We start from the raw sequence: 56,839 nt of genomic DNA on the forward strand, positions 1-56,839 counted from the left end.
TGGGATTTTTTTATTTTCCAAAAATGTTTCTAAGAATTCCATTTTAACTTTACTGAGATTTTCCGAAAATTTATAATTAAAGTCTTACTCTCACACCTACTTAGTAATTTTTCCATTTATCATAATTTACAATCTCCTTAACCATGCATTAACGCTATTTAGGAGGAGGAAGCTTTAACTTCATGCTTTAATTTCAAATAGAAAATTAATGAGAAAGCTCTTTTTATTGATTGCGATCATATGCACACCTTCTTTTTGTGCACAAGAAAAAGAAGGCGTAATTTCAGAAGAAAAAGTAGGGCATATATATAAACCTGAAGAGACAGAAGCTACAGAATCTAAAGTCAATTCTCTCTCCAAACCCGAAGGTTTTAAAGTAACGAAATTTGCAGAAAGTTTAGGTGAGCCCAGAATGATGGCGGTTAGTGAAGCTGGCAATGTCTACGTTACGCGAAGGGAAGGTGATGTGGTAATGCTTAAGGACAATAATAAAGATGGTAAAGCAGATGCCCGGGAAATAGTAGTGACTAAAGAAGGGGCGCATGGAATTGCAATAAAGGATAATATGTTTTACCTCATTACTGTAAATGATATTTTTAAAGCTGAAATAAATAATGATGGTTCTATTGGAGAACTCAAGAAGTTTGTGGAAAACCTGCCTGATGGCGGGCAGCACCCTAACCGTACAATCCGCTTTAAACCAAATGAAGATTTATTTGTTTCTGTTGGAAGTACCTGCAATGCCTGCCCGGAGACCCGGGAAGAAAACGCCACAATGCTGCGTGTAGATTCTGAAACCGGTGAAAGGGTGATTTTTGCAAAAGGACTTCGGAATACTATAGGCTTCGACTGGCATCCTGAAAGTGGTGAGCTTTACGGAATGGATCATGGGATAGACTGGCTGGGCGATGATGATCAGAAAGAAGAATTAAATAAAATTGAAGAGGGTGGGAATTATGGTTGGCCATATGTTTATGCTGATGGTGAAGCCAATAAGGCAGATGAGCCACCAAACAATATGTCATGGGAAGAATATGCCGAAAAAACAAAATTTCCACAAATGCTGTTTACGGCACACAGCGCACCAATGGATTTGATTTTCTACAGAGGAGAAATGTTTCCTTCAGAATTCAGGAACAAAGCTCTGGTAACTTTTCACGGCTCATGGAACCGTAAACCGGCTTCGGGATATAAATTAATGACCGTTGATTTTGAAAATGGAGAGCCGTCACAGTCTGAAGACTTTATTACCGGCTTCTTAAGCGAAGATGGTACTTCCAGGTTTGGCCGTCCTGTTGGGCTGGTGGAGCTGCACGATGGTTCGGTTTTATTTTCTGATGACCAAAATGGGATTATCTATAGGATCTCTTATTAACATTAAGATTTTTTGCAGGCAGCTATATAAAATTGAGCCAAAGGAGTTTGTTTATAAGTTGCTTTTGCTCAATTTTGTTTCTATTTAAAATTTTAGGTGCTCACTTATTTATGGAAATTTTTTTACAGCCTGATACCTGGATTGCGTTGGTAACACTTACATTCCTGGAAATTGTTCTTGGGATAGATAATATAATTTTTATTTCGCTGGTGGCAGGAAGATTGCCCGAAGACCAGCAGAAAAAGGCCAGGCTGGGAGGTTTATCCCTCGCACTTATCACACGTATTCTTCTCTTGTTAAGCATTACCTGGATTATTGGATTAACAGAGCCTGTACTGAGTATGGGAGGCTTTGACCTCAGCTGGAGGGATATCATTCTCATTGCCGGAGGGATCTTCCTGTTGGTGAAAAGTACACTGGAGATTCATCATAAAGTAGAAGGTCAGGAGGAAGGAGAGCATACGGTTAAAAAAGTGTCTTCCTTTTCTTCAGCAATCGTACAAATTGTACTTCTGGATCTGGTATTTTCTTTTGATTCCATTCTTACCGCAGTAGGTCTTACCGAGGAAATTATTCTGATGGTAATTGCCGTGGTAATTGCCATAATTGTTATGATGATATTTGCCAAACCTGTGGGTGAATTTGTGAATAATCATCCTACAATCCAGATACTCGCATTATCGTTCTTAATCCTGATTGGCGTAATGCTTATCGTGGAAGGAGCGCATTATCACGTGCCTAAAGGATATATCTACTTTGCAGTTTTCTTCTCACTCACGATAGAAATGTTAAACATGAGATACAGAAAGAAGAATACTGCAGACGAAAAAGCCGCGAAATCAAGGAAAAGTTAAGAGCTGCAAATTTTCCAAGCAGCATTCTAAGGAGGACATTGAAAATTGACAATTATTGGCTTTTACACTAAAAACTAATCGGTCACCTCGTAATGTATAGGTTTAAAGCTTCCGTTATTGCTGTCTTCTGCAGAACAGGCAGTAAGAGCTACAATAAGATCCATTTGCGCTTCAAATAATACAAAATCCCCTGCTTTGCTCAAGGGAGGATCTACACTAAGTTTACCTTTTTCATCAAATTGCACGTTCATGAAAATATTAAAAGCAGTAGGGATATCATCTGGCGCTATATCAAATTTCTTGAGGTTGGTGTAGAGGTTTTCGAAGCAGCTGGGATGATATTCTGGATTGTTATACATGATTTTAAAAGTTTCAGGGCTGCAGGGAGCCAGTAAAAAGTCATTTCTGCCGTTGGTATCTTCCAGGATCTCCATCATTTTGCGGCTGCGGTTACTCCAAAGAAAATTTCCGCGGGAAATGAGGATACTTTCTTCAAAATCTAGGGTTTTTCCGCTGGAAATCTTTTCACGCTTATCTTCGGCATTAAATAATACCATATCGCTCACCTGCTGGCCCTCGGGATCTGTAACTTTTAGTCGCTGTCCTTTTTTTATACGGAAAGCTGCGCCGGTTTGCTTCTCAATTATATTAGTCATTGGTTTTTTTATTTTTTTCTTTCAGCATGATGCTGAAGGTTTCTTTTGCTGATTTAAGTGTAGTTGCTTTTTTGGCAATTTTCGACCATGGGTCTTCTTTCCTGGCCAGTCTTTTAAAGATATTCTTTAAATTATATTTTTGAGCAGAATCCAAAGAATTAAGTTCGTCCCAGTCTATGGGAGTCGCAATGGGAGCGCCTTGTAATGGCCGCACCGCATAGGGAGCAACTGTGGTTTGCCCAATGCCATTTCGTGCCACATCCAGGAACAACTTGTCATCACGTTTGTTCTTTCTTGTTGCAGTAGTATAATCTTCAGGAAATTCATTTTCCAGGTACTCCGCAATTTCCTGGGCAAAGTTTCTTACATCCTCAAAATTTTCTTCAGACTTCAGCGGAACAACAAGATGCAATCCGCGGGAGCCGGTGGTCATCAAGAAGACAGGTAAGTCTAATTGCTCCTGGAGAAATTTCCTGATCTGTTTTGCTGCGGATTTTACTTCTGAAAAGTCGTTCCGGGAGGGATCAAGATCAAAGATCATCCTGTCGGGATAATCGGGTTTAGCTTTTTTGCTCAGCCAGATGTGCGGAGTAATGCAAGCCTGGTTTGCCAGATAAACCAAGGTTGCGGTGTTGTTACAGATCACGTAATTGGTAGTGTCGCCTTCCTGCTTTTCAATTTCTATAGTTTCTATCCAATCCGGAAAATAATCTGGTGCATCTTTTTGAAAAAACTTTTTATCTTCTATGCCATTGGGGAACCTTAACATCGTGACTGGACGATCCTCCAGATGAGGTAATATTACTTCAGAAATTTTCTCATAATAATTTATAAGTTCACCTTTAGTATATCCGGCTTCAGGGAAATATATTTTGTCCCGGCTGCTAATACTAAACTCGTGCTCCCCTTTGTACGTTTCTTCAGCCATTTTTTTCAGAATCTGTCCTGATGTCGTCCATGCTTCTCCCGGTTAGAACCGAATTGTTCTCTGTGCTGGTAGAATTCCTACGGGCATCGGCTTGATCGTCATCAACTTTCTTCAGTAACCAGTTTTCATTTTTACCTTTTTTGATGCGGATAAGGGAATAAGCTCCTCTAAGTTTCTTCCCTTCAAGTATAAATGTAGAGCGGCCTTTCTTCAGCTGCTCTTCCATGGAAATGGAGTTCCCTTCTTTATCTTTTTTCTCATTTTTGTAGGTTCCGGCGTCCCAGACCATTACGGTGCCACCGCCGTATTGATTTTCAGGAATAACACCTTCAAAATCGGCATATTCTAAAGGATGGTCTTCAGTTCTTATGGCAAGGCGTTTATCATCAGGATTGGTGGACGGACCTTTAGGTACAGCCCAGCTTTTCAGAACTCCGCTCACGAGCAACCGGAAATCATAGTGCAAATTTGTAGCATCATGCTTCTGAATGACGAAAATTGGCTTTTTTTCGCCTTCTTCAGAACTTTCACTTCCGAAGGGTTCCGAAGAAATATCAAAATCCCGCTTTTCATGATATTTTTCTAAAAGTCCTTTTTCCGCCATGGTCTCTGTTCTTATGGATTGCTCCTGTTTTCTTTCTCAATATCCTCTTTTAGCTGATTGCTCAAAGGGTTATTTTTTTCCTGCAGGTGGCGGCAAACTGATTTCAAGTCGTCCTGTTCAAAACCCTGGTGTAGTTTTGCAATAGCTTCAATTTTTACAGGCTCGCACCAAAATCCCGTGATTAGCGGTAAATGATCCTGGAGCATCTCTTTCGGAAGATCTTTGTAATAAATGGGATCTTTCTGGTCCTGTTCAAAATGTGCTACCAATTCTTCAAGAGATTGTTCCAGTTCTTCCCGCGTCTGAAGTTTTAGTTTTACATTAACGTGTACGGCAGAATAGTCCCAGGTGCTTATATCTTTTTCTTTATACCAGGAAGAAGAAACATAATCGTGCGCTCCCTGAAATATTAATAGAGCTTCTATTCCGTCCTTTAGATATTTGTACTGCTCATTATTATAAGCGATATGTGCAAAAAGCGTAAGATTTTCTTCATCCCCTTTCATAAGCACGGGGATATGGGTAGCGAGTATCCGCTCTCCATTTAAAACAAAAGTTGCAAAAGGGTGGCTCTTTATAAAGTCATAAATATATTTCTTACTATGTTTCTTGTATTTATCCCGTTGGTACATATTGCTTTTTGCTGTTAAGAAAAGGACATTTCCACTCTTCTCCAACCTTTCTCCCACTATATTGTCTTGCTTCGCTCCTTTCCCCAAAATCCCGAAGCATTGGATTAATACTTCCCTGTAACTCGGTATCTCGTTCCCTGATCTTGTTTCGCACAGTGTGGTACGTTCCCATCTCGCGGAGTTTCTCAAATTGCCAGTGTAGATTAAAAGCTATTGCGGGATATGGACTTTGCCTTGCTTTCCTGGAACTGTTAGGATGCAGCCCAACGATATAAAATGCTCTTCCGCCAATACTAAAACTGAAATTACTGTTTTGAGGATCATCGCTTACATTTTTATCCCATTCCACATCATCGAGTTCATGAAGAGAATCGAGTTGTTTCCAGAGAAGATCTTCAAACTCTTCTTCAGTAAAGGACCTGTTGTCTTCAAAAGCCGCAATAAAAGTAAAAAAGTCATTGGATTCAAAATCGTAATTGGCGATATAGTCCTTCAAATCATTTAGAATTTCCCAGGCTGCTGTTTTTGAACCAAAATGTTTATAGGAATGGAAATCTACATGATCCATACTAAAAACTGTTTGTGCCATCACACAGGGATGATCTTCTGTAACTATAAAATTCTGAAAATCCTTTTCTAATTTTTTTTCGGATTCATTAGAAAAAGACGTTATTTTTTCGGTTTTCTTTTCTTTAGTCAACATTTTATTTATGCTTTTTGCTAAATTTAAATGTTAGGCAGAAGATCGGGAAATTCTTTAAGATTTTCTTAATGCTTATTTATGGAAGATTAACTCGTGCAAAGCTTTGGCGTTAAGATTTTGATGATTACCGTTACTTGGCGGCGAGTGGAAGCTGTGGTTTCGCATCTCTATTCAAGTGCATAACAGCTTTAATTTTGATAATGCGGATGATCTATACCTTTTATGAATCTGAAGTAATGCTCAACTCTACAGAAACACATAACTGTGATGAATAAAACATTTTCAACACTTCTGATAATTTTTTTTCCATTGTTATTATTATCTCAGGAAAAAGACACCGTTTTTATGGAAAAAATCAGAATTTACAGCAGGAGTTCAGGCTGGTGCACCTCATGAAAACTTGAAAAAGTCCATAACATATCTGATAAGGCAGATGGAAAAAGATACTTACGGTGGCACTAAATTTAAATTTACTCATTTCAATCAAAGTAACAAAGCCTATAAAAAATTTGGAGGTGAACCACCTATAATTTTGAGAAATGACAGTGCTTATCTAAATGATAAAAAAGTACTGGATGTCAATTTTTTTAGTAATACGCCCTACATTAAAGTAGCAAAGGCTTTTAAGGATGAGGATAGTAGGGAAGAAGATGTTATGATTTTTGTTGTTGATGTGGATGAGATCGAGAATGACAGTATCGTAATACGCCAGGTATATTTTACAAGGCCGGTAAAGGAATGAAGTTAAAGATATCCGTTTTAAAAATTTTCATGTTTCCTGTCTCTTGCTTCTTGTCTCAGTTCAAATCTATTTCTTTTTCCTGTACCGAATCATCAGGTAGAGCATAAAAGAATTCAAAGCAAGCGAGGCGCCGTTAGTTACAATTATCGGCAAATCATTTTGAGTGATTCCGTAAATTACCCATAGACCAACGCCAAGCATTAACGTGGCGAACATTCCAGGAGAAACATCTTCAACTTCTTTCGTCTTCCAGGCCTTGCGAATCTGCGGAACCACAGAAGCCGTGGTGCAAATCCCTGCTACTATTCCCAAAACATCTGTCCACTCCAAATTATTTTCGCTTTACGTCCTTAATAAGCCAATCTTCAAAAACTTCATTTTCGTCTTCGCTGTGCAATACCGAAATGTCTCCGGTAGTTTCGAAAATTACTGCCCGCACCTGTGATAAATTCAGCACATTTGCTTCTCTCAGTTTTGATCGTAAATCCCCTTCGGTAACACGGGCTTTTTTCAAATTTCCCTGAAGAATTTTCTGTCCATCCATTAATAGCAACGGCGAATTATCCACATGGTCGCTTACAATTTTAAACCTCCGTAGATAGGCAACGCTAATCTGTAAAGCGTAAATAGCAGCCATACCTACGATGCCCTCTATTAAGGTAACCGAGGGGCTTAAAAGCGTCGAAGCTATAATGGAACCCACGGCTACAGTCATTGCAAAATCGAAACTGGACATTTTTGAAAAGCTTCGTTTTCCGACTATGCGAGTAAATAAAATTACAGCCACATAAATGCCAATCCCCGTTAAACAAATTGCTACCAGTGCTTCCCAGGAGCTGCCAAACCATTTTTCCATCCGTTTAAATTTCTATCAAGGTACAACAAAGAAAAATTATCCTCCAATTTGCTCACCTCCATTAATGTGAATCACCTGTCCCGTCATATAGCTGCTGTCTTCTGAAGCCAAAAACACATAAGCCGGCGCAACTTCTGAAGGTTGACCGGCCCTGCCCATCGGCACCTTTTTTCCGAAGTCTTTCACATCATCGAAGGTTGACGGAATTAGCGGAGTCCAGATTGGTCCCGGCGCAACAGCATTCACCCGTATTTTTTTATCCACAAGCATTTTTGAAAGCGATCTGGTAAAAGTAGTAATTGCTCCCTTGGTACTGGAATAATCCAGCAGGTGTTTGCTGCCGCGGTAAGAAGTCACAGAGGTGGTATTTATAACACAGCTGTTCTCTTTAAGATGTTTAACCGCTTCTTTTGCAATAAAAAAGTAGGGGTAAATATTGGTTTCAAAAGTTTCCTTCATCTGTGCTGTAGAAACATCTTCTATGTTGCTCTTCGGGAATTGCACTGCGGCATTGTTTACCAGTATATCCAATTTTTTAAATTCTGAAATGCACTTTTGCAGTGCTTTTTTACAGAAGGCTTCATCTTTTAGATCACCTTCAATGATTAAACATTTTTGTCCCTCGTCTTCCACCATTTTTTTGGTTTTTTGTGCGTCCTCATCTTCTGCGAGGTAAACAATTGCAACATCGGCACCTTCCCGGGCAAAATGGACCGCAACACTACGCCCAATTCCGCTGTCACCACCGGTAATAAAAGCAATTTTTCCTTTCAGTTTTTCACTTCCTTTATAATTATCCCTTATTATTTTAGGTTCAGGATGCATTTTGTGTTCTTCGCCCGGCTGGGATTGATCCTGTTCGGGGAAATTTTTTGATTGTGTCATATCTTTATTTTTTATTTCTCTAAATAAGTTTTTGTCTCCCTGAGCTTGTCGAAGGGGCAGACAAAAATATTTCGACTGTGTTTGATACAACCGTTTTTTATGTTGTGTTTTCTTAATAGTTCACCTCCTTCAGGTGCATCCTGATATTTGCCAATTTTCGACCTCCCCTTAAACTCTTACCAAGACCGGATTCTAAAATTAAGAAGTGTTGCACCAAAAAAAATGTTAAGCGGTACTAAGTCTTTTTTAAAACCCTTGTTCAGGATTCAGGAGCTTCAGTTTACACGATTTAGAAGCTAATTGAATACCTTTGCGGTATGGAGTCAACGTTAAAAATCGGGCATCGCGGTGCAAAAGGCCATTTAGCCGAAAATACTTTGGAAAGTATCCGGGTAGCGCTGGATTTTGGAGTGGATATGATTGAAATTGATGTGCATAAATGCGCTTCTGGAGAAATTCTGGTAATTCACGATTTCACGCTGGACCGCACTACCAACGGCAGTGGAGAAATTGCCAGTAAAGACTGGGAAATGCTGAAAGAGTTGAAAGTTGGTGGAGCTTACAAAATCCCGTTGCTTACTGAAGTGCTGGATCTAATTGAAGGTAAATGTGCGATAAATATTGAATTGAAAGGTTCAAACACGGCCAAAGCTACCTGTAAGGTTGTTCAGGATTATGTTGAAAACCGGAACTGGAAGTATTCGGACTTTATAGTATCCAGTTTCCAGGTAAATGAGCTTTTTAAAGCCAGGAAATTCAGCAAAAAAATTCCGATTGGGGTTTTAAGTAAAGCGAGTGTTTCTGAAGCTATAAAAAGGGGAAAAGACCTGGAGGCAGTCGCAATACATCCTTCTATAGGAATTGTGACGAAAGATAATGTGCAGCAAACCAAAGAGGCGGGTTTTAAAGTGATTGTCTGGACGGTAAACGAACCCGATGCTATTGCGAGAATGAAGGAATTTGGCGTAAGCGGAATTATTTCTGATTATCCTGATAGGCTTTAGTTTGAAGTGGAGAGTGGAGAGTGGAGAGTGGAGAGTGAATAGTTTGAAAATGAAAGAGAAAAGAGGAAAGATTTCGGGAGAATGTGGACAACTTTTTTGATTATGATTTGTGAACCTATCGCGAGCACCCGAAATTCTGATAACTGATAACTGATAACTGATAACTGATAACTGATAACTGATAACTGATAACTGATAACTGATAACTGATAACTGATAACTGATAACTGATAACTGATAATGCAGTATGATATTTTAATAATTGGAGGAGGGGCCGCGGGTTTTTTTGCGGCTATAAATGCTGCAGAGATGGATCCCGGGGCGAAAATTGCCATTTTGGAACGTGGGAAAGAAGTACTTTCTAAAGTACGGATTTCCGGCGGTGGCCGTTGCAATGTTACCCACGCCGAATTTCTTCCGAAGGAGCTGGTAAAAAATTATCCGCGGGGAGAAAAGGAACTGCGGGGTCCTTTTCATCAGTTTATGACCGGGGATACCATCGCCTGGTTCGAAGAACGAAATATTGAGCTTAAAATAGAGGAAGACGGGAGGATGTTTCCGGTTTCAGATACTTCAGAAACGATTATCAACTGTTTTTTATCAGAAGCGGAGGGGCTCAAGATTCAGGTTCGTAAAAGTGAAGCTGTAAAAACGCTGCACTGGAAAGATTCGCACTGGGAGGTCGGCACCCAAAAAAGCACATTATCGGCCTCTAAAATTTTAATTGCCACAGGGAGTAATCCTAAAATCTGGAAACTTCTGGAAAAACTTGGCCATAGTATTTCCGCGGCGGTTCCGTCGCTTTTCACCTTCAATATAAAAGACAATCGAATTGCGGATCTTCCTGGCATCTCCACTCATGCCGAAGTTAAAGTGCAGGGAGAAAAACTTCAGGATGAAGGCCCGGTTTTGATTACCCACTGGGGATTAAGCGGACCCGCAATTTTACGATTATCGGCCTGGGGTGCACGCGAGCTTCATGACCTGGATTACAATTTTAATGTTGAGGTAAACTGGTTACCGGGATTTTCTTCCGAAGAAATTCTGGAGCAATTGAAGGTCCTTAAATTCGAATTGGCTAAGCAACAGGTGTTCAAAAAGGCACAATTTGAACTTCCAAAGCGATTGTGGCAAAATCTGGTAACTGCATCTAAAATTGAAGGTAATATCACGTGGGCAGATCTTAATAAAGATGAGCTCCTTCGACTTGCGCAGCAGCTCACCGCAGCTGTTTTTCAGGTAAATGGCAAAAGTACTTTTAAAGAGGAATTTGTAACTGCCGGCGGGATCGACCTTAAAGAAGTAAATTTTAAAACTTTTGAGAGCAGGATTCAAAATAACCTGTTTTTTGCAGGCGAAGTTTTAAATATTGATGCGGTTACAGGAGGGTTTAATTTTCAGAACGCGTGGACGGGCGGTTATCTTGCTGCCAAAGCGATGACTTCTTAAAGATAATTAAGACGCCAGATTTCAAAATTTATTATTGCTGTAAATAAGACCCATACCGCGTATGGAACCAGTAGGTAGGCTGCGCGATCGCTTATAATTTTAAACCACTTTATGGTGATAATTAAAAGGATAAAAAGTGCAATAATGTCCAGCAAAGCCCAGAAAGGCCTGTGCAGCCCGAAGAATAAAATCGACCAGAAGGCATTCAGCAATAATTGAAATCCAAAATGATAAAGTGCAACTTTTACCCATTTATGGTAGAAGCCTTTATGCCATACAATCCCTGCAGCAATGCCCATAATGGGGTACATAAGTAACCAGACAGGGCCAAAAATCCATTCCGGCAAATTAAAAAGTGGCTTGTCCAGCTGCGGGTACCAATCTGTATAACCGGTTTGCATCGCCAGCGAAGCTATAAACCCGAAAAGCAGGCAAATACCTACGGATATAGAACTTCGTATAATTAAATTGCGGCTCATTTGGATTGGTTTGCCTACTAAAATAGAAATTTATTTGATTTTCTTCTTCATCCCTGGCTAACATAAAACATTATATTTGTTAAAATTTTCAAGATGACGGAAAAGGATTTTATTCCGAAAAGATATTCAGAAAGCATGGAGCATGGAAGCGTTTCGTGGGAAGCTCCAAGTAACATTGCATTGGTGAAGTACTGGGGTAAAAAGGAGCATCAAATTCCCGCAAATCCATCGGTAAGTTTTACGCTGAAGAATTGCAGGACAATTACCAGGCTTGATTTTTCTAAAAAAGAAAATCAGTCCGACTTTGATTTTGAGATTTATTTTGAAGGAAATAAAAAGGAAGATTTTAAACCGAAAATAAAGACTTTCTTTGAAAGGATAGTGCAATACGTTCCTTTTTTGAAAGAGTACAAATTCGAAATTCATTCAGAAAATACCTTTCCTCACAGTAGTGGCATCGCTTCTTCGGCCAGCGGAATGAGCGCGCTGGCGCTTTGCGTTATGAGCCTCGAGAAAAAACTCAATCCGGAAATGAGAGAAGGCTTTTTCAGAAAAAAGGCTTCATTTTTGGCAAGGTTGGGATCGGGGAGTGCCTGCAGGAGTATTGAGGGCGATTTGGTGGTTTGGGGTAAGCATCAGGAAACCCGGGGGAGCAGTGATTTGTTCGGAATAAAATATCCTGATGAGGTTCACGAAAACTTTAAAAATTATCAGGACACCATTCTGTTGGTTGATAAGGGTACAAAGGAAGTGAGTAGTAGTGTAGGGCATAATCTAATGCACAATCATCCTTTTGCTGAAGCCAGATTTGCGCAGGCTCATGAGAACCTTGCCAAACTGAAGCCGGTTTTTGCTGAAGGTGATCTTGAAAAGTTTATTGAAATTGTGGAAAACGAAGCACTTACGTTACATTCTATGATGATGAGTAGCCGCCCTTATTTTATCCTTATGAAACCAAATACGCTGGAGATTATCAACAAGATTTGGAGCTTCAGAAAAAGGACAGAATTGCCCGTTTGTTTTACGCTGGATGCCGGTGCAAACGTACATGTGCTCTATCCTGAAAAAGATAAAGTAAAAGTTTTAGAATTCATTAAGAATGAGTTGGTTGCGTATTGTGAAAATGGGCACTATATTTGCGATTCGGTAGGGGACGGAGCTTTGAAGCTGAAGTGATGCCTACAGTTCTAAGACAAAACGGATTCAGGTTTTTCTTTTACTCTAATGAGCATTTGCCAAAACATGTGCATGTTGAAGGTAAAGGAGGAGAGGTGAAAATTGAATTAGAATCATTAACTTTAATTAATGCTTTTAATCTGAAAAAGAAGGACGTAAGAATTATATTGCAGATTGTAAATGAACAAAGGTTTTTCTTTTTAAAGAAATGGGATGAATTTTATGAGCAATGAATAAAGTTTTAGATTCAAATATAAAAATCAATAAAGTTTTCTTTAGGGAAGAAAAAGTTTTCTTTGTTTTGGAAGACGGTAGAGAAATTGGCACTCCGCTTAGCTGGTATCCCAAACTTGATAATGCTACGGAGGCCGAACGATTAGATTTCTCGATATCCCCCGCAGGTTACGGGGTACATTGGGAGGCTCTTGATGAAGACCTTTCGGCTTATGGAATGCTTTATTACGGGGAAGAATCAAATACACAACTTAAATGAAAGGACCTTTATTTTATTCGAAAATTTTACTCTTTGGGGAGTACGGGATCATCAAAGATTCCAAGGGTTTGTCTATTCCCTATAATTTTTATAATGGGGCCTTAAAAGTTTCTGAAGATCCTTCTGAAGCAGCTAAGAAATCTAACAACAATTTAAAGAATTTTGCCGGCTATTTAAAAACGCTGGAGGAGAAGCTTCCTGAACTTGTTCATTTTGATCTAGATAGTCTAAATGCAGATATAGAAAAAGGAATGTACTTTGATTCCAGTATTCCGCAGGGTTACGGAGTTGGTAGTAGCGGCGCCCTTGTTGCCGCGATCTATGATAAGTATGCGACAGATAAAATTACCGTTCTTGAAAATTTAACCCGCGATAAGCTTTTAAAACTAAAGAAGATTTTTGGCGAAATGGAATCCTTTTTTCACGGAAAATCTTCAGGACTGGATCCTTTAAATTCTTACTTGAGTATTCCTATTCTAATTAATTCAAAGGATAACATCGAGCCGGCAGGAATTCCTTCTCAAACCGAAAAAGGAACAGGTGCCGTTTTCTTATTGGATAGTGGTATTACAGGTGAGACCGGACCTATGGTGAGTATTTTTATGGAAAACATGAAGCAGGAGCCTTTCAGGAAAATGCTAAAAAATCAGTTTGTAAAGCATACAGATGCTTGTGTAGAAGATTTCTTAAAGGGCGATGTGAAATCACTTTTCACGAATGTTAAAAGTCTTTCTAACGTTGTTCTGGATAACTTCAAGCCAATGATTCCGGCTAAGTTTCACAAAATCTGGAAACGCGGAATTGATACTAACGATTATTATCTCAAACTTTGTGGTTCTGGGGGCGGCGGTTATATTCTCGGTTTTACAGAAGACATAGAAAAAGCTAAAAAGGCTTTAAAAGGTTATAATTTAGAAGTGGTTTATAACTTCTAAAACTTCAGTTACATGGCGGCCTTAATGAACAAACGCTTTTTATTGAAGCTACTAAGTTTGTTCTCGGTAGTACGCGGTTATAACATCCTAATTGTTATAATTGCTCAGTATCTTACTTCAGCATTTATTCTTGCACCAGAGCTTCCTTTGCGGGATATACTTTTTGATGATAACTTGTTCTTTTTGATCCTTTCGACAGCAACCGTTATTGCTTCAGGTTATATCATTAATAATTTTTATGACAGTGAAAAGGATCTTATAAACCGGCCAAAAAAGACAATGTTAGATCGCGTTGTGAGTCAGCGTACAAAGCTTTCGGTTTATTTTATTCTTAATTTTGCGGCAATTTTTTTTGCCAGTTATGTCTCTTTCCGGGCAGTGGTTTTCTTCTCACTTTATATTTTCGTGATTTGGTTCTATTCCCACCGTCTCAAGAAGATTCTATTTGTGGGAAACCTGGTAGCTTCCATTCTTTCTATTACTCCATTTTTCGCCATTTTCATCTATTACAAAAATTTTGAAACTGTCATTTTTATTCACGCTACTTTTCTTTATTTAATGATTGTAATGCGGGAATTGGTTAAAGACCTGGAAAATATGCCGGGTGATATGGCTCAGAATTATCGTACTATTCCTCTGGTGTATGGTGAAAAATGGAGCAAATTTTTCCTGGCAATCCTTACTTTTCTCGCCCTTATTCCCATTCTGCTTTTAACCACCACGTTCGAAACGGGCTATATGGATTATTATTTCTATGTCTCTTTCTTTTTTTTAACCCTGTTTTTGTTGATTCTCTACTTCAGCAAAGCGAAATGGCAATATCTGCTACTGCATAATATTCTTAAACTCATAATTGTGGTCGGTGTTTTCAGTATTCTTCTAATAGATATGGATGAGGTTCTTAACAGGGTCTTTTAAAAATTTCTTCGGAAGAGATTCAGAAAACTTTACATTAAAAACTTTTAGGAATAACTTAGTTAACTCACAATCTAACCAGTATCTTTGCAAAAAATATCAGTATGAGCAGGAACGACAAATCTTCAGGAGGAAAAATCAGTGGAAGACAAGGTGGTGGCGAACGTAAGAAATCATATTCCAGGGGAAATGCTCCCGTTAAAAAAAGTGCAGACGCGAAAGAAAAGTCAAAATCTTCTTCAGCTTCTGATGGAATCCGTCTGAATAAATACATCGCTAATGCTGGAGTCTGCTCAAGACGTGATGCTGATATTTATATTTCTTCCGGAAATGTGACGGTAAATGGTAAAACCGTAACAGAAATGGGTTATAAGGTTCAGCTGAATGATGATGTGAAGTTTGACGGCCGCAGTTTAAACCCTGAAAAACCTGAATACTTTCTACTGAATAAACCAAAAGGCTTTTTTACTACCGGAAGCGTGGTAAAGGGAGGCCGTACCGTAATGGATATTATGGGTAAAGCTTCTAAATCCAAACTGGATCCTGTAGGAAAACTGGATACGCAGGCCATGGGACTTTTGTTATTCACCAACGACGGCACATTGGCTAAAAGCCTTGCAAAACCAAAGAACGGAATCAGGCAGATATATCATTTAGAACTAAATAAAGTTCTTAGCCAGGAAGACCTGGAGAAAATAAGAGAAGGTGTTTTTGTAGATAAGACCAGACTTACTGTGCAGGATGTGAGTTATGTCACCGACAGGCCCAAGAATGAAGTTGGCCTCGAAATTAAAAGTATAAAGCCACATATTGTTCAGAAGTTATTTAAAACCCTTGGCTACGAAATTGTGAAAATGGACAGGGTGGTATACGGCGGACTTACAAAAAAGGATCTGCCAAGAGGACACTATCGTTCCCTTACACAGCAGGAATTAATCAACCTGAAAAACCTTTAAAGGAACTTCTGTAGGACGAAAATTGGCATTTTTGCTGTATCATTATAAATTTTGAATTTTAAATTCTAAATTGTTTAAAATCAAAAAAGTGTTGACCCTCTAAATCTTAAGTTTTCACTCATGAGAAGTTCCGGTTGGAAGGTTAAGATTGCGTTTCTCTCTAATATTGATTAGAAGCATCTAATTTTTAGGTTTAAAATGGTAATCCAACCGATAATTGCCGTTTTTAAGGTGTCATTCAAATTTTAAAATTCAGAATTTAGAATAATTTTCCAGTTCTTCAGGATTGTTTATATCCTCAAAACATAACAAGCCGATAATTGCCATTTTTCAGTCATGGCTCTGGATATTGCTACGGAAAATTATTATAATGATTAGCGGTAAAAATTTCTCTCTTATAATAAATTACTTTTTATACATTTGCATCAGTTTTATTTCAACAAAAAAGCTAAAACTACTGATGACCAATATTTTAAAGGGTTGAATAAGATTTTTTTTCATCCCGAAAAAATACATTCCACGTATTGCAGCCGGTTTCCCGCAGAGCGGAAAGCTATGACTGCTGTTCCCTCAGTTTTTCTTAACAATAATTTATAAATCAAATTTCCTGATAGTATAAATTAATACCTAATTTCTCTTTTTTTAAAATTAAATCAAACCATTGAATACTAAATATAGCGATCTCATAGACCAAACCTATTATTTCCCGCAAGAGGAATTCAAATTAGAAGAAAATAGCCTTCATTTTCACGATATTAACCTGATGGAACTTGTAGAAAAGTATGGTGCTCCTTTAAAGTTCACTTATTTACCCAAGATTTCTGAAAATATAAGTCGTGCGAAAGGCTGGTTTAAAGGAGCGATAGAAAAACACGACTATAAAGGAAAATACAATTATTGCTATTGTACTAAAAGCTCCCATTTTGAGCATGTTTTAAATGAAGCGCTTAAGAATGATATCCACATCGAGACCTCTTCGGCCTTTGATATTAATATAGTGGAGAATCTGAAGGCTTCCGGAAAAATCACCGATGACACTTACGTGATCTGTAATGGATTTAAGAGAGATCAGTACATTTCAAATATTTCGGAATTAATTAATGGCGGCCATAAGAACTGCATCCCGATAATTGACAATTATGAAGAAATAGATCTTCTGTCAGAAAATATAAATGGTGATTTTGAAGTGGGAATAAGAATCGCTTCAGAAGAAGAGCCTAAATTTGAATTTTATACCTCCCGTCTTGGGATTGGATATAAAAATATTGTTCCGTTTTATAATCAGAAAATTAAGGACAACGACGAAGTGAACCTTAAAATGCTTCACTTTTTCATAAACACCGGGATTCGGGATACGGCATATTACTGGAATGAACTTAATAAATGTTTAAAAGTTTATACCAGCCTTAAAAAGGTATGCCCAAGTCTGGACAGCCTCAATATTGGGGGCGGATTTCCTATAAAAAACTCTCTGGCATTTGATTATGATTACGCCTATATGGTAGATGAAATTATCAACCAGATAAAACTTGCCTGTGAAGAGGCAGATGTGGATGTGCCGCATATTTTTACAGAATTCGGAAGTTTTACTGTAGGCGAAAGTGGAGGTGCGATTTATGAAATTTTATACCAGAAACAACAGAATGACCGTGAAAAATGGAATATGATAAATTCTTCATTTATCACCACACTTCCGGATACCTGGGCTATTAGTAAGAAATTTGTGATGCTTGCCGTTAATCGCTGGAACGAAGAATACGAACGCGTTCTTCTTGGCGGATTAACCTGCGACAGTGACGATTATTACAATTCAGAACAGAATACCAACGCGATTTACCTTCCGAAGTTCAGGAGGGACAAACCGCTTTACATCGGATTTTTTAACACAGGCGCTTATCAGGAAACTATCGGCGGCTTTGGAGGCTTGCAACACTGTCTTATTCCGCAGCCAAAACATATCCTTATAGATAGAGATGAAAATGGCGCACTTACCACCGAAGTTTTCAGCAAACAACAAAATGTAGAAGATATGCTGAATATATTGGGTTATGCGTCAGGCAATTGAATTTAAAATTTATAACTTAGTTCTCATAAAATTTCAGTTTAAAACAATCAACAATTAACGATGAGCAAAAAGAATTACGCAGGCATACCAGATAAATATGCTCGTATAGACGACGCAAAAGTGGTATTAATTCCTGTTCCTTATGATGGGACCAGTACCTGGCAAAAAGGAGCAGATAAAGGTCCTGATGCATTTTTGGAAGCTTCAGAAAACATGGAGCTTTATGATATTGAAACCCGAAGTGAGGTGTACAAGAAAGGAGTTTACCTTGCTCCACCGGTGACAGAAGATTCTTCTCCCGAGAAAATGGTTGAGGCGGTTTACAAAACCACTAAAAATTACATTAAACAGGACAAATTTGTCACTCTTTTTGGAGGGGAGCATTCCATTTCTATAGGGTCTATTCGTGCTTTTAGTGAATCTTTTGAAGAGTTAACCGTTGTGCAGTTTGATGCTCATGCAGATCTGCGACCGGAGTACGAAGGGTCTAAATGCAACCATGCCTGTGCTGTTCACGAGGCCAGTAAAAATACAAACCTTGTGCAGATAGGAATCCGTTCTATGGATATTTCTGAAACTGACCACATGGATGAGAATCAGGTTTATTTTGCTCATGATTTATATGAAGACTGGCAGGAGGATGCTATTGGACAAATGACGCCAAACGTTTTTATCACAATAGATTTGGATGCTTTCGATCCATCTATTCTCCCTTCTACGGGAACTCCCGAGCCGGGAGGATTGTTTTGGTATGAAACGCTGGAATTCCTGAAAACCATGTTCAAAAAGAAAAATGTTGTAGGCTTTGATATTGTAGAGCTAAACCCGAATAAAAGTGATAAATCTTCAGATTTCCTTGCGGCCAAACTTTACTATAAAATGTTGAGCTACAAATTTAAATATGCAAATTTTAACGAAGAAGACGAAGATGAGTAAAGGAGCAATCTCCCAATTTATAGAAAAATATTATTTACACTTTAATTCTGCAGCGCTTGTAGATGCTGCCAAAGATTACGAAAAGCAGCTTGAAAGCGGCTCCAAAATGCTGATTTCATTGGCAGGAGCAATGAGTACGGCAGAGCTGGGTAAGATTTTTGCTGAAATGATCCGTCAGGACAAGGTGCAAATCGTGTCCTGTACGGGAGCCAACCTGGAAGAAGATGTGATGAACCTTGTGGCACATTCACATTACAAAAGAGTGCCTAATTACAGGGATCTCACGCCAAAAGAGGAGTGGGAGTTGTTGGAAAAAGGTTTAAATCGGGTAACCGATACTTGTATTCCTGAAGAGGAAGCTTTTAGAAGAATTCAGCAGCATATTGTAAAAATATGGAAAGATGCAGAAGAAAAGGGAGAACGTTATTTTCCGCATGAATTTGTGTATAAACTCGTACTTTCCGGAGTTTTGGAAGAGTATTACGAAATAGACCTGAAGGATTCCTGGATATATGCAGCTGCAGAGAAAAACCTGCCAATGGTTGTTCCCGGTTGGGAAGATAGTACGCTAGGCAATATCTTCGCTTCCTATTGCTTAAAAGGAGAATTAAAGCCGTCCACCATGAAATCGGGCATTGAGTATATGACATTCCTTGCAGACTGGTATACCGATAATTCCAAAGACGGAATCGGATTTTTCCAGATTGGTGGCGGTATTGCGGGAGATTTCCCAATTTGTGTGGTGCCAATGCTTTACCAGGACATGGAAAGAACAGATACGCCGTTCTGGAGCTATTTCTGCCAGATCTCAGATTCTACTACCAGTTATGGATCGTATTCCGGTGCGGTGCCTAACGAGAAAATTACCTGGGGTAAACTGGACATTAATACCCCAAAACATATTATTGAAAGTGATGCAACCATTGTGGCGCCACTGATTTTTGCGTATCTGCTGGATATGTAAATTTGCTTTTAAAATAAAACCAGGGGTCTAAAAGGTAAAATATCGTCCTGCTGATAAGATTTCGGCCAGGTGAAAATACCTTTTAGACCTTTTCATATTTTTGTTTAGATGAAGAAATTGTTGTGGTATGGCTGCATAACAGCCTTACTTGCTCTCACCTCATGCCATGTTCCTTCCTATACTTTTGACCCACGTTTCACACGGGCTGCTATAAAATTTGAAGAAGGCAAATACCTGTTGAATAACATAAAGGCTCCGGAAAGCATCAGGCAAAAACTTGAAGAAATGGTTACTGAAGAAATCTCGCAATATCTTCAGAAGGATATCACTTTGGTTAGAAATGCGGGAGGAGTTTTTATTCCTTTTACCATTCCGGAGAATCCCGATGCAGCATTTCTTGAAAGCTTAAAGACAGGAATATCTGGATACGACTATCTGATTAACGTCAGGACAGGAATTTTAAGTGATGATATAGAAGATATAGAGGTGGGCAATATTCAAAATTCCGAAGAGAACCTGGTGAGTGTTTCTTTGGAAATATTTGATTTAAAGTCCGCTCAAAGTATTTACTTTCAGAAGGTTTCCGGATATCTCTCTGCCCGGGATGACAGTAAAGACTTCTCTTTTGCTAAAAGTTCAAAAAGCATGGTCGTAAAATGCCTGAAGAAAATCCTGAAGAGGATTGAGAAAAATCAAATTCCTTAGACCTGCAGCCTACACAATACTCTCTCTATTAACAGAGATTTATCAAAAAACAAGCGGGTTCAGTTTATCTTTTTACCTAATATTGGCTGCACTACTGCCGTGTAAAATACAGGTATTTATATAAAAACATGAGTAACTGGATTATTTTTTCAATTGGTTTTCTGGCTCAGATGTTATTTTCTGCCAGGTTGATCACGCAATGGTTCCTGTCTGAAAAGTCTAAGAAAGTAGAAACACCTGTTCTTTTCTGGAAGCTTAGCCTTTTGGCTTCTGTTTTGCTTTTTGCATACGGCTATTTACGTGAAGATTTGGCCATTATGCTGGGCCAGTTTCTTATTTACGGTGTTTATTGGAGAAATTTACAGATCCAGGGAGAATGGAAGAACAGGAGTATATTTTTTAAGGCCTTTGTAGTCATCTTCCCTATCCTTATTTTAGCTTACATCATATTTTTTGGAAGGTTGAACTGGGAAGATCTCATAAAAGGCGAACGTCTCGCACCCTGGCTAATCGCACTGGGAATAATTGGACAGCTCGTATATACCGCCCGCTTTTTTTACCAGTGGTACTATGCCGAGAGAAACCAGGTATCTTCCCTGCCGCAGGGATTTTGGGTGTTGAGCTTAATAGGTTCTTCTCTTCTCCTTGCCTATGGAATATTCCGGTATGATCCTGTACTAATTTCTGCACATTTTTTTGGAGGCTTGATTTATATGCGGGATATCTACCTTTCCCGGAATACTGAAGTTGAGGTTAAGCCGTAGATTTTTTTCTCTGAAAAACCTCCCAAATAAGAACAGAAAAAACCACCAGATATTCAAGCCCTACCAGCCACAGATTTTCCTGAAATCCCGGATTGCTATATGCTGAATAACTTAACACCACAACAAGCGTCCAGGCCAATATATACCGATAATTGCCAAAAACAGATAGCAGCAGTGGCGTGGCAAGATACCAGGGATGAATGGTTGTACTTAGAAAAAAATAAGCAGAAACTCCAAACATCATAGTTGTTATCAGCATTTTGAAATTCTCATTTCTTCGGAAAAGGGCGAAACGTATTAAAATTGCAGTGGTAATTACCGGAAGAATTATTCCGGCATAACGAATAACATTAAAGCCGGCGAGTTTGATTCCAATCCACCGAAGCACATAGAAAACACTCGCGTTAAATTCAAATTTTTGGAACCAAAGCCCTATGCTCTGGAAAAAATTCTGAAAAAATTCTGAAGAAAAAAAAGGAAGAAAAGTAACCGCTGCTGTGGCTATGGAAATTAGGTAAAATCCGCTAAGTTTTTTAAGGTCGATCTTGTCCAAAAAAGAGCTATTTATTTTCTCAATTTCTTGTTTCAGTTTTTTGAAGTATTGCAGAAATAGCGGAAGAAAGAGCAGGGGCAAAAGCTTAATTGAAATAGAAACTCCGAGTAAAATAGCACCGGGAATCCATTTTCTAAGATGCAGGAGATAAAGTGACCAGATTAGAAAGAACAGCATTACGCCTTCAAAATGTAAATTTCCGGTAAGTTCTATAATAATAAACGGATTCAAAAGATACCAGAAAATCCTGTGGACCGGCAAATTCAGACTTAGCAAAAGTTTTCTTCCGAAGTAAAGCGTGCCCAGATCGGCGGCGATTATAAAGCTGCGCATTAGGACTACAGAGCCTAAGATACTCTTTCCGGAGAGCAAAGATGCGACGGCAAAAATGAGTTGATTGGCTGGTGGATAACTGGTGTAATTCCCTGAGCTAAGGCTGCCCATCCCGTTTATAAGATTTTGCTTAAATTCAATTCCGCCGGGAAAAATATTTTCAAAACCTTCAGGAGTTTGCAAATAAGGATTAATACCTTCAGCAACTAAGGTGCCGTCCCAGATAAATCGGTAATAATCCTGGGATAAATTAGGGAGAGCGGTTAAAAATATGAGCCTAAAGATTACAGCGGTGATGGCCAGGAACAAAAAATTCTGCTTTTCCAACTGGATCAGTTTAAAGCTGATAAAAAAGAGTCCGAAATAAAGGCTGATGAGCTTTATAAAATCTGTGCGGGCGAGGTCGTAAGCAAATGAAAAGTAAAAAACTATTCCTGTAAGAAGGAGCAGGAGTGAAAACTTATGGTATTTTAGAGATTGCAGGTCCATCTGGTTTTTTTCCAGACCTCACAGGTTTCCAAAACCTGTGAGGTCTATGGAATTTGTATCGATTTAAAAATCACAAACCCAAAGCCTGCGAAGAGCATTAAGTGAAAAATAAGTAGTCCGAAATCATTGAGTGCAAAAGCACTGTAAATAGCAAAACCAAAATAGAGAAACAGCAGGAACTCGATAATTAAATTTGCTGAAAATTTTTTCCTGATGTATTTATTGCTCTGGATTGTAGACTTAAGCGAATCGAGGTTAAACTTTGGAGTTCTTATAAAAGCTGATTTTTTCCCAAAATGACCTTCCAAAACGGCAATTGAGTTGTGCAAAGAGAATCCCATAGCAACAGAAAAGAAGGTTAAAAACATGCCTGTAAATTTGAAAAAGTTTTTAATTCCTCTTCCGTGGATTTTTGAATAGGCCACGTAATAACAAAAGAAGAAAATAACAGTGCTAACCGCAAAGAAAGCGATAACGTTAAAAAACCAGCTAAACTGCGGATTGCTATTTTTAATAAAAAGGACAGGAACACTTAATACGGCCAAAAAAAGAACGATCAGGAACATACTGGAATTCAATAAATGGAAAAATGCGTGGAATTTAGTTCTTCCCGAAACCGTTTTGCTTTTGAAAATTTTCCAGTAGTTTTTTCTGAAATTCTCTGCGGCACCTTTATTCCAACGGAATTGCTGGGATTTTGCTGCACTCATTACCACGGGGAGTTCGGCAGGGGTTTCAACTTCTTCAAGGTATTTGAATTTCCAGTTCTTAAGTTGCGCTCTGTAACTTAAATCCAGGTCTTCGGTAAGCGTGTCACCGCTCCAGTTTCCGGCTTCCAGGATGCAGCTCTTTCTCCAGATCCCCGCAGTTCCATTGAAATTAATAAAGTGTTTCCCAAAGTTTCGGCCGGTTTGTTCCAGAATAAAATGAAAATCGAGCGCAAATGCCTGAATTTTAGTAAGTATGGAATAGTCACGATTCAAATGACCCCAGCGGGTTTGGACCACTCCAATTTCGGGATCTGTAAAGTGCGGAACAGTTTTTAAAAGCCAGTCTTTCTTCGGCATAAAATCGGAATCAAAAATGGCGATAAATTCTCCTTTTGCGATTTCCAGTCCCTCTTTTAAAGCTCCGGCTTTAAATCCGGTACGGTTTGTACGGGTAATGTGCTTAATGTCGAGTCCGGATTTTTGCAGTTTTCGAACAATTTCAGCAGTTTTTGCCAAAGATTGGTCGGTAGAATCGTCCAGAACCTGGATTTCAAGTTTTTCGCGTGGATATTCAATTTCAGCTATATTCTTCAGAAGACGTTCTACAACGTACATTTCATTATAAAGGGGGAGTTGAATGGTCACAAACGGAATCTCCTCAGTATTGGAAAAATCAAATACTTCAGAATTTTCGTCGGTTTTTTTTGCTTTAAGGTAGTTCAGCAGTAACTGAAGCTGCGAAATGCTGTAAAAGAAAACGAGCAGCAGCGCCAGTGTATAAAGGATGATAATTGCCAAATCCATTACTTGAAGCTATATTTAAAAATCCAACTTAAAATTTTTACTCCTGCAAAGATAGCACCTTTCACGGTCCCTGAAACTTTTGAAATGCCAATGCGGTTTTTGTAGTGTACAGGAATTTCGGTATAAGAAAGGTTTTGGCGAAGTACCTTTAGCTGCATTTCTATGGTCCAGCCATAGGTTTTATCCTGCATGTTCAGAGCCAGGAGCTTATCATATTTTATTGCCCGGAATGGCCCAAGATCTGTGAATTTTGCATTGAAGAAAAGCTTCATTAGGGAGGTAGCGAGCCAGTTTCCGAAGATTTGCGGAAAAGTCATCGCACCTTTTTCACGCCACTTTTTGACTCGGGCACCAATAACGAAATCTATATCTTCTTCTATAATCGGTTGTACGATATTTGTCAATTCTGAGGGGTAGTCGCTGTAATCGCCATCCAGAAAAACCACAATATCGGGTTTCCTGAGCCTGTCGAAGGACTGTTTTTTAATATATTCCATACCTTTCAGACAGGCATGGCCGTAACCCTTCCTTTTTTCTGAAATTACAGTGGCCCCGGCGGCTTTTGCGTTCTTTTTGGTGTTATCTGTGGAGTTATTGCTAACTACAATAACCTCGTTTACAAATTCCGGCACCTCGGTGACTACTTTTCCTATAGAGGCTTCTTCGTTGTAGGCAGGAATAATAACTTTAATCAGGTGAGGCATCAAAAATGGCAATTTTCGGTATTATATATAAAAGAAGACGCTAAATTTTTCAGCAAATAAAAGGTTTTGCCTGCAAATTATTTGCTTTTTTGGTTAATCAAATCCATTAGGTCTACATCATTTCCTAGAAGAACTTCTTCAGAATTAATGCGGCCATCCTGAGGTCCGTTTTCAAGCTTTAATACTCCGCGTGGACAAACTGCAGAGCAAATTCCGCAGCCTACACAGCTGGAACGAACAATGTTTTCTCCTTTTTGAGCATAAGCCCTAACGTCTATTCCCATTTCGCAGTAAGTAGAGCAATTTCCGCAGGAAATACACTGTCCGCCGTTGGTAGTGATCCTGAAACGGGAAAATAACCGCTGCTGCATTCCTAAAACTGCCGCCATTGGGCAGCCAAAACGACACCAGACGCGATTGCCGAAAATGGGATAAAACCCCACACCAATAACCCCCGAGAAAACAGCGCCTATTAAAAATCCGTACCACTCGCGCAGTTGACCGCCATGGAAAAAGAAGATATTACTATTGCCGCTAAAATAATTGATGCTGATAATTGCCAAAATTACCATCAGAAAACCTACAGCGGCATATTTTGCATCTTTAGCCAGTTGATCCCTTTTAAAGATCATAATAAGTGCGAACAGAAGCGTAAGAAAACCTGCCGAACCCCAAAGAAAAACATCCCTGCTAAGCCAGGTTTCTGAAGGGTTTTCACTTAAAAAACTATACACGACCGCAATGGTCATTACTACAACAAACACAAGGACACTGTGGATGATCCAACGTTCAAACTTCCAGGACGCCAGGGATTTGTCTGAAAGGTGACGGTAAGGATCACCGGCTGTTTCTGCGAGCCCGCCACAGCCACAAACCCAGGAACAATACCAGCGTTTGCCATATTTGTAGGTAAGGATGGGGGTAATTATAAATACGGAAGCAACCCCGAAGAAAAGCATAAGTAGACCTACATTTCCTGCGGAAAAAAATCCTTCCAGCTTATAATCTGCAAAAAGATCGTAATTAAGCGGCCAGATGTTGGCCGGATTAAAATACGGCTGATTTAAGCGCATCAGGATTTCCGGAATTAGAAATGCAAAACCAAGCTGAAAGAACATCACAGAAAAGGTACGCAGTACTTCGTAGCGGTTGTGACGGTATTTCAGGATAAATTTATAGCCAAAGATGAGGATCGCGAGGGTGTAGAGCGTTCCGTAAACAAACCATTGGCTGGCGGGTTGGCCGCTAATTAGCTGACTTAAGGGATCAAAAAGAGCAACTATTCCTGTATTTTCACCGTCAGCATTTAATCCCAAATACTGCGGAAACCAGTAGAGCACGATGTAAAAAATAGTTAATCCCAGGCCGAGAACCCAGGCCCAGAGTCCGCGGGAAGTGAGCGGCTTAAACCAGAGTCCGTCGTTTTTTATTCCGGCGTGTTTGCCGAGATAAGCATCATTGGCAAAAATAATTGTGCCGGTTGCAATAAGCCCAATAGCTAAACTCAGAAAAAGGGTTTTGTTGGGGAAATTAACGTTGAAAACCGCCAGCAGGAGAATAAACAAACCGGTAAGCCCTATCCCCGAAGCCACTTTTTGGGTAGTGGAAATAGTTTCCGGCGGCTCTCCCGTGAGGGCCATATTGTGGTGTATTTTGTCGCTCATTGTTTTGATTTTGTGATGAGATCTCACAGGTCTCAAAGACCTGTGAGGTCTGGGTTCTTCATTCTATAAATATTTCTGCTTTTTGATCTAAAATTTCTGCTTTTCTTGAATAGTGAACGTCTTTAAAGTTTTCTTTATCATGAAATAGATTCAATACTTCTTTCCTTTGGAGTAAAGTCGGTTTTTCTGAAATAATGCTTTGAAAGGAAGAATGTTTATAAGTGCTGAAATCATCAGTGAAATTATGATGTTCAGGATTTAAATGAATATAAAGAATAAGTGTTATTAAGTAATCTTCACTTTCAATTTTCTTTCTTTGAAACCTATCCTTAAATAAGCTTCCATTTCTATTAGATGCTTTATTTATTGCCTTTGCGTACGCATTAAATAAATTGGATAATCCTTGTGAAATGCTGAGGTTATTATTGATATCCTTTGTTTTGATTAAAAGATGAAAATGATTTTTTAACAGGCAATAGCAGAAAATACTGGCAGTTGGAAGTAAGTGCTTTTTTAAAAGAAGGAGAAAGTAGTTATAGTTTTTTTCTTCTTTAAAAATATCTTCTCCATTATTACCACGGTTGTAAATATGGTAATACCTGTCTGCTATTAGGGGTTCGTATTTCATTTTTCTGTGATATAGACCTCACAGGTTTTTAAAACCTGTGAGGTCTGGACCTACTTCTTAAGCTATTAACTTTTTTTATTAAGTGTTTTCGAATTCCTTTCCAAAACTCCTGAAAATTTCCTTTTCATGACGGGTATAAAACTCCGGGTCGAAATTAGCCTCTTTAAGGTTAGCCAAGACATAGCCAATGCTCCTTTTTTCATTTAACCAGCGGTCAAAAACTTCATGACGCATCCTTATTCCGAAGGTATTTATCCCGAGAAACTGACTGGTTTCGGTGTCAAAAGCAATCGTAATTGCTTTCGTGTTGTCTTTATGTTGCCAGTGAAAATGCTGTTCGTTTTCTTTAGGTTCAGCCCAGACCCAACCGTAAGTTTGGTATTCAATATCAAAAAATTTTGCACTGTTAAACCAGTTTCCGGGATTATACTTCATCTTATTTCCGGTAAGGGTTTTTGCAAGCGTTTCGCCCATCATCCTACCGGTATACCAGACGGCTTCCACAGCTTTTCGCTGGCCAATGACTTCCCGTTGCTGCGCACAATCACCAATGGCGTAAACATGGGGAATGTTGGTTTCTAAATAATTATTTACTAAAATTCCTTTGTCTATTTCCAACGCTGTATCCCGCAAAAAGTCGATACTCGGTTTTACGCCGGTGCAAAGGCCTACAAGCTGACATTCAATTTCTTCCCCGCTTTTAGTGGTGACTGCTCGTACATGTCCATTTTCGTCCGGCAGGATTTTATCCAGTTCGGTTTTATGGCGCAAAGTTACTCCGTGGGATGCAATATGATCAGAAATCATTTTTGCATTGTTAGCAGGTAGGACGTTTCCCCAAAAAGCATTTTCACGGACTAAAATAGTCACTTCAATTTTCCTGGTGCGCAGCATTTCTGCCAGTTCAACAGCAATTAATCCGCCGCCTATAATGACCGCATGCTTGCATTGTGCTGAGTTTTTTTCGAGTAATTCAAGATCCTGTTTGGTTACCAATCCCTGCACGCCCTTCAGATTTTCTCCCTCCCAACCGTATTTGTTGTAGACAGAGCCGGTGGCAAGAACAAGTTTGTCATAGCGCAAAGAATTTCCAGAGGAAAACTGTAATTCTTTGGAATCGAAATCTACTTTCTCTACCCGGCCCGATTTTAAATTGATCCTGTTTTTCTCCCAAAACCAATCGGCGTAAGGCTCCAGATGCTCCCATTTCATATGCCCCATATAGACATACATAAGGGCCGTACGCGAAAAAAAATATTCGTTTTCGTCAGAAATAACGGTGATTTCCTTCTGAGAGTTCTTCCTTATATGTCTGGCTGCAGTTATCCCCGAAATTCCATTACCTATTATGACGATGTGCTCCATATTTTTTATAGTTTGAGGAGGTTTAAAGGATGGTTCGATTCTTGAAAGTATAAAAAATTAGACGCAAAAGTTCGAATAACCTTAATTTTAAGATTTGATGAAGCATTTAACCTTTTTGATCCTGCTGTTTTCCGCAGTTCTTTCAGCGCAAGATACATCCGAATTTTTTACAAAAGCCGACAATTTTTTTCAGAATTATGTGGAAGACGGCAAGGTGAAATACGGCGAAATTAAAGAAAATCCTGAAGACCTCCATCAGCTGCTCAACCTGGCAAAACGTTTTAAGGCCAATCCTGAAGAGGAGGAGGTCTATAAAGCTTTCTGGATCAATGCTTATAATCTTTCGGTGATTAACGGAATAGTAAAAGAATATCCGGTTAATTCTCCGCTGGAGATCGAAGGTTTTTTTGCTAAACAACCGCATAGCCTCGCATTACAATCTGTTACGCTGGATCAAATTGAACACGAATTGCTTTTTGGAAATTTTCCTTCAGAAGAACGTTTTCATTTTGCTTTGGTTTGTGCCGCAAAAAGTTGTCCGCCCTTAATTTCTGAAGCTTATAAGCCGGAAACCTTAGAGCAGCAACTTCAGGAGCAGACTATAAAAACTTTAAACGATCCCGCCTTTATTAAAGTAAGGGAAGGTGAAGTATTGCTTTCGGAAATTTTCAAGTGGTACAAAGAGGATTTTACAAAGGACGGAAAAAGCTTTATTCAGTACATAAATCAATTCCGGACAAGCAAAATTTCCGAAAGAAAGAATACCGGGTTTTATGAATATAACTGGGATTTGAATGATTTTTAAAATTGCAAAAGTTAATTCTGATTACCAATTGTATCAAGGTTGACTTACATGAATTTAAACCTGACAGGTTTCGAAAACCTGTCAGGTTTGACTACGGTTAGTTACTCAAAAGTAATTGCTTTTAATACCTCATTATTTATCGTTTTGGAATTGCGATGAACAAACTCAAAGTTACTTTTATTGTCAAACAAATTCATGACTTCTGCTCTTGCCAAAGAAGTTACTTTAACGCTTAAAAGAGATGAAAAAGAAGAATAAGGATAATCCTGAAAATCATCAATTAGATTATGTGCTTCAGGATTGAGGTGAATGTAGACTATTAGGTGTTTCAGATAATCTTCATTTGTTACTCTTTTTCGTTTGAATGGTCGCTGAAAGAGACTTCCGGTTCTGTTATACTTTTTATTTAAGGCTTTTGTATATGCATTGAAAAGGTTCGAAAAGTTCTTTGATGGATGTTGAGCTTCTTCTTTAATTCTCACCAGAATATGAAAGTGATTTGTGAGCAGGCAGTAGGAATAAACATCCGCAGCAGGTATAATGTGCTTTTTTAAAAGTTTTAGAAAATGAGAATAGTTTTCTTTTTCAAGAAAAACATCCTGTTTATCATTTCCCCTATTGTAGATGTGGTAGAAGAAATCATTTTCGAGTTTATCCATTTAGCTTCATAATTTTGTGATCATTACAATTGTAATTTAAATAAAAATCGTTTATACAACACATTATTTTGATATTCAGATGTTTAAACCTGACAGGTTTCGAAAACCTGTCAGGTTTGAGGTGCTAATCAAAAACTAAATAGGTCTAAAGAATAAAAAACCTAACAACAACCTCCGCCATCATAATGGAAGGTAGATTCGCTGATAAAAATATCATTCCTGTTTAAATCTGCCAGTGCTGCCGCTGTCTTGTCACAAACCGCCAGGGGCTGATTTTGTAACAAAACATGGCCTTTTTTGTCATCAAGGTAATCCTCGTCTCCGTAATAAATTGCAGCTTTACCAGTAAAAACACAAGGTCCGTCTTCTGGCATAGGGTCTTTAATAGCAGCCACTTCAACAGATTCTATATAAATTAACTCCTCTGTAGGATAATGTTTAGGATCGAGAATGCGATAAGGTTTTCTTGCACGTATTTCTATAGTCCCGAAGCCAACATCTGTCAGCGCTTTTATATACTCTTTAAGCGGAAGTGAGCCGCTAAGGCATAAAGCCCTCAAACGTTCGTCATTCCGCAGTTCGTCATTCATAGGCTGTTCACAGGAAGGATCGCTCATTACCAATCTGCCATGCGGTTTTAGCACACGGTACATTTCTTCCAGCGCTTTTTTGAGATCTTCGGTTTTAAAAATATTGAAGAGACAATTTTGGGCGGCAACGTCTATAGAATTGTCCGCCACTGGTAAATCCAGCGCATCACCCTTTTTCAGTTCTACAAAATCACTTTTAAACCAATTATTCTGAAGTTCGGCTTCTTTGAAATTTTTCCGGGAAGCCTCAAGCATTTCATCTACAGAATCTACTCCAATAACACCGTCATTTTTTCTAGAAAAATAGGCGAATTGAAGCAGTTCCATTCCACCGCCAACACCAACATACAAAATCTTTGGGTTGTTGGAAAGATCACGGGGATTAACCGTACTGCCACAGCCGTAATTCATCTCCTGCATGATCTTCGGGATTTTTAATCCGGGTAGTTCCCAAATGGGATTTGTAGTGCAACATAGCCCAACATCTGGAGTAAGTGCAGCATCGCGGTACACATTTCGGGTGGTTTCCAGGTAACTCATTTCTTATAAATCTTTTATTACTTCCCTAAAAAGGCTAATCATGTTAGGTTCGGCTTTTTCGGCCATAGCAATGATATCCTGGATGTTCACCGGCTCCAGGTTGTCGGGATCTCCTTCATCTGTAATTACAGAAACCGCCGAAACCGGAATTTTAAGGTGATTTGCCACAATAACCTCAGGAACGGTGCTCATCCCCACGGCATCTGCACCAATAATTTTCAGGTAGCGATATTCTGCTTTCGTTTCAAGTTGCGGTCCAAGCACCGAGGCATAAACACCTTTGTGCAGGGTAATATTGTTCTTTTTAGCCGCTTCTTCTAAAGCTTTGTTCATCACGGGATCGTAAGGCTGGCTCATATCTACAAACCTTTCTCCCAAATGCTCCACACCGTAAAAGGCGAGGGGAGAACCACCCAAAAGGTTAAGATGATCTTCAATAAGCATAATTTCACCTTTTTTAAAGTCAAGGTTTATAGATCCCGCAGCGTTAGAAACCAATAATTTCTGAATACCCAAATGCTTCATTACCCTCACAGGATAAGTCACGTCCTGCAGCGTATAACCTTCGTATAAATGGAAACGCCCCTGCATGACCACTACTTTTTTTCCTTCCAGGCTTCCGTAGATAAGTTTTCCTTTGTGAAATTCTACCGTCGCAGTAGGGAAATAGGGAATGTGGTTGTAGCTCACTTCGGCTTCTATTTCAATTTCCTCAATTAATTTTCCCAGGCCTGTGCCCAGGATAATTCCTACTTCCGGAGCAGCAAATCCGCGGGAAATAAGAAAGTCTGTAGATTCTTTAATTTGTTTTATCATAATGCTGTTATTTCAGAAATTGCTGAAAAGCCGGATGATCTTTAATATCCTCGAAAGTATCGACATCATTCCTGGACTTAAGCAATTTTACCTGATGGTCTTGTAGATTTTTTAATGTGTCCTGAAGAACAGAACTTGTTCCCCATTTTTTTTCTGAAAACAAACTGCAATTTAAAGATTTCATCCCTAAAAAATAATACCCGCCATCTTGTGCGGGACCTATTACATACTCATTCTTCTGAAGTTCAAAGAAAGCTTCTTCCAAATCTTTTTGCTGAATGTCGAACAAATCACTACCGATAATTGCAATTTTTCGATATCCATCCTGAAAGCCTTCTTCAAAAGCATTTTCCATGCGCTCACCTAAAGAACTGCCTTTTTGAAGCTTTTTCTCAAAAAAAGAAGTCTCCCAAACGTCATTTTGTTGAATTTCTTCAGAATAATAGACTCTTTTGGTGATTTTTAGCTCTTTTGTAACCGAAATTGTGTGCTTCAGAAGAAATTTATAGATTTCCAGAGCAATTTTGTCGCCGGTGTCCTTTGCCAGCCGGGTTTTTACCTTTCCCAGCTCAGGATTTCGGGTGAAAATGAGGAGTAAGCTATCTTTTGAATCTTTCTGCATCTAAAATTGCCATTTTTAGGCCACTGTTCCCTGGCAACTGCTCCCTGCCCCGGCCGTACAACCGTAACAATGCTGGGAAATTAGAATTTCTCTGTTGTTAAGCAAGTCTTCGTTATAATCGCTGATGTGCTTCACTTTACTGTTCACCTTTAAATCAAGCATTTGGTTAAAATCGCAGTCATAGAGCCAGCCATCCCAACTGATTGAAATGGTATTGGTGCACATTACATTTTCTACAGCTGCAGGATTGTAGGCTTCCACCAGGGCATACATATAATCTTCATAATTTTCTGAAGCTATTAAAAACTCCAGGAACCGGCTTATTGGCAGATTGGTAATAGCAAAGAGGCTATTAAAGTCAATATCGAAATCCTTTTTAAGGGCAGATTTGAAATCCCGTTCCATCGCCTGCTGATTTGTAGGTAAAAATGCTCCGGAAGGATTATACACAAGGTCTAACTTTAAGCCTGTACCTTCTTGGGCATAACCAACCTTGTTGAGCATTTGCAAAGCTTTTATCGATTTGTCAAAAACTCCGCTGCCGCGTTGTTTGTCGGTTTTCTCCTTTTTATAGAAGGGCAGGGAAGAGATCACATGTACGTTATACTTTTTAAAGAATTCCGGTAAATCGTGATACTTTTTGTTTGCAAGGATAATTGTAAGGTTGGAACGCACGATAAAATCCTTAATTCCGGCTTTTGACGCTTCTTTCACGAACCAGCGAAAATTAGGGTTCATTTCGGGAGCGCCACCAGTTAAATCCAATGTATGTGCCCCGGTTGTTTTAATTACTTCCAGGCATTGCTGCATTGTGTCTACAGTCATAATCTCCTTACGATCTGGCCCCGCATCTACATGGCAATGCGAACAAACCTGATTACACATATACCCCAGATTAAGCTGAAGGATTTCCAGCTTTTTGGGTTTTAAAGGAAGTTGATTGGTTTCTGCAATTTTATCTTTAAACCGCGGAAGTTCACCGTCGCTAAAAATTCCGTTGTTGAGGAATTCCTGTTGTTTTGAAGGACTGGAAAGGTCGTTTTCTCTGGCTTTTAGTGATTTTAAAGGCATACGGGAATAGTCAATAAATTGAAAAAAGTTGGGTGCTGTTGCTTTTAGACGAATAACTTCAGAAGAAATTACATGCTGAGTTTCTTATACTTATTCATCATTTGTACGCCATGTACAAGGGTGGCCCCACTTTCTATCGCAGCTCCTGCATGTACGGCTTCCATCATTTCTTCTTTGGTGATTCCGCGTTGCAGCCCGTCTTTAGTATAAGCGTCTATACAATATGGACACTTAACCACATGGGAGACGGCAAGGGCTATAAGTGATTTTTCCCGGGCGGTAAGCGCGCCTTCTTCAAAAACTTTTCCGTAGTAGTCAAAGAATTTAGATCCCAGTTCTTCGCTCCATTCTGTAATTTCCCCAAATTTTCTTAAATCTGCAGGATCGTAATAATTATTAGCCATAATTCCTTTTTTTGCAATAAAGGTAAGGGATTATATGCAGCTCTCCGAAAACGCAAAAGAAAAGGATATTGAAATTTTTATTATTTCAGCAAAAAGATTCGCTCTTGATCATGATTCTTACATTTCAGAAAAAATGGAGCGCGATCGATTTTTGAGCTAATGCTTTTAGAATTCCAGCTTAACTGAAATAAATAAGAAGAGTTGAAGAAAAGTTTCGGCTTAGCTAAGAAGAGCCACTATAAACTAATGACTTTATAAAAAATGCAGAAAAGACTTCGAAAAAGCCGGAATCATTAAAAAGATTTCTCTTTCTTTTTTTTAAATGTCTTAATCATTTTCCTGATAAGGATATAGGAAACGACCAGGACAACTACTATTTCCAGTCCCAGTAATACGTAAACCAATGTCATAGATGGTATTTTAAGAAACAGAAGAACATAATCCGCCGCTATTTTAAAAAATAAAGATCACTTTTTTGATTAGATCCTATTACTGTTATTCGAACTAATCTTAATTCATATGTTACTTTCAGTAAAAAATTTAGGTTGCGTGACGGGAATAACGTTTTTCCCATTACTATTATTCTAATAGCCATAAAATGTGCAGAGTACTCTTTGAAATGAGGGCAAATATTAATTTTACGTTACGGAAAGAAATGCTCAGAGTAAATAGTATCAGATAAAAAACAGGAAGCTCCGTGGCTTATTAAAATGGCTTAAAGCCTTAATAAAGAATGAGAATAGACGTTAAAACCTTACCTGTACATGAAATAATTCAGGATATAGCAGAATCTATTAGTGCTTCTGTCAGGAACGGAAGTGGAGAAATCACACTCGAAATACCTAAAGAAATAGGAGAAGGGTTTATTAGAGGCTCCAGTTTTGATTCAGGAATTGGCTTTATTGCCTATAACTGTAAGTTCTATGAGGACGTTCAAATATGTTTTTCTTTAAACACCGTTCATCCTCTGAAGTTCATTTTTTGTTCAGAAGGGAGCGTAGGACATGCTTTTCAGGATTCTGCAAAGATTCATACCATAGAGACCTACCAAAATATAATTGTATCCAGCAGTGGCTACAACGGCCATGTGTTACATTTTAAAGCCAATCAGAGTACACACGTATCGAGTCTGGAAATTATAAGGTCTGTCTTTAGCCGAAGACCAAATCACGACTTTAAGGATCTTGACCCCACTCTAACCAGTCTTTTTAGAGATGAGGTGGCAGAGCAGCAATTTTTTTACCAGGGAAATTATAGTATAAAGGCAGCAGACCTTATGGATGAGGTCAACCAGAAAAATTTAACCGGATTTTTACGTTCTATTTTTCTTGAAGGAAAAGCGTATGAAATGTTGGTGATCCAGATTTCACAGTACCAGGACGATGAAGATGAAAACAGGCTGCCGCAAATTTTAAGAAAATCTGATATCGACAAAGTAGATTATGTGGCAAAGAGAATTCAGGGGGATCTTGGTAGCAATCTTACGGTGGAGTCGCTTGCCAAAGAGGCTGGAACCAATGTAAATAAGCTTCAGGAAGGTTTTAAGTATGTTTATGACCTTACTGTAAACAAATACATGCAGCACATAAAGCTGGAAGCAGCAAAGGAAATGCTTATAAATTCTGAAAAGAATATTTCTGAAATAGTTAGTGCGATTGGTCTGAATAACCGAAGTTATTTTTCCAAGATATTTAAAGAAAAATACGGAGTAAACCCAAAATATTTTCTAAAAACAAGAGGAAAGCAAGAGTAATAATTCCCCATTTTCCTAAAGTAGCTTAACCACTACTAGATACCGAAAATTGTCCTTTTTCGTAGTACATTTTTTTCAGAAGAAAATTTTTATCGGACTAATAGAAATTAAAAAACCCGCTTCAGTTAAAAGAAGCGGGTTTAAGTTTATTCGCTGTGACCGTGCCACTACATCATTCCTGGCATTCCGCCGCCCATTCCGCCTGGCATTCCACCGCCACCGTTATCTTCGGGGATGTCAACTAACGCGCATTCTGTAGTAAGGATCATTCCGGCAACAGAAGCAGCATTTTCAAGAGCTACTCTTGTTACTTTCTTAGGATCGATAATACCTGCTTTCATCATATCAACAAAAGTGTCGGTTTTTGCATCGTAACCAAAGTCCTTATCACCTTCAAGTACTTTGTTAATTACCACAGAACCTTCACCACCTGCATTCTCTACGATAGTACGAAGAGGAGCTTCGATAGCCTTAGCAATAATTTTAATTCCAGTAGCTTCATCAGCATTTTCAGAAGAAATATCTGAAAGTACTTTTATAGCACGTACAAGTGCAACACCACCACCGGCTACAATTCCTTCTTCCACAGCCGCGCGGGTTGCGTGAAGTGCATCGTCTACACGGTCTTTCTTCTCTTTCATTTCAACTTCTGAAGCTGCGCCAACGTAAAGTACAGCAACACCACCTGCTAATTTTGCAAGACGCTCCTGTAGTTTTTCCCTGTCGTAATCTGAAGTTGTAGATTCGATTTGAGCTTTAATCTGGTTAACACGATCTTCAATATCTTTCTGCTCCCCAGCGCCATTTACGATTGTGGTATTATCTTTATCAATAGCTACTTTCTCTGCAGTACCTAATTGATCGATAGTTGCATTTTCAAGAGTAAATCCTCTTTCTTCAGAAATTACAGTACCACCTGTGAGAAGAGCGATATCTTCCAACATAGCTTTTCTTCTATCTCCAAAACCTGGTGCCTTAACAGCAGCAATTTTTAAAGAACCTCTAAGTTTGTTTACAACCAAAGTAGCAAGTGCTTCTCCGTCTACATCTTCAGCAATAATTAAAAGAGGTTTTCCAGATTGTGCTACAGGTTCAAGAATTGGAAGAAGGTCCTTCATTGAAGAGATCTTTTTGTCGAACAATAGTATGTAAGGACTTTCAAGATCTGCAGTCATCTTTTCGCTATTGGTAACGAAATAAGGAGAAAGATAACCTCTGTCAAACTGCATACCTTCCACTACGTCGACGTAAGTCTCGGTACCTTTTGCTTCTTCTACAGTGATTACTCCTTCTTTTCCTACTTTTCCAAAAGCTTCAGCGATCAATTCACCAATAAGCTCATCGTTATTTGCAGAAATGGAAGCTACCTGCTTGATTTTTTCAGAAGAATCTCCAACCTCTTTAGTCTGGTTGGCAAGGTCTGCAGTTAAAGCAGTTACCGCTTTATCGATTCCTCGTTTAAGATCCATAGGGTTTGCACCCGCAGCAACGTTCTTCAAACCTTCTTTTACGATAGCCTGTGCAAGAACAGTAGCTGTAGTAGTACCGTCTCCGGCAAGATCATTGGTTTTAGAAGCAACTTCTTTTACCATCTGAGCTCCCATGTTCTCCAAAGGATCTTCCAGCTCGATTTCTTTTGCTACTGTAACTCCATCTTTGGTTACTGTTGGAGCACCAAAGGATTTACTGATAATTACATTACGTCCTTTAGGACCTAAAGTTACTTTTACTGCATTTGCAAGAGCATCCACACCGCGTTTAATTCCGTCACGTGCCTGAATGTCAAATTTTATATCTTTTGCCATTTTTTAAATTTTTTTATCCTGAAATTTTTCAGGGGTAATTGGTTAATCTTTAAGTTTTCTGAAAATTAAAAAGAGTTTATACTATTGCAAGTATATCGTCTTCTCTCATGATAAGGTAATCTGAACCTTCCAGCTTAAGTTCGGTACCGGCGTACTTGCCATAAAGAACCATATCCCCAACATTTACGGTCATCTCGTGGTCCTTTGTTCCTTTGCCTACGGCAACAACTTTACCTCTTTGTGGTTTTTCTTTAGCGGTTTCCGGAATGTAAATTCCTGAAGCAGTTTTAGTTTCTGCTGCTGCAGGCTCAATAAGAACTCTGTCTGAGAGCGGTTTAATGTTTAGTCCCATTTTTAATATTATTTAGGTTAATTAATTTTTTAACTCGACAGTGAATGTTTCGAAAATTGTGCCACTGCAAAATAACTGACAAATGGCAAAAAAAAATGCCAGCTTGTCATAAGCTGGCATTTATATACTCTGTAAAGTAAGGAAGTAGTATACTACTCTTCGTTTGTTGCTGGTTGCTGCACAGGTTGCGGTACATTCATTTCAACATCAGTATCACTTTCAAAAACTCCTGTAGAGCCTGGACCGTCATCCATAATTGTTACATTGGAAAGTAAAATAAGGACGAGTAGTAAAGTAGCAAGGGTCCATGTGCTTTTGTCTAAAAAGTCATTGGTTTTCTTTACGCCACCTACCTGTTGTCCGCCGCCTCCAAAAGAAGAAGAAAGTCCGCCTCCTTTAGGATTCTGTACCATAATTACTACAATTAGCAAAAATGCTACTATAACTATTAAGGCTAAAAAAATCGTGAATGTGCTCATTCTTAGTCAGTATTATTTTCTTGTAATTTCTCGATTGCCCGAATTTGGTCTGCAAAGAAACCACTTTTTTCGGGATTTTTCAAAATTAATATTTTATAAGCTTGTATCGCTTTTTTATAGTTTTTCTGCTCCAGGTATACCTTGGCTAAAGTCTCTGTCATCAAAGCTTCGGGGGTGACAGAGCTCCTTTCGGCAAGATTCGTTTTGCCAGTTGATTTTCCCGGTTTTATTTTGGGGCTTTTAGAAATAAACTCATCTATAAGATCAAACTTCTTCGATAGAGGCTTATCGCTCTCCTCCTGATCTTGATTTTCTATTTTTTCTTTGGAAGAAGAAGTTTCTCTTTCCACGGGTTTTGCAGAAGTTAATCGAAGCCATTCTGCAAAAGAATGTGATTCTGAAGCATTTAAGTCTAAAGGCTCTCCAATTTTTAGTTCTTCTTCTTCCGGAGAAGTATTGGTCGATATTTGCCTTTTTTCGGGTGTCTCTTCTTTTTCCGGTCTTTCAAAAAGAGCAGGATCCATGACTCTATCAGATTCAGATTGCTTCATTTTTATGGCATCATCTATAGCCATACTTCTTTTCCCATGAACTTCTTCAGCTTCAAAGACCGTAATTTCTTTCAGCCTTTTTTCCTGCTCTTTAATCTGCTCTGCAATCTGGTTTTGATTAAATTCAGGAGAGGTGATATAATCGAACAGCACACTTCTATCTGTAGTATAAGCTGCGGTTTTCTTTAATGCACTGTTATAGCTAAATGACCTGTTTTCTTTAAGACCTTTTAATCTAAGTGCCCGGGCAGCCTGAAAATAAGGATATTTAGTAAGGATTTCTTCCAGTTCGCCAGAGTGTTCTTTGGTTACATTCCCGGGATGCTGCAGTAAGTATGTAAATTCATTTATATCCATTACCAATCTGTTAAAGCAGCATTAAAAATATCCTGGGTTATACGTGTGTAGATTTCATCAAGGGCTGTTTCCAGGTCTCCGCCCACTAATTGCGTGGTAGCCGGATAATCGTAATAGAAGGAGAAAACACGCTCAAAGTCCTTTTCTGGCTCAAGTGTATTATAGAATCTCACATTTACCGCAATTGTAAGCCGGTTTTGAGCGGCAGTATTATTTGCTGTGGAAGTCATAGGCGCAACATAATAATCCACAATTTCGCCCTCAAAAATGAGATCCGCATTTTCATTGGCAAGGCTCAGGTTGGTCTGATTCTGAATTAGATCCTGGAGTGCCAGTGTGAAGAGTCTGTCAATTCCCGGCTCCACAAGATCTGCCTGGTTCTGGAAGAAATTTACCTGAAAAGATTCTGCATCTCCTGTGTTGGCACCGGTGAAAGAATATATTCCGCACGACTGAAGACTCAGTAATAAAATGGAACAGAATAGAATGGTGAATTTTTTCATAGATTTTTATCAGTGTTGTCGCCCAGTTTAAACTGGCAGCTTAATTTAATCTTTAATCAGAGATCGTATTGTTTTATTTTCCTGTAAAGTGTTCTTTCGCTAATCCCCAATTCTTCGGCTGCAGCCTTTCTCTTTCCCGCATGGCGTTCAAGGGATTTTTTAATGAGTTCCAGTTCTTTATCCTGTAAAGAAAGTGTTTCCTCTTCTTCAATCTCTTCTGCGAAATAATATTTATCCCGCGCATCCTGAAGTTCAGACTTGGGGCTATTTTGCGGAATCTGCAAAACTTCCAGTCTTTCGTTTTCCAATTCTTCTGTGTCTATATCTTCTTCATCTTCACCGTAGATTTTCTGAATAAGACTTTCATTTTCATCCTGAACTTTTTTGGAATCTCCATCTTCCATTAACTTCAGGGTAAGCTTTTTAAGATCATTTAGGTCATTTTTCATGTCAAAGAGAACTTTGTAAAGAATTTCCCTTTCGTTGCTAAAATCTCCTTCTTTCCTTTTTTCTGAAATGATTGCAGGCAAATTACTGCCAATATCAGGCAAATAATGTTTCAGGTCTTCAGCGTTTATGCTTCGCTGTTGCTCAAGCACAGAAATCTGCTCGGCTATGTTTCGAAGCTGCCGAATGTTTCCGCCCCAACGGTATTTTAGTAGCAACTCCACAGCATCGTCCTCCAGTCTAATTGTAGGCATCTTGTATTTGAGCGCAAAGTCTGCAGCGAACTTTCTGAAAAGCAAATGTATATCACTTTTTCGTTCTCTTAGCGGAGGCAGATTAATTTCTACCGTGCTTAGACGATAATATAAATCTTCCCGGAACTTCTCTTTCTTGATTGACTCAAACATGTTGATATTGGTCGCCGCGACTATCCTTACATCGGTTTTCTGAACCTTAGAAGATCCTACTTTTATAAATTCCCCGTTTTCAAGTACACGAAGAAGCCTTACCTGCGTAGGAAGTGGTAATTCTCCAACTTCATCGAGGAAAATCGTGCCTCCATCTGCAACTTCAAAATAGCCGTTACGTGTCTGGGTCGCTCCTGTAAAAGCACCTTTTTCGTGCCCAAAAAGCTCACTGTCTATAGTACCTTCCGGAATGGCGCCGCAGTTAACTGCGATGTATTTCCCATGTTTTCTATGGGACAGGGAGTGGATGATTTTTGGGATGCTTTCTTTTCCCACACCGCTCTCCCCGGTTACCAGCACAGAAATATCTGTTGGGGCAACCTGAATAGCTTTTTCTACGGAGCGATTCACCTTTGGGTCGTCTCCTATAATTCCAAACCTTTGCTTTATTGCTTGTACTGATTCCATTTAAAGTATGCAGTATTGAGTATTAAGTAATCAGTATCTAATCAACTGAAATATTTAACTGTTAATTATTGTTGCTTAAACCTATAGCTTCGCCAATTAATGTGGCGCTGGTACAGTCGTTAATTTTTACATTAACAAAATCTCCTATTTTGTAATCTCCTTTTGGAAAAACGGCTACTGTACTTTGCTGGGTTCTTCCGCTCCATTGAGCATCAGATTTTTTAGATTCTTTTTCTATTAAAACTTCTACAGTCTTGCCAATAAAAGTCTGTGTTCTGTATAAGCTGTGTTTACGCTGAAGGTTCACAATTTCTGTAAGTCTTCTTTTCTTTGTCTCTTCCGGGACATCATCTTCAAATTTGCGCTCGGCCATCGTTCCCGGTCTTTCAGAATAAGAAAACATGTATCCAAAGTGATACTTTACATACTCCATTAATTCCAGTGTATCCTGGTGATCTTCTTCAGTTTCTGTGGGGAATCCGGTAATAATATCATGTGAAATTCCGCAGTCGGGTATTAATTTTTTAATATTATCAATCATTTCAAAATACTCTTTCCGGGTATGCAGACGGTTCATTTTCTTTAAAATTCTATCGCTTCCACTTTGCACAGGGAGATGAATATAGTTGCAAATATTCCTGTAGTTAACCATAGTTTCGATCACATCCATAGTCATATCCTGAGGATTGGAGGTCGAAAACCGAATTCTCATCTTGGGTTGTGCTTCAGCGCATAATTTCAATAAAGCTGAGAAATTAACCGAAGTTGCTTTTTGCATTTCCGAGGCATTTTTGAAATCTTTTTTTAGTCCGCCACCATACCATAAATAACTATCGACGTTTTGCCCTAGTAAGGTGATTTCTTTATAGCCTTTTGCTGCCAAATGATTTACTTCCTCCACAATGCTTTGTGGATCCCGGCTTCGTTCCCTGCCCCGTGTAAATGGAACTACGCAAAATGTACACATATTATCACAGCCACGGGTAATAGAAACAAAAGCAGATACGCCGTTGCTCTGCAACCGTACAGGAGAAATATCTCCATAAGTTTCCTCTTTGGAAAGCAATACGTTTACAGCATCGCGCCCTTCTTCTACATCATTGATGAGATTTGGCAAATCCTTATATGCGTCTGGACCCACCACGAGATCAACAATTTTTTCTTCTTCTAAGAATTTACTTTTGAGGCGTTCTGCCATGCAGCCCAACACCCCCACTTTCATTTTCGGATTTATTTTTTTAACCGCATTGTACTTTTCAAGACGTTTCCTTACTGTCTGCTCTGCTTTTTCTCTAATAGAACAGGTATTTACCAGCACAAGGTCTGCTTCTTCCAGTTTCTGAGTGGTGTCAAAGCCCTCCTTAGAAAGTATCGATGCTACAATTTCGCTATCGCTAAAATTCATGGCGCAGCCGTAACTTTCGATAAAAAGTTTGCGGCTGTTGCCTTTTCTGGGCTCCATTACCAGGGTGTTTCCCTGTTGTTTCTCGTCTAATATCTTCTCCATAAAACAGCAATCACTTTGGGTGTTTTTGACGGGCAAAGATAGGGTGAAACAAATTTATGACAAAGTGACAGTGATTATTTTATAAATATCACGCAACCTTTTACCTTTTCGTGCATCTAAAAGAAAATCAACCATCATGAAAAAACGAACATTTATTCCTTTTCTAGCCCTGTTCCTTTTGTTTTTTACATCTTGTGAGAAACAGGAACAGGTAGGGGATTACTACGATGTAGCTGTGCCCATCACACAGTCTATTGCTGAATTTCGTGCTTCTGTAAAAATCCAGGAGCCGAGGGTAATTACCGAAGTTGGTAAAATTTACTCTTATAAAGATTATGTTTTTGTCAATGATAAATATCAGGGCGTTCACGTAATCGACAATCGTGACCCTTATGCGCCGAAAGAAATTTACTACATCAACATTCCGCGGAATTTAGATATTGCTGTGAAAAACGATATGCTGTATGCCGACAGCGGAATGGACCTGGTGGTTTTCGATATTTCCAATATTGAAAATATTAAACAGGTGGAAAGGGCAAAGGATGTCTTTTCTAATGCTAATTTTAATATTCCTGAAGAGGCTGCTTTTGTAGATACTGAAAATTTTGATCCTGAGCAGGAGGTTATCCTTGGATATTCTATGGAGAGAAGACGTATAGAAATGGTTGCACAGCCCGGTTGGGCAGTAGATAATGCTGCTTTTGAAAGTTCTGGGGGGAACAGTACTGGAACGGGAGGTTCTTTAGCCAGATTTAAAATTGTTGCAGATTACTTGTATGTGGTAGACCAGCAGAACATTTCGGTTTTTGATATAGCAGCACTTTCGCAACCTCAAAAAGTTTTTGAAGAATATGTGGGCTGGGATATCGAAACGATTTTTAATCAGGAGGACCATCTTTTTCTGGGTAGTACCACCGGGATGTATATATATAGTATAGAGAATCCTGAATCTCCTGCTTTCGTTTCCATGATAAGACACGTGTTGGGGTGTGATCCTGTGGTAGTAAAAGATGATATAGCCTATGTCACGGTGCGCGGCGGCAATTTTTGTGGACAGCAGGAGAGCGAACTGCTGGTAATAGATATTGCAGACAAATCCAATCCACAGACCTTAATGACTTATGAGATGGAAAATCCATATGGGCTTGGGGTAAGAGGTGATCAACTGTTTATTTGCGATGGTAATGCCGGATTGAAAATTTATGATACAACAAATACCCCCGATCTTACAATGACAGATCATTTTGAGGACGTTAACACCTATGACATTATTCCTCTGGATGAAGTGTTGTTAATGATTGGGGGCAATATTTTACATCAATACAATTACAAGAACAACCAAATTAACCTTATAAGTTCCTTTAGTCTGAATTAGTTCTTGTCTGTTTTTGGTTTTGTGGCCCGCATTTTTGCGGGCCTTTTTGTTGTACTATGTGAAGTGGGAAAATGTTTTAAGAGGGTTTATTGTGAAGATTTATCTGGTTAAAAAAAAATTGATATACTTTTGCACGAATAAATATTTGATTTATGACAAAGAATTTAGTGATTGTGGAGTCTCCTGCCAAAGCCAAAACCATTGAAAAATTTTTGGGTAAGGATTTTAAAGTAGCCTCAAGCTTTGGACATATTGCAGATTTACCCACAAAAGAACTTGGGGTAGACACAGAAGGGGATTTTACACCTAAATATATAGTTTCTAAGGACAAAAAAGATGTAGTCCGCAAGCTAAAAGGTTTGGCGAAGGATGCAGGTATGGTATGGCTGGCGAGTGATGAAGATCGTGAAGGAGAAGCGATTGCCTGGCACTTGGCAGAAGAACTGAAACTTGATAAAGCTAAAACGAAACGAATTGTTTTTCACGAAATTACTAAATCGGCTATTTTAAAAGCTATTGATAATCCGCGTGATATAGATTATAACCTTGTAAACGCGCAACAGGCAAGACGCGTGCTGGACAGGCTGGTGGGTTACGAGCTTTCTCCGGTTTTATGGAGGAAGGTAAAAGGCGGGCTATCGGCAGGTCGTGTTCAGAGCGTTGCGGTTAGATTAATTGTAGAGCGCGAACGTGAAATTACAGAATTTACCCCTGAAGCTTCTTATAGAATTGATGCCGAATTTTCTACGGAAGAGGGTAAAACATTTAAAGCTAAAATTCCGAAGAACTTTAATACAAAAGAGGAAGCGCGCAAATTTCTGGAGCAAAATTTAGAAGCAAAATTTAAAGTAGCAGATCTTACTACTAAGCCGGCAAAGAAATCTCCGGCACCACCATTTACCACGTCTACTCTGCAACAGGAGGCTTCCAGAAAACTTTATTTCTCTGTAAGTAAGACGATGACTATGGCGCAGCGCCTGTACGAAGCCGGTCATATCACTTATATGAGGACCGATAGCGTAAACCTTTCTGATGATGCAAGAAAAGGAGCTAAAAAGGAGATTTTAAAGGCTTATGGGGAAAAATATGCAAAGTCGCGACAGTTCAAAGGAAAATCGAAAGGAGCACAGGAAGCGCATGAGGCGATACGTCCCACAAGTTTTGAGAATCATTCTGTAAATGCAGATAGGGATCAGCAGCGGCTTTATGAACTTATCTGGAAAAGGGCGATTGCTTCACAGATGAGTGAAGCACAACTGGAACGTACCAATGTTAAGATTGAAGCAGATAAACATGATAAGCAGTTTACAGCAAATGGTGAGGTTCTTAAATTCGATGGATTTCTAAAGGTATATTTAGAAGGATCTGATGAAGAAGATGAGGAGCAAAGCGGAATGTTGCCTGCTCTTAAGCAAAACGAAAGTCTTGAGAACGAATATATTTCGGCCACCGAAAGATTTACCCGTCCACCATACAGGTATACGGAAGCTTCTTTGGTTAAAAAGCTTGAAGAATTAGGTATTGGCCGTCCGTCCACATACGCTCCTACTATTTCTACGATTCAGAATAGGAAATACATAGATAAAGGCTCTGTAGACGGAAATGAGCGTGATTATGCACAGCTGTTTCTGAAGCAGAATAAGATATCTGAAGAAAAATTAACCGAGACCGTTGGTAGTGACAAGGGCAAACTTGTACCTACTGCGACAGGGATGGTGGTCAATGATTTTCTTGTAAATCACTTTTCAAATATTCTCGATTATAATTTTACCGCGAAAGTGGAGCAGAATTTTGATGATATAGCTGAAGGGAACGAGGAATGGACGCATATGATGAAGGAATTCTACAAAGATTTCCATCCACATGTGCAGGATGTTGCAAAGAATGCCGATCGCGAAGTTGGAGAGCGCATCCTTGGTGAAGATCCTGAAACTGGCAAGCCGGTAAGTGTGAGATTGGGCAAATTTGGACCTATGGTACAAATTGGTTCTGTGGAAGATGATGAAAAACCAAAGTTTGCAAGTTTAGGTCCGGACCAGACATTAGATTCGGTTACCTATGAAGAGGCGATGGATCTTTTTCAACTTCCGAAGAAATTGGGGGAATATAAAGGAGAGAACGTAGAAGTGAACAATGGGCGATATGGTCCGTATGTAAGGTTCGGGAAAAAGTTCGTCTCACTGGAAAAAGGAGAAGATCCGCTAAATGTGGATTTTGACCGCGCGATGGAGCTTGTAAAGGAAAAAGAAAAGGCTGATGCCCCAATTTACACCTATGAAGATCTTCCGGTTCAAAAAGGAGTGGGACGTTTTGGTCCTTATTTAAAGTGGAATGGTATTTTCATTAACGTTAATAAAAAATACGATTTTGATAATCTTTCCGCAGAAGATATTGAAGCTCTTATTGAAGATAAAAAGAAGAAAGAGCGGGAAAAGGTGATCCATAACTGGGAAGACGAAGGGATTCGTGTGGAAAAAGCCAGATGGGGAAGATCTAATGTTATTAAAGGAAAAACAAAGATAGAGCTGCCAAAAACTGTTGATGCCGAAAAGCTTACGCTGGAAGAGGTGAAGGATATTCTGGATAAGAAATCCAAAAAGAAAAAACCTGCAAAGAAAAAGTCTGCGGCTAAAAAGAAAACGACGGCTAAGAAGAAAACTACGAAAAAGAAGTAGCGTATGGATCTTGATTTTCTGAAGCCGGTAAGTGAAGATTTGCTGGACGAAATCACAAGTTTAGATAAGCAGAGTGTAGGCAACAATATAAAAGTCCACTCTTCCAGGTCTGGCATTCCCGATCTTGAAGATGTGCAGATTGCTATAGTAGGTGTGAAGGAAAACAGGAGATCTGCCGGTGTGGATGAGTTTTTGCATTTTAATAACATCCGTTCTTCCTTTTACCGGTTGTTTCCCGGAAACTGGCACATAAAAATTGCCGACCTGGGAGATATTGAAAAAGGAGCAGAAGTTGAGGATACCTATTTTGCTTTGCAGACTATATTGGCCCAGTTGATCAAAAAAGGTATTATTCCGGTAATTTTGGGAGGAAGCCAGGATTTGATATATGCACAGTACCGGGCCTACGATAAACTCGACCAAATGGTGAATTTGGTCAATATTGACAGCAAATTTGATCTTGGTGATGCAGATCATCCGATTTCTAGCGAATCATATGTAGGAAAAATCGTCGTTAATAAACCTTATAATTTATTTAATTATTCCAGTGTCGGCTATCAGACATACTTTAATTCTCAGAATGAAATTGAGTTGATGGAGCGGCTGTTTTTTGATGCCTACAGGCTGGGTGAAGTCACTTCAAATATTTCAAATATTGAGCCTATAATGAGGGACGCAAACTTAGTTGGCATGGATTTGGGAGCAATAAATGCAACTGTGTTAGGCGGTGGGTATCATAACTCTCCAAACGGCTTTGATGGTAAGGAAATATGTGCATTGGCAAGATATGCGGGAATAAGTGATAAGGTTTCCTCTTTTGGTATCTATGAGTATTCTGCAGATTATAGATCTATTGGAAATATGCTGGTAGCGCAAATATTGTGGTACTTTATTGAAGGAGTGAATTACCGAACAAATGAGAATACTGTTTCAGCTAAAAACGAGTTTGTTAAATATCAGGTTCCTATAGACGATGAGGTGTTGGTCTTCTTTAAAAGCCCCTTAAGTGGGCGATGGTGGATAGAAATACCATTTCCTGTGAACGTAAATACTAAATTAAAAAGACATACGTTATTACCTTGCAGTGAAGGGGATTATCTCGAAGCCTGTAATCAGATTATTCCTGAAAGATGGTATAAAGCCAAGAGGAAAAATGAAATTTAGAAATACTTAAACCATTAATTAGTTTTACTGTATTTTTATTGAAAATATTGTTTTTTATAAAATAAATAGATAGGTTTACCGCCGTAAACCAATTGTCTTAACCCAGGAGAAAATTATGAAGAAGTTTATTTCGCTAGTTGCTGTTCTAACCTTGCTTGTTGGTTGTGGTCGAAGCGATCGCGGTCAGTTAGTAGGTGCGGAAGGGAGAAAGTGGAATCCGGAAAAACCGTATGGTATGACATTGATTCCGGGAGGTGCGTTTATCATGGGAAAATCTGATGATGATATTGCCGACCAAAGAAATGCACCGCCAAAAACGGTTACTGTGCGCTCATTTTATATGGATGAAACAGAAATTACAAATGCTGAATATCGCCAGTTTGTAAACTATGTAAAGGATTCTATCATTCGGGTGCGACTGGCAATAATGGCTGAAATGGAAGGCGCTGTTCCTGGTGACGGAGGTATTGGAGAATTTGCTTTTGCTGATTCAGATCCAGAAGATATGACTCCTTATGAAGAGTACATGTTAAATGCTTATGGCACTGGTGGCCCTGGTGACACCTATGAAAACAGAAGGTTGAATAAGGATGTAGATCTTTATACTTCTACAGAAGATTATCCCGATGTTTATTATGCAGAGGTAATGGACTCTATGTATATTCCTTTAGATGAGGTTTATAATGGGCAAAGGACTATCGATGTTAAAAAGTTAAAATTTAAATACTCCTGGATGGATATTCAGGCTGCTGCACGTTCCGAATCTGCAAGTCGTAGTGATTTCATTAAAACTGAAGAACTCGCAATATATCCTGATACCACAGTGTGGATAAAAGATTTTAATTATTCCTATAATGAGCCTATGCACAATGATTACTTCTGGCATAGTGCTTTTGATGACTATCCTGTTGTAGGGGTTTCCTGGAAACAGGCGAGGGCTTTTGCTCAGTGGAGAACTATTTATCATAACGAGTTCCGCCAGGAAAAGGATTTGGAGAATGTGCCAACGTATCGATTACCAACAGAGGGAGAGTGGGAATATGCTGCACGCGGTGGATTGGAAGGAGCTACTTATCCCTGGGGTGGTCCATATGCCAAAAACGACAGGGGTTGCTTTATGGCTAACTTCAAACCTCTTCGGGGAGATTACGCAGCAGATCAGGCTCTTTATACTGTTGAAGCCAAATCCTATGATCCAAACGATTATGGGCTGTATAATATGGCTGGTAATGTTGGAGAGTGGGTTTATTCTTCTTACGATCCTATTTCTTATGAATACATGTCTTCTATGAATCCTTCTGTCAATAATCCTGATGATATGCGAAAAGTAGTTCGTGGCGGTTCCTGGAAAGATGTGGCATACTTCCTGCAAGTCAGCTCCAGAGATTATGAATATGCAGATTCTGCAAGGAGCTATATTGGATTTAGAACTGTACAGGATTATTTGGGAACAGATGTAACTCTGAATCAAACCAACAGATAGAAAATCATTTAACTCAATTTCGAACCTTAACCTATTTACAAGAATTTAATTATTATAAAAAATTATGGCAAACTCAAAATCTACTAAGAAGATAACTAACATGGTGTACGGTTTAGGTGCATCTGTTGTAATACTAGGTGCATTATTTAAAATTATGCACTGGCCCGGAGGTAACCCAATGCTTATCGCCGGTTTGGTAGTAGAAGCATTAGTCTTTGCGTATTCTGCATTTGAACCTGTCGACGATGATCTTGACTGGGCATTAGTTTATCCCGAATTGGCAGGAGGGCCGGCTCAAACCAGAAATACTGCTGTTATAGAAGAAGAAAAGGAAGCAGATGGATTACTTTCCAAGAAACTTGATAATATGCTTAAGGAGGCTAAATTAGATGCAAATTTAATGTCTAGTCTTGGAGAAAGCATCCGAAATTTTGAAGGTGCGGCCAAAGGTATTGCTCCAACAGTTGATTCTATGGCTTCTCAAAAGAAATATAGTGAAGAATTAAGTGTAGCTGCTTCACAAATGGAGACACTAAACAATATCTACAAAGCACAGGTTGAGTCTGCTTCAAAACAGGCCGAGGTTAACAAAGCTGTGGCAGAAAATGCAGGGAGATTGAAAGAGGAAATGGATGCTTTAACAGCAAACATGTCATCTTTAAACAACGTATATGGTGGTATGTTAACTGCTATGAACGGTACAGGAAGAGTTGCTGGTTAATAAGATGTCCATCCCCAAATCAATCTTTATCAAAACATAAAAATAAAATATGGCATCTGGAAAACAATCCCCAAGGCAGAAGATGATAAACCTAATGTATTTGGTTTTCATCGCAATGATGGCCTTGAATATGTCCAAAGAAGTATTAACTGCCTTTGGATTAATGAATGAAAAATTAAGTGAATCCAATAACCTGACTGAGCTGCGTAACAGCGCATTTATGGCTGGACTAGAGGAAAAAGTAAGTGAGCAGCCTGCAAAGTATGAACCTTTGGTAGCAAAAGCAGAACGTATAGATTCGCTTTCCTCAAGCCTTGATTCTTATATACAGGAAATAAAAAATGAACTTGTGGCCGACATGGAAAATCCTCAGGATTATGAAGCTATGGATCAATCTGGCCAGCTTGATGAAATGTTTTTCCAAAGTGGAAGGATAAGTCCGAGAGGACAGGAATTTGTCGATAGAATAGATAATTACAGGGAAACTGTTGCCGGAATTCTTGGTGAAGAGTTTTCTGAAATTGCGGAGAAAGTGAGAAATGATTTTGCCACAGAAGAGCAAAATGTGGATGGAGCGAATGTGGATTGGCTAAAATATAAATTTGAAGGTTTTCCTTTAGTGGCTTCTCTTACGCAATTAACACAAATTCAGTCTGACATTAAGACCACAGAAAATCAGATTTTATCTGCTATGCTTTCAGGACAGTTGCAGAGCGAAGTTTCTATGACAAACTATTCTACTTTACTTCAAACTCCGAAATCTGCCTATTATCAGGGAGAGCAATTTAATGGAGCAATTGTTTTGGGTAGAACAGACCCTACTACAAAACCAAACAGAGTGGAGCTTACTCTGGATGGTAGGCCCTTAGATGAGTCAGATTATACTATAGACGGCGGGAGAGTTGTTTTAAATGTTCCTGCAGGTAGTGCAGGTCAGCACAAGCTTGAGGGACAATTGGTTTTTATGCAAGAAGGTGAAGAAGTGCCTGTAAATGTGTCTTCGGAATTTTCTGTAATTCCTAAACCTAATTCTGCTGTAATATCTGCAGATAAAATGAATGTTCTTTATCGTGGTGTACAGAACCCGCTTACAATTTCAATGCCTGGGGTGCCAGATAATCAAATTAGTGCTAATGCGCCAGGATTATCCAGGGTTTCTGGTAGTAGCTACGTAATTAATGTTACTAATCTTCAGCAAAGGGAGGTAGAAATTAATGTGACCGGAACTATAGATGGTGAAAGTTATCCGTCGAGTGAAACTTTTCGGGTAAAAGATATTCCAAGACCGGTTGGAACGATCCGTGGGGAAGATGGATCTGTTTCGATGCAGAGAAACAGTCTCGAAATTGCTACTGTTGGAGCAGCATTACCAGATTTTGATTTCGATCTTGACCTTAATGTTACAGGTTTCAGTTTAAAAGTACCTGGACAACCAACTATCAGGGTCAATGGTAATAGGTTGGACGACAGGGCACAATCTGCTTTAAGAAGAGCCGGAAGAGGTGAGTCTGTACAAATTTTTGATATTCAGGCATCTTTAGCAGGTAATTCCGATTATAAGCTTAAAAAGGTAGCTCCTGTTGTGATTGAGCTGACAAATTAAAAAAAAACTAAAAACAATGAGCTGGAGAGGACATTTATTTGGAGGCTTTATGATGCTTCTTGCCGGGGCATCTTACGGTCAGGCTAATATCTTAAACGCAGATACCCCCGAAGAAATTGGTCAAAAAACGGAGGCTCAAAAACTTGTTGAGCAAAATAACGAGCCGTTGGAGTATGGATATGTTGGAGACAGGGATATACTGTGGTCTAAAAATGTGTGGGAGATAATGGATCTGGATGAAAGGGTTAATTTTCCCTATTACTATCCAATAGATACCAACAATATTGGCAATAACCGGCGCTCTCTTTACGATGTTCTTATAGCCAGCATAAAAAATGGTGATATTACAAATATTTATGCCGATTCTTATTTTAATGAGAAGCGGACTCTAAAGGATATAAGTGCTACTATATCAAAAGTGGATACTACAGATCTTGGTATTGAACAATACAATGCCGGGGAAGAAGTGGATGAGCAGTTTATTGATCGTCGGGATTTAGGTTCTGCAGATATTGCTGAATATCACATTCGTGGTCTTTGGTATTTCGACAAAAAACAGGCTGAGCTTAGGTACCGTATACTTGGAATTGCACCGGTAGCACCCGATGTGAACTTTATCGATTCAGGTCAGACCGATTTGGTAGAGCTTTTTTGGGTTTTTTATCCAGATGCTAGGAAAGCCCTTCATGAAGCTAAAGCATATAATGGTGCCAATACAGCTCAGGATCTTTCTTTTGATCATCTATTAAATTCCAGGAGATTTAATGGTATAATTTATAAAGAAGATAATGTACAGGGTGATCGTGAAATTGATGAATATATTCCTCAAAATGCATTCATGCAACTTCTCGAATCAGAGCGTATAAAAGAACAAATCCGCAATTTTGAACAGGATATGTGGAATTATTAAGCATCGATCATTTCTAAAAATATAGAGAAGCCGTTTAAAATTATTTTAGACGGTTTTTTTATTGATTACAGTTAAAGAAATTTTCTTTTTTTACTTTTATAGGATGTTAGACTATATCATAGTAGGTTTAGGTCTTAGCGGACTCGCAGTTACATCGCATCTCGGCAAGAGAAACAAGTCCTTCAGGGTGTACGAAAATTTGTCTCAGAAATCTTCCCTTGTGGCAGGAGGTATTTTTAATCCAGTAATTCTTAAAAGGTTTACTCTTGCCTGGAATGCAGATGAACAATTGAAAATGGCTATTCCCTTTTATCAGCAATTTGAGGAAAAATATGGGGTAAAGCTTCTTTATTTCTGGGATATCTATCGAAGATTTAATTCAGCCGAGGAACAAAATAACTGGTTCGATGCGGCTGACAAGCCCGGTTTGGGGAATTTTCTGGATACCCAGTTAATTAAGGAAATAAATCCTCATGTCTATGCAGATTACTCCTTTGGAAGAGTTTCCAGTACCGGCAACATAGATACTGAAATTTTGTTAAATGAATACCGGAACGATCTGGAAAAAAGGGATGTTCTTAAATATGAAAGATTCGATTATAATCAGATTATTACCGAAGCTAATCATGTAAGCTATAAAGGAGAAAAAGCTAGAAACATTATTTTTTGCGATGGCTTCGGATTAAAGAGAAATCCCTTTTTTAATTATCTGCCCCTTCATGGCAACAAAGGTGAGTATATAACCATATTTTCAGAAGAATTGAAGTTGGATAAAGCGGTTAAATCTTCAGTGTTTATTATGCCTATGGGTAATGATCTCTATAAAGTAGGAGCCACATATGATAATGTGGATAAAACACCATCACCTACAGTGGATGCAAGGGAGAAGTTGATGAGCCAACTTAATAAAATAATTTCCTGTAAGTATGAAGTAATAGATCAGGTAGCAGGAATACGACCTTCTACAGCAGATAGGAAGCCGCTGGTAGGCCGGCATCCAAAAATCGCAAATTTCTACTGCTGCAACGGTTTTGGTAGCCGTGGTGTACTTATTGCGCCCAGTGTGTCTAAGGAACTTGTAGAAATGATTGAGGATAACAAGGAACTTTCTCCGGAAATTGACCTGAAACGATTTACCCGCAAACATTTTAAAGGCGATTAATAGCTATTTTGAAGTGTAGGTCGAAAATTGCCAATTTTTATGCTTCACTTTAAAACATTACAAACGAGCGATAACTCAAATTTTCGGGAATAAAAAAACCGGACATTTCTGCCCGGTTGCATATCTTCAGAAGAAAATCTTACCCATTCATTGAGATCAAAAACTCTTCGTTGTTCTTCGTTTGTTTTATCCTGTCGTTGATAAACTCCATAGCTTCGATAGGGTTCATATCGGCAAGATATTTACGCAATACCCACATACGTTGTATCGTAGCTTCGTCCAGCAAGAGGTCATCACGGCGTGTGCTTGAAGAAATAAGGTCGATGGCAGGGAAAATTCTTCTGTTAGAGATTCTTCTGTCCAGCTGAAGTTCCATGTTACCGGTTCCTTTAAACTCTTCAAAAATTACTTCATCCATTTTGGAACCTGTCTCTGTAAGGGCGGTTGCAATAATAGATAAAGATCCGCCATTCTCGATGTTACGGGCAGCACCAAAGAAACGTTTTGGTTTGTGCAAAGCGTTAGCATCCACACCACCGCTTAAAACCTTACCACTGGCAGGTTGTACGGTATTATATGCACGGGCAAGACGTGTAATAGAGTCCAGAAGGATTACTACATCATGACCACACTCTACAAGTCTTTTTGCTTTTTCCAGGACGATATTTGCTACTCTAACGTGCTCATGAGCCTCTTTATCGAAAGTAGAAGCTACAACTTCTCCTTTTACGTTGCGCTGCATATCTGTAACCTCTTCAGGACGCTCATCAATAAGCAATACGATCTGGTAAACTTCAGGATGATTGGCAGCTATCGCATTGGCAATATCCTTAAGGAGCATTGTTTTTCCAGTTTTTGGCTGGGAAACGATCATACCACGTTGTCCTTTTCCGATAGGAGCGAAAAGATCCATGATCCTGGTAGAGATACTACTTTGCTTTTCAGCAATATTGTATTTTTCTGTAGGAAAAAGTGGAGTTAAATGCTCGAAAGAAACCCGGTCCCGAACAACCTGGGGATCAAGACCATTAATTTTACTGATTTTTATAAGCGGAAAATATTTTTCTCCTTCTTTTGGAGGGCGAATCTGCCCAAGAACAGTGTCCCCGGTTTTTAAACCGAAAAGTCTAATTTGCGATTGTGAAACATAAATATCATCAGGAGAAGTAAGATAATTATAATCTGAAGATCTTAAAAATCCATAATTATCCTGCATAATATCAAGAACACCTTCGCTCTCTATAATAGCGTCAAATTCGTAATCTGGTTCACGGTAACGGTTTCTACTGTCGCGGTTTCCGCTGTTTTTTCCAGAATTGGAATTGTTATTGTCCCTGCTGTTGTGGTCTCTGTTTCCAGAGTTATTGTTGTCCCTGTTTCCAGAGTTGTTGTTGTGGTCCTTTTTCCCTCTTGAATCCTTTTTGTTGTCCCTCGGGTTTGGTTTGTTACCTTTAGGAGTGTTTTTCTCATCTTTTGAATCCTTTTGCGTATTGCTCTTGGATTGGTTTTTATGAGTATTCTGAGGCTTATCAGAATTTGATTTATTAGAATGTGAAGGTGTTTCAGGTTTTTCGTCGGAAGTTTTATTTTCTTCAGGAGCCGAAGATTTTTCCTGCTTTCTCGGAGGCTTTTTATTACTTCCAATTTTTCCGCCTTTAGCTTTCTTTGGTTTATTATCTGATGATGAAGAAGGCGATGCGGGTGCTTCGTTTTCCTCTGTTAGAACCTCCTTTACTTTCGCCGGGTTTGAAGCCTGGTAATCTAATATTTGGTATACAAGATCAAGTTTTTTTAGGCTTCTGAACTTTGGGACATTTAAGGTTTTAGCTATCTCCTGAAGCTCAGGAAGTTTCTTAGCTTTTAATTCTGAAATTTCAAACATGAATAATTACGAATAAGTTTGTTTGGATTGATTTAACTTCTCCGGGAAGAATCGAAAATATTTTTGGAGTCTTAAGTAACCTGTTTTGAATTGGTTACGAAATGTTCCTGCAATAATACGACTTTATTTTAATTTTTAAACAGGTTTTCTGAAAAGAATCTTTATTTTTGTCAGTCAAATTTAGATGTTATCATGCTACAACGCATACAAACGGTTTATCTTTTTTTAGCGGCTATAGTTAGCCTTGGATTAATATTTGTTTTTTATCTTTGGGAAAATTCCATTGGAGAAACGGTTTATGCCGAAGATGAACTAATGGTATTTATAATGTTCCTTTTATCAGGTGCATTATCTTTGGTAAGTATTTTTATGTTTAGAAACAGAAAGCTGCAGTTTGTACTGGGCCGCCTGAATATATTATTAAATTTTTTTTTACTAGGAGTGTTTGTTTATTGGTTGCTAAATGTACCTGGAGAGCAAGATATCTCAGAGAAGGGTATTGGGATGTTTCTTCCGATAATTTCTATCGTTTTTTTAGTGCTGGCCAATAAGGCTATAAAAAAGGATGAAAATCTCGTAAAATCTGTGGACCGATTACGATAAGCCTATCATCTTAGTAGTATTAGTGCGTAGAAAAACCCGAAGTGAAAGCTTCGGGTTTTTTGATTTTTATTGTCTGCTGAATTACTCTATATCAGCAGACCTCACAGGTCTCAAAGACCTGTGAGGTCTAATAATAAAGATCGAAAATTGCCATTTTCAGGTCATCGTCAAAATTCTGCTGCTGAATTTTTTCTTTTTCTGAAGTAAATTTTATTCCAGTTCAATAACCTCAAGATCAAGGATCTTTTCTTTTTCAATTTTAAACCGAAGCATCGTCCTTTTCTTGTGGAAGCCCTGTTTACCTGCGGCTCCGGGATTCATGTGAAGCAATCTCAGGTCCTTGTCGTTCATTACTTTCAGGATATGGGAATGTCCGCAGATAAATAATTTTGGCGGATTTCTTTTTATTTCCTCCCTTATTGCCGGGGAGTAGTTTTTAGGATAACCACCTATATGTGTGATCCATACATCTACATCTTCGCACATAAAACGCTGGTTTAATTGGAATTCTTTCCTTACTTCAGCATTATCTATATTTCCGTAAACAGCAATTACAGGATTTATCTTCTTAAGTTCATCAGTAACGCCAACATTTCCAATATCGCCCGCGTGCCAAATTTCATCAGCCTCACCAGCGTAGTGGAGGATTCTGTCGTCTATATGATTGTGAGTGTCACTTAGTAAAAGTATTTTTTTCAAACTGGGATCGATTAAGTTTATTCATTCATTTAGAAACCAAAAGCTTCATGGGATTGCAGCTGTAATAATTGCCTTATCTTTGCATTTCGCTAATGTAAAA

At 38.9% G+C, this 56,839-nt stretch carries 57 protein-coding genes; 27 read left to right on the forward strand and 30 right to left on the reverse strand.

Going from position 1 to position 56,839, the window contains the following annotated elements; all coding sequences use genetic code 11:
• Positions 1-208: 208 nt before the first annotated feature.
• Positions 209-1,375 carry a PQQ-dependent sugar dehydrogenase gene (locus RM545_RS08300; RefSeq protein WP_311494856.1) on the forward strand — a complete coding sequence of 389 codons (1,167 nt, stop codon included), beginning with the start codon at positions 209-211 and terminating at the stop codon, positions 1,373-1,375.
• Positions 1,376-1,485: 110 nt separating this feature from the next.
• Complete coding sequence (locus tag RM545_RS08305) at positions 1,486-2,229, forward strand: TerC family protein (RefSeq protein WP_311494857.1); 744 nt, start codon at positions 1,486-1,488, stop codon at positions 2,227-2,229.
• 74 nt (positions 2,230-2,303) lie between these two features.
• Here the strand turns inward: RM545_RS08305 and RM545_RS08310 are convergent, their stop codons facing one another.
• From RM545_RS08310 to gntA, 5 genes are read right to left on the reverse strand one after another with little or no spacing between them, the layout of a single operon-like run.
• Positions 2,304-2,885 (reverse strand): urea carboxylase-associated family protein, encoded by a 582-nt coding sequence (locus RM545_RS08310; protein ID WP_311494858.1) that lies wholly within the window; start codon positions 2,883-2,885, stop codon positions 2,304-2,306.
• Positions 2,878-3,813: a non-homologous end-joining DNA ligase gene (gene ligD / locus RM545_RS08315; RefSeq protein ID WP_311494859.1), complete on the reverse strand. Its 936-nt coding sequence runs from the start codon at positions 3,811-3,813 to the stop codon at positions 2,878-2,880. The genes RM545_RS08310 and ligD overlap by 8 nt, the downstream gene beginning before the upstream one ends.
• A complete protein-coding gene (locus tag RM545_RS08320) occupies positions 3,806-4,417 on the reverse strand; it encodes a DNA polymerase ligase N-terminal domain-containing protein (protein WP_311494860.1) in 612 nt (203 codons plus the stop codon). Before RM545_RS08320 ends, ligD begins: the two co-directional genes overlap by 8 nt.
• 11 nt (positions 4,418-4,428) lie before the next feature.
• Positions 4,429-5,049 carry an FMN-binding negative transcriptional regulator gene (locus tag RM545_RS08325; RefSeq protein WP_311494861.1) on the reverse strand — a complete coding sequence of 207 codons (621 nt, stop codon included), beginning with the start codon at positions 5,047-5,049 and terminating at the stop codon, positions 4,429-4,431.
• On the reverse strand, positions 5,033-5,752 hold the full coding sequence (gntA, locus tag RM545_RS08330; RefSeq protein ID WP_311494862.1) for a guanitoxin biosynthesis heme-dependent pre-guanitoxin N-hydroxylase GntA: 720 nt from the start codon (positions 5,750-5,752) through the stop codon (positions 5,033-5,035). The genes RM545_RS08325 and gntA overlap by 17 nt, the downstream gene beginning before the upstream one ends.
• 400 nt (positions 5,753-6,152) lie before the next feature.
• Between gntA and RM545_RS08335 the strand changes: the two genes are divergently transcribed.
• Positions 6,153-6,494, forward strand: a complete 342-nt coding sequence (locus tag RM545_RS08335; protein WP_311494863.1) for a hypothetical protein — start codon at positions 6,153-6,155, stop codon at positions 6,492-6,494.
• Positions 6,495-6,560: 66 nt separating this feature from the next.
• Here RM545_RS08335 and RM545_RS08340 read toward each other — a convergent pair whose 3' ends face one another.
• The 3 genes from RM545_RS08340 to RM545_RS08350 are packed head-to-tail and all read right to left on the reverse strand — an operon-like array spanning position 6,561 to position 8,235.
• Positions 6,561-6,824: a SemiSWEET family sugar transporter gene (locus tag RM545_RS08340; RefSeq protein WP_311494864.1), complete on the reverse strand. Its 264-nt coding sequence runs from the start codon at positions 6,822-6,824 to the stop codon at positions 6,561-6,563.
• Between the two features lies 1 nt (position 6,825).
• The gene (locus tag RM545_RS08345) at positions 6,826-7,350 is read right to left on the reverse strand and encodes a DUF421 domain-containing protein (protein ID WP_311494865.1); all 525 of its coding nucleotides are present in this window, start codon (positions 7,348-7,350) and stop codon (positions 6,826-6,828) included.
• A 36-nt stretch (positions 7,351-7,386) separates the two neighbouring features.
• Positions 7,387-8,235 carry an SDR family oxidoreductase gene (locus RM545_RS08350; RefSeq protein WP_311494866.1) on the reverse strand — a complete coding sequence of 283 codons (849 nt, stop codon included), beginning with the start codon at positions 8,233-8,235 and terminating at the stop codon, positions 7,387-7,389.
• A gap of 317 nt (positions 8,236-8,552) precedes the next feature.
• Here RM545_RS08350 and RM545_RS08355 point away from each other — a divergent pair, with 317 nt between their 5' ends.
• Together RM545_RS08355 and RM545_RS08360 are read left to right on the forward strand one after the other, a co-directional pair.
• Positions 8,553-9,239 (forward strand): glycerophosphodiester phosphodiesterase, encoded by a 687-nt coding sequence (locus RM545_RS08355; protein WP_311494867.1) that lies wholly within the window; start codon positions 8,553-8,555, stop codon positions 9,237-9,239.
• Positions 9,240-9,479: 240 nt separating this feature from the next.
• A complete protein-coding gene (locus tag RM545_RS08360; protein ID WP_432264580.1) occupies positions 9,480-10,688 on the forward strand; it encodes a BaiN/RdsA family NAD(P)/FAD-dependent oxidoreductase in 1,209 nt (402 codons plus the stop codon).
• Here RM545_RS08360 and RM545_RS08365 read toward each other — a convergent pair.
• Positions 10,685-11,167, reverse strand: a complete 483-nt coding sequence (locus RM545_RS08365) for a TspO/MBR family protein (protein WP_311494868.1) — start codon at positions 11,165-11,167, stop codon at positions 10,685-10,687. The two genes, RM545_RS08360 and RM545_RS08365, sit on opposite strands and share 4 nt — an antisense overlap.
• Positions 11,168-11,260: 93 nt before the next feature.
• On the opposite strand from RM545_RS08365, the gene mvaD reads away from it, so the two are divergent.
• The 11 genes from mvaD (at position 11,261) to RM545_RS08420 (ending at position 21,076) form a co-directional block, all read left to right on the forward strand.
• A complete protein-coding gene (gene mvaD / locus RM545_RS08370; protein ID WP_311494869.1) occupies positions 11,261-12,343 on the forward strand; it encodes a diphosphomevalonate decarboxylase in 1,083 nt (360 codons plus the stop codon).
• Positions 12,343-12,576 (forward strand): DUF4160 domain-containing protein, encoded by a 234-nt coding sequence (locus RM545_RS08375; RefSeq protein ID WP_311494870.1) that lies wholly within the window; start codon positions 12,343-12,345, stop codon positions 12,574-12,576. The genes mvaD and RM545_RS08375 overlap by 1 nt, the downstream gene beginning before the upstream one ends.
• Complete coding sequence (locus RM545_RS08380) at positions 12,573-12,836, forward strand: DUF2442 domain-containing protein (protein WP_311494871.1); 264 nt, start codon at positions 12,573-12,575, stop codon at positions 12,834-12,836. The genes RM545_RS08375 and RM545_RS08380 overlap by 4 nt, the downstream gene beginning before the upstream one ends.
• Positions 12,833-13,771: a mevalonate kinase family protein gene (locus RM545_RS08385; RefSeq protein WP_311494872.1), complete on the forward strand. Its 939-nt coding sequence runs from the start codon at positions 12,833-12,835 to the stop codon at positions 13,769-13,771. Before RM545_RS08380 ends, RM545_RS08385 begins: the two co-directional genes overlap by 4 nt.
• 12 nt (positions 13,772-13,783) lie before the next feature.
• The gene (locus RM545_RS08390; protein ID WP_311494873.1) at positions 13,784-14,689 is read left to right on the forward strand and encodes a geranylgeranylglycerol-phosphate geranylgeranyltransferase; all 906 of its coding nucleotides are present in this window, start codon (positions 13,784-13,786) and stop codon (positions 14,687-14,689) included.
• 101 nt (positions 14,690-14,790) lie between these two features.
• On the forward strand, positions 14,791-15,642 hold the full coding sequence (locus RM545_RS08395; RefSeq protein ID WP_311494874.1) for a pseudouridine synthase: 852 nt from the start codon (positions 14,791-14,793) through the stop codon (positions 15,640-15,642).
• Positions 15,643-16,303: 661 nt separating this feature from the next.
• Positions 16,304-17,707, forward strand: a complete 1,404-nt coding sequence (locus RM545_RS08400) for an arginine decarboxylase (RefSeq protein WP_311494875.1) — start codon at positions 16,304-16,306, stop codon at positions 17,705-17,707.
• A gap of 60 nt (positions 17,708-17,767) precedes the next feature.
• On the forward strand, positions 17,768-18,643 hold the full coding sequence (gene speB / locus RM545_RS08405) for an agmatinase (protein ID WP_311494876.1): 876 nt from the start codon (positions 17,768-17,770) through the stop codon (positions 18,641-18,643).
• On the forward strand, positions 18,636-19,607 hold the full coding sequence (locus RM545_RS08410; RefSeq protein WP_311494877.1) for a deoxyhypusine synthase family protein: 972 nt from the start codon (positions 18,636-18,638) through the stop codon (positions 19,605-19,607). Before speB ends, RM545_RS08410 begins: the two co-directional genes overlap by 8 nt.
• A gap of 108 nt (positions 19,608-19,715) precedes the next feature.
• Positions 19,716-20,312: a hypothetical protein gene (locus tag RM545_RS08415; protein ID WP_311494878.1), complete on the forward strand. Its 597-nt coding sequence runs from the start codon at positions 19,716-19,718 to the stop codon at positions 20,310-20,312.
• Between the two features lie 128 nt (positions 20,313-20,440).
• The gene (locus RM545_RS08420) at positions 20,441-21,076 is read left to right on the forward strand and encodes a lipid-A-disaccharide synthase N-terminal domain-containing protein (RefSeq protein WP_311494879.1); all 636 of its coding nucleotides are present in this window, start codon (positions 20,441-20,443) and stop codon (positions 21,074-21,076) included.
• Here the strand turns inward: RM545_RS08420 and RM545_RS08425 are convergent.
• The 6 genes from RM545_RS08425 to RM545_RS08450 all read right to left on the reverse strand — a co-directional run bounded on the left by RM545_RS08425 (position 21,066) and on the right by RM545_RS08450 (position 28,326).
• Positions 21,066-22,451, reverse strand: a complete 1,386-nt coding sequence (locus RM545_RS08425; RefSeq protein ID WP_311494880.1) for an MptA/MptB family glycosyltransferase — start codon at positions 22,449-22,451, stop codon at positions 21,066-21,068. The two genes, RM545_RS08420 and RM545_RS08425, sit on opposite strands and share 11 nt — an antisense overlap.
• A 44-nt stretch (positions 22,452-22,495) precedes the next feature.
• Entirely contained in the window at positions 22,496-23,965 is a 1,470-nt protein-coding gene (locus tag RM545_RS08430) for a cellulose synthase family protein (RefSeq protein ID WP_311494881.1), read from the reverse strand.
• The gene (locus tag RM545_RS08435; RefSeq protein WP_311494882.1) at positions 23,965-24,669 is read right to left on the reverse strand and encodes a glycosyltransferase family 2 protein; all 705 of its coding nucleotides are present in this window, start codon (positions 24,667-24,669) and stop codon (positions 23,965-23,967) included. Before RM545_RS08435 ends, RM545_RS08430 begins: the two co-directional genes overlap by 1 nt.
• A gap of 77 nt (positions 24,670-24,746) precedes the next feature.
• Positions 24,747-26,333: a 4Fe-4S binding protein gene (locus RM545_RS08440; RefSeq protein ID WP_311494883.1), complete on the reverse strand. Its 1,587-nt coding sequence runs from the start codon at positions 26,331-26,333 to the stop codon at positions 24,747-24,749.
• 58 nt (positions 26,334-26,391) lie between these two features.
• Positions 26,392-26,961, reverse strand: coding sequence for a transposase (locus RM545_RS08445; protein WP_311494884.1), 570 nt, complete (start codon positions 26,959-26,961; stop codon positions 26,392-26,394).
• A 78-nt stretch (positions 26,962-27,039) separates the two neighbouring features.
• The gene (locus RM545_RS08450) at positions 27,040-28,326 is read right to left on the reverse strand and encodes an NAD(P)/FAD-dependent oxidoreductase (RefSeq protein ID WP_311494885.1); all 1,287 of its coding nucleotides are present in this window, start codon (positions 28,324-28,326) and stop codon (positions 27,040-27,042) included.
• A gap of 97 nt (positions 28,327-28,423) precedes the next feature.
• Between RM545_RS08450 and RM545_RS08455 the strand changes: the two genes are divergently transcribed.
• Entirely contained in the window at positions 28,424-29,131 is a 708-nt protein-coding gene (locus tag RM545_RS08455) for a DUF547 domain-containing protein (protein ID WP_311494886.1), read from the forward strand.
• Between the two features lie 101 nt (positions 29,132-29,232).
• Here RM545_RS08455 and RM545_RS08460 read toward each other — a convergent pair whose 3' ends face one another.
• The 6 genes from RM545_RS08460 to RM545_RS08485 all read right to left on the reverse strand — a co-directional run bounded on the left by RM545_RS08460 (position 29,233) and on the right by RM545_RS08485 (position 33,833).
• Positions 29,233-29,790, reverse strand: coding sequence for a transposase (locus RM545_RS08460; RefSeq protein ID WP_311494887.1), 558 nt, complete (start codon positions 29,788-29,790; stop codon positions 29,233-29,235).
• 161 nt (positions 29,791-29,951) lie between these two features.
• Complete coding sequence (arsM, locus tag RM545_RS08465) at positions 29,952-30,920, reverse strand: arsenosugar biosynthesis arsenite methyltransferase ArsM (RefSeq protein ID WP_311494888.1); 969 nt, start codon at positions 30,918-30,920, stop codon at positions 29,952-29,954.
• Between the two features lie 3 nt (positions 30,921-30,923).
• Positions 30,924-31,736, reverse strand: coding sequence for a purine-nucleoside phosphorylase (locus tag RM545_RS08470; RefSeq protein ID WP_311494889.1), 813 nt, complete (start codon positions 31,734-31,736; stop codon positions 30,924-30,926).
• A gap of 7 nt (positions 31,737-31,743) precedes the next feature.
• A complete protein-coding gene (locus tag RM545_RS08475) occupies positions 31,744-32,358 on the reverse strand; it encodes a TIGR04282 family arsenosugar biosynthesis glycosyltransferase (RefSeq protein WP_311494890.1) in 615 nt (204 codons plus the stop codon).
• A gap of 15 nt (positions 32,359-32,373) precedes the next feature.
• Positions 32,374-33,429 (reverse strand): arsenosugar biosynthesis radical SAM (seleno)protein ArsS, encoded by a 1,056-nt coding sequence (gene arsS / locus RM545_RS08480; protein ID WP_311494891.1) that lies wholly within the window; start codon positions 33,427-33,429, stop codon positions 32,374-32,376.
• Between the two features lie 68 nt (positions 33,430-33,497).
• Positions 33,498-33,833 (reverse strand): arsenosugar biosynthesis-associated peroxidase-like protein, encoded by a 336-nt coding sequence (locus tag RM545_RS08485; protein ID WP_311494892.1) that lies wholly within the window; start codon positions 33,831-33,833, stop codon positions 33,498-33,500.
• A 733-nt stretch (positions 33,834-34,566) separates the two neighbouring features.
• On the opposite strand from RM545_RS08485, the gene RM545_RS08490 reads away from it, so the two are divergent.
• Positions 34,567-35,586: a helix-turn-helix domain-containing protein gene (locus tag RM545_RS08490; RefSeq protein WP_311494893.1), complete on the forward strand. Its 1,020-nt coding sequence runs from the start codon at positions 34,567-34,569 to the stop codon at positions 35,584-35,586.
• Between the two features lie 167 nt (positions 35,587-35,753).
• Here RM545_RS08490 and groL read toward each other — a convergent pair whose 3' ends face one another.
• The 7 genes from groL to miaB form a co-directional block, all read right to left on the reverse strand.
• Complete coding sequence (gene groL / locus RM545_RS08495; protein ID WP_311494894.1) at positions 35,754-37,391, reverse strand: chaperonin GroEL; 1,638 nt, start codon at positions 37,389-37,391, stop codon at positions 35,754-35,756.
• 76 nt (positions 37,392-37,467) lie between these two features.
• Complete coding sequence (locus tag RM545_RS08500; protein WP_311494895.1) at positions 37,468-37,743, reverse strand: co-chaperone GroES; 276 nt, start codon at positions 37,741-37,743, stop codon at positions 37,468-37,470.
• Between the two features lie 152 nt (positions 37,744-37,895).
• Positions 37,896-38,222: a preprotein translocase subunit SecG gene (gene secG / locus RM545_RS08505; protein ID WP_311494896.1), complete on the reverse strand. Its 327-nt coding sequence runs from the start codon at positions 38,220-38,222 to the stop codon at positions 37,896-37,898.
• A 2-nt stretch (positions 38,223-38,224) separates the two neighbouring features.
• Complete coding sequence (locus RM545_RS08510) at positions 38,225-39,130, reverse strand: DUF8458 domain-containing protein (RefSeq protein WP_311494897.1); 906 nt, start codon at positions 39,128-39,130, stop codon at positions 38,225-38,227.
• On the reverse strand, positions 39,130-39,633 hold the full coding sequence (locus tag RM545_RS08515) for an LptE family protein (protein ID WP_311494898.1): 504 nt from the start codon (positions 39,631-39,633) through the stop codon (positions 39,130-39,132). The genes RM545_RS08510 and RM545_RS08515 overlap by 1 nt, the downstream gene beginning before the upstream one ends.
• A gap of 56 nt (positions 39,634-39,689) precedes the next feature.
• Entirely contained in the window at positions 39,690-40,955 is a 1,266-nt protein-coding gene (locus tag RM545_RS08520) for a sigma-54 interaction domain-containing protein (RefSeq protein ID WP_311494899.1), read from the reverse strand.
• 61 nt (positions 40,956-41,016) lie between these two features.
• Complete coding sequence (gene miaB, locus RM545_RS08525; RefSeq protein WP_311494900.1) at positions 41,017-42,462, reverse strand: tRNA (N6-isopentenyl adenosine(37)-C2)-methylthiotransferase MiaB; 1,446 nt, start codon at positions 42,460-42,462, stop codon at positions 41,017-41,019.
• A 136-nt stretch (positions 42,463-42,598) separates the two neighbouring features.
• Here miaB and RM545_RS08530 point away from each other — a divergent pair, with 136 nt between their 5' ends.
• From RM545_RS08530 to RM545_RS08565, 8 genes are all read left to right on the forward strand, one after another.
• Positions 42,599-43,837, forward strand: a complete 1,239-nt coding sequence (locus RM545_RS08530) for an LVIVD repeat-containing protein (RefSeq protein WP_311494901.1) — start codon at positions 42,599-42,601, stop codon at positions 43,835-43,837.
• A 152-nt stretch (positions 43,838-43,989) separates the two neighbouring features.
• Complete coding sequence (gene topA, locus RM545_RS08535) at positions 43,990-46,512, forward strand: type I DNA topoisomerase (protein WP_311494902.1); 2,523 nt, start codon at positions 43,990-43,992, stop codon at positions 46,510-46,512.
• Between the two features lie 3 nt (positions 46,513-46,515).
• Positions 46,516-47,676 (forward strand): formimidoylglutamase, encoded by a 1,161-nt coding sequence (locus tag RM545_RS08540; protein ID WP_311494903.1) that lies wholly within the window; start codon positions 46,516-46,518, stop codon positions 47,674-47,676.
• Positions 47,677-47,791: 115 nt separating this feature from the next.
• Positions 47,792-49,159 carry a T9SS ring complex lipoprotein PorK/GldK gene (porK, locus tag RM545_RS08545; protein ID WP_311494904.1) on the forward strand — a complete coding sequence of 456 codons (1,368 nt, stop codon included), beginning with the start codon at positions 47,792-47,794 and terminating at the stop codon, positions 49,157-49,159.
• Positions 49,160-49,223: 64 nt separating this feature from the next.
• Positions 49,224-49,880, forward strand: a complete 657-nt coding sequence (porL, locus tag RM545_RS08550) for a type IX secretion system motor protein PorL/GldL (RefSeq protein WP_311494905.1) — start codon at positions 49,224-49,226, stop codon at positions 49,878-49,880.
• A gap of 49 nt (positions 49,881-49,929) precedes the next feature.
• Positions 49,930-51,483 carry a type IX secretion system motor protein PorM/GldM gene (porM, locus tag RM545_RS08555; protein ID WP_311494906.1) on the forward strand — a complete coding sequence of 518 codons (1,554 nt, stop codon included), beginning with the start codon at positions 49,930-49,932 and terminating at the stop codon, positions 51,481-51,483.
• A gap of 16 nt (positions 51,484-51,499) precedes the next feature.
• Complete coding sequence (porN, locus tag RM545_RS08560) at positions 51,500-52,393, forward strand: type IX secretion system ring subunit PorN/GldN (protein ID WP_311494907.1); 894 nt, start codon at positions 51,500-51,502, stop codon at positions 52,391-52,393.
• A 103-nt stretch (positions 52,394-52,496) separates the two neighbouring features.
• Positions 52,497-53,555 carry an NAD(P)/FAD-dependent oxidoreductase gene (locus tag RM545_RS08565; protein ID WP_311494908.1) on the forward strand — a complete coding sequence of 353 codons (1,059 nt, stop codon included), beginning with the start codon at positions 52,497-52,499 and terminating at the stop codon, positions 53,553-53,555.
• A gap of 139 nt (positions 53,556-53,694) precedes the next feature.
• Here RM545_RS08565 and rho read toward each other — a convergent pair whose 3' ends face one another.
• Positions 53,695-55,437 carry a transcription termination factor Rho gene (gene rho / locus RM545_RS08570; protein ID WP_311494909.1) on the reverse strand — a complete coding sequence of 581 codons (1,743 nt, stop codon included), beginning with the start codon at positions 55,435-55,437 and terminating at the stop codon, positions 53,695-53,697.
• Positions 55,438-55,629: 192 nt separating this feature from the next.
• On the opposite strand from rho, the gene RM545_RS08575 reads away from it, so the two are divergent.
• Positions 55,630-56,040 carry a DUF4293 domain-containing protein gene (locus RM545_RS08575; protein WP_311494910.1) on the forward strand — a complete coding sequence of 137 codons (411 nt, stop codon included), beginning with the start codon at positions 55,630-55,632 and terminating at the stop codon, positions 56,038-56,040.
• A gap of 210 nt (positions 56,041-56,250) precedes the next feature.
• Here RM545_RS08575 and RM545_RS08580 read toward each other — a convergent pair whose 3' ends face one another.
• Positions 56,251-56,739 carry a metallophosphoesterase family protein gene (locus RM545_RS08580; RefSeq protein WP_311494911.1) on the reverse strand — a complete coding sequence of 163 codons (489 nt, stop codon included), beginning with the start codon at positions 56,737-56,739 and terminating at the stop codon, positions 56,251-56,253.
• Positions 56,740-56,839 lie beyond the last annotated feature (100 nt).

The organism is Autumnicola lenta (assembly GCF_031846515.1).
GTDB lineage: Bacteria > Bacteroidota > Bacteroidia > Flavobacteriales > Flavobacteriaceae > Autumnicola > Autumnicola lenta.

What these genes read in the sequence shown, in the direction of transcription:
- RM545_RS08300 (WP_311494856.1), top strand. Translation starts at nt 209, where the DNA reads ATGAGAAAGCTCTTTTTATTGATTGCGATCATATGCACACCTTCTTTT.
- RM545_RS08305 (WP_311494857.1), top strand. Translation starts at nt 1,486, where the DNA reads ATGGAAATTTTTTTACAGCCTGATACCTGGATTGCGTTGGTAACACTT.
- RM545_RS08310 (WP_311494858.1), bottom strand. Translation starts at nt 2,885, where the DNA reads ATGACTAATATAATTGAGAAGCAAACCGGCGCAGCTTTCCGTATAAAA.
- ligD (WP_311494859.1), bottom strand. Translation starts at nt 3,813, where the DNA reads ATGGCTGAAGAAACGTACAAAGGGGAGCACGAGTTTAGTATTAGCAGC.
- RM545_RS08320 (WP_311494860.1), bottom strand. Translation starts at nt 4,417, where the DNA reads ATGGCGGAAAAAGGACTTTTAGAAAAATATCATGAAAAGCGGGATTTT.
- RM545_RS08325 (WP_311494861.1), bottom strand. Translation starts at nt 5,049, where the DNA reads ATGTACCAACGGGATAAATACAAGAAACATAGTAAGAAATATATTTAT.
- gntA (WP_311494862.1), bottom strand. Translation starts at nt 5,752, where the DNA reads ATGTTGACTAAAGAAAAGAAAACCGAAAAAATAACGTCTTTTTCTAAT.
- RM545_RS08345 (WP_311494865.1), bottom strand. Translation starts at nt 7,350, where the DNA reads ATGGAAAAATGGTTTGGCAGCTCCTGGGAAGCACTGGTAGCAATTTGT.
- RM545_RS08350 (WP_311494866.1), bottom strand. Translation starts at nt 8,235, where the DNA reads ATGACACAATCAAAAAATTTCCCCGAACAGGATCAATCCCAGCCGGGC.
- RM545_RS08355 (WP_311494867.1), top strand. Translation starts at nt 8,553, where the DNA reads ATGGAGTCAACGTTAAAAATCGGGCATCGCGGTGCAAAAGGCCATTTA.
- RM545_RS08360 (WP_432264580.1), top strand. Translation starts at nt 9,480, where the DNA reads ATGCAGTATGATATTTTAATAATTGGAGGAGGGGCCGCGGGTTTTTTT.
- RM545_RS08365 (WP_311494868.1), bottom strand. Translation starts at nt 11,167, where the DNA reads ATGAGCCGCAATTTAATTATACGAAGTTCTATATCCGTAGGTATTTGC.
- mvaD (WP_311494869.1), top strand. Translation starts at nt 11,261, where the DNA reads ATGACGGAAAAGGATTTTATTCCGAAAAGATATTCAGAAAGCATGGAG.
- RM545_RS08375 (WP_311494870.1), top strand. Translation starts at nt 12,343, where the DNA reads ATGCCTACAGTTCTAAGACAAAACGGATTCAGGTTTTTCTTTTACTCT.
- RM545_RS08380 (WP_311494871.1), top strand. Translation starts at nt 12,573, where the DNA reads ATGAATAAAGTTTTAGATTCAAATATAAAAATCAATAAAGTTTTCTTT.
- RM545_RS08385 (WP_311494872.1), top strand. Translation starts at nt 12,833, where the DNA reads ATGAAAGGACCTTTATTTTATTCGAAAATTTTACTCTTTGGGGAGTAC.
- RM545_RS08390 (WP_311494873.1), top strand. Translation starts at nt 13,784, where the DNA reads ATGGCGGCCTTAATGAACAAACGCTTTTTATTGAAGCTACTAAGTTTG.
- RM545_RS08395 (WP_311494874.1), top strand. Translation starts at nt 14,791, where the DNA reads ATGAGCAGGAACGACAAATCTTCAGGAGGAAAAATCAGTGGAAGACAA.
- speB (WP_311494876.1), top strand. Translation starts at nt 17,768, where the DNA reads ATGAGCAAAAAGAATTACGCAGGCATACCAGATAAATATGCTCGTATA.
- RM545_RS08410 (WP_311494877.1), top strand. Translation starts at nt 18,636, where the DNA reads ATGAGTAAAGGAGCAATCTCCCAATTTATAGAAAAATATTATTTACAC.
- RM545_RS08415 (WP_311494878.1), top strand. Translation starts at nt 19,716, where the DNA reads ATGAAGAAATTGTTGTGGTATGGCTGCATAACAGCCTTACTTGCTCTC.
- RM545_RS08420 (WP_311494879.1), top strand. Translation starts at nt 20,441, where the DNA reads ATGAGTAACTGGATTATTTTTTCAATTGGTTTTCTGGCTCAGATGTTA.
- RM545_RS08425 (WP_311494880.1), bottom strand. Translation starts at nt 22,451, where the DNA reads ATGGACCTGCAATCTCTAAAATACCATAAGTTTTCACTCCTGCTCCTT.
- RM545_RS08430 (WP_311494881.1), bottom strand. Translation starts at nt 23,965, where the DNA reads ATGGATTTGGCAATTATCATCCTTTATACACTGGCGCTGCTGCTCGTT.
- RM545_RS08435 (WP_311494882.1), bottom strand. Translation starts at nt 24,669, where the DNA reads ATGCCTCACCTGATTAAAGTTATTATTCCTGCCTACAACGAAGAAGCC.
- RM545_RS08440 (WP_311494883.1), bottom strand. Translation starts at nt 26,333, where the DNA reads ATGAGCGACAAAATACACCACAATATGGCCCTCACGGGAGAGCCGCCG.
- RM545_RS08445 (WP_311494884.1), bottom strand. Translation starts at nt 26,961, where the DNA reads ATGAAATACGAACCCCTAATAGCAGACAGGTATTACCATATTTACAAC.
- RM545_RS08450 (WP_311494885.1), bottom strand. Translation starts at nt 28,326, where the DNA reads ATGGAGCACATCGTCATAATAGGTAATGGAATTTCGGGGATAACTGCA.
- RM545_RS08455 (WP_311494886.1), top strand. Translation starts at nt 28,424, where the DNA reads ATGAAGCATTTAACCTTTTTGATCCTGCTGTTTTCCGCAGTTCTTTCA.
- RM545_RS08460 (WP_311494887.1), bottom strand. Translation starts at nt 29,790, where the DNA reads ATGGATAAACTCGAAAATGATTTCTTCTACCACATCTACAATAGGGGA.
- arsM (WP_311494888.1), bottom strand. Translation starts at nt 30,920, where the DNA reads ATGAGTTACCTGGAAACCACCCGAAATGTGTACCGCGATGCTGCACTT.
- RM545_RS08470 (WP_311494889.1), bottom strand. Translation starts at nt 31,736, where the DNA reads ATGATAAAACAAATTAAAGAATCTACAGACTTTCTTATTTCCCGCGGA.
- RM545_RS08475 (WP_311494890.1), bottom strand. Translation starts at nt 32,358, where the DNA reads ATGCAGAAAGATTCAAAAGATAGCTTACTCCTCATTTTCACCCGAAAT.
- arsS (WP_311494891.1), bottom strand. Translation starts at nt 33,429, where the DNA reads ATGCCTTTAAAATCACTAAAAGCCAGAGAAAACGACCTTTCCAGTCCT.
- RM545_RS08485 (WP_311494892.1), bottom strand. Translation starts at nt 33,833, where the DNA reads ATGGCTAATAATTATTACGATCCTGCAGATTTAAGAAAATTTGGGGAA.
- RM545_RS08490 (WP_311494893.1), top strand. Translation starts at nt 34,567, where the DNA reads ATGAGAATAGACGTTAAAACCTTACCTGTACATGAAATAATTCAGGAT.
- groL (WP_311494894.1), bottom strand. Translation starts at nt 37,391, where the DNA reads ATGGCAAAAGATATAAAATTTGACATTCAGGCACGTGACGGAATTAAA.
- RM545_RS08500 (WP_311494895.1), bottom strand. Translation starts at nt 37,743, where the DNA reads ATGGGACTAAACATTAAACCGCTCTCAGACAGAGTTCTTATTGAGCCT.
- secG (WP_311494896.1), bottom strand. Translation starts at nt 38,222, where the DNA reads ATGAGCACATTCACGATTTTTTTAGCCTTAATAGTTATAGTAGCATTT.
- RM545_RS08510 (WP_311494897.1), bottom strand. Translation starts at nt 39,130, where the DNA reads ATGGATATAAATGAATTTACATACTTACTGCAGCATCCCGGGAATGTA.
- RM545_RS08515 (WP_311494898.1), bottom strand. Translation starts at nt 39,633, where the DNA reads ATGAAAAAATTCACCATTCTATTCTGTTCCATTTTATTACTGAGTCTT.
- RM545_RS08520 (WP_311494899.1), bottom strand. Translation starts at nt 40,955, where the DNA reads ATGGAATCAGTACAAGCAATAAAGCAAAGGTTTGGAATTATAGGAGAC.
- miaB (WP_311494900.1), bottom strand. Translation starts at nt 42,462, where the DNA reads ATGGAGAAGATATTAGACGAGAAACAACAGGGAAACACCCTGGTAATG.
- RM545_RS08530 (WP_311494901.1), top strand. Translation starts at nt 42,599, where the DNA reads ATGAAAAAACGAACATTTATTCCTTTTCTAGCCCTGTTCCTTTTGTTT.
- topA (WP_311494902.1), top strand. Translation starts at nt 43,990, where the DNA reads ATGACAAAGAATTTAGTGATTGTGGAGTCTCCTGCCAAAGCCAAAACC.
- RM545_RS08540 (WP_311494903.1), top strand. Translation starts at nt 46,516, where the DNA reads ATGGATCTTGATTTTCTGAAGCCGGTAAGTGAAGATTTGCTGGACGAA.
- porK (WP_311494904.1), top strand. Translation starts at nt 47,792, where the DNA reads ATGAAGAAGTTTATTTCGCTAGTTGCTGTTCTAACCTTGCTTGTTGGT.
- porL (WP_311494905.1), top strand. Translation starts at nt 49,224, where the DNA reads ATGGCAAACTCAAAATCTACTAAGAAGATAACTAACATGGTGTACGGT.
- porM (WP_311494906.1), top strand. Translation starts at nt 49,930, where the DNA reads ATGGCATCTGGAAAACAATCCCCAAGGCAGAAGATGATAAACCTAATG.
- porN (WP_311494907.1), top strand. Translation starts at nt 51,500, where the DNA reads ATGAGCTGGAGAGGACATTTATTTGGAGGCTTTATGATGCTTCTTGCC.
- RM545_RS08565 (WP_311494908.1), top strand. Translation starts at nt 52,497, where the DNA reads ATGTTAGACTATATCATAGTAGGTTTAGGTCTTAGCGGACTCGCAGTT.
- rho (WP_311494909.1), bottom strand. Translation starts at nt 55,437, where the DNA reads ATGTTTGAAATTTCAGAATTAAAAGCTAAGAAACTTCCTGAGCTTCAG.
- RM545_RS08575 (WP_311494910.1), top strand. Translation starts at nt 55,630, where the DNA reads ATGCTACAACGCATACAAACGGTTTATCTTTTTTTAGCGGCTATAGTT.